Origin of the sequence: Leptospira idonii, assembly GCF_004770995.1 — a bacterium.
Lineage (GTDB): Bacteria > Spirochaetota > Leptospiria > Leptospirales > Leptospiraceae > Leptospira_A > Leptospira_A idonii.
Genome location: NZ_RQHW01000023.1, coordinates 1 through 57,671 on the forward strand (window position 1 = coordinate 1; position 57,671 = coordinate 57,671).

Consider the following 57,671-nt stretch of genomic DNA (forward strand, 5'->3'; position numbering starts at 1 on the left):
AAAATCATTTTCCCAATTAGAAGAGGTCTGACCACTGCTTCTTTACGAAACTGTCAGGTGAATACTATACTAGCACAGATAGATCTAACAAATCCAACCTCACGTAACACAGGGCCCCATCCAATCAGATCCAGTTCAAGTAATCTGGCAAAAAGAAAGCATCTGGAGACCCCCAAGTATTCAGCTAGTAAATCCAATTCGATTAAATCTTTTTCTTGGATCCTTGTTCCGATCCGTTTTAGATCCAAATTTTGTTCTTGGTAGCGGCGGCCGATTTTTGATCTTCCCCAGGAAGCGTCGCTCAAGATCATTTCGAAATATTTGGCTAAAAGGCCTCTGACAACGGAATGAAACGGACGTTTCGCTAAGAGGGAGCGTAGGTGGGGCAAAAGATCTTGAGGTACAAGAAACATCACTGCATGTTTTCTGTAATTAAAAGAGGCGACTCGGGATCTCTTTGTTCGGATTGAATTGGAATATGCAGGGTTTTGGAATCGTTGGAATTGAGATCGGCCCATATCTCCAATAGGTTCCTTTCTTCCCTTTTTGTCCTGGGTCCGAGGCGATTATTTTCTTTCCATCCCTGCTTTCTTTCCGGATTTTCCTCCCAAGGAAATCTTATTGTTTTTTTCGCAACTCGCCGATAAATTTAGTAACTAGGATTTCGGACAGAATTTCATGCTCAATAAGAAGCCGTCTCTCACAGGTCGCCAAAAGGCTGCCATATTTCTTGTTGCCGTTGGTAACGAAGTAGCGTCCGAAATCTTCAAACATTTACGGGAAGATGAGATCGAGCAAATCACCTTTGAAATCGCCCGTCTGGATAAAATCACCCCGGAAGACAAAGAGAAGGTTTTAGTAGAGTTCAACGAACTCATGATGGCGCAGGAGTTCATCACCAATGGTGGTATCGACTTTGCCCGTGGCCTTTTGGAAAAAGCTTTAGGAAACCAGAAAGCGATCGATATCATCAATCGACTCACTTCTTCCTTACAAGTAAGGCCGTTCGATTTTATCAGAAGGACAGACCCGGCGCACCTTCTCAACTTTATCCAGGGGGAGCACCCTCAGACCATCGCCTTAATTTTATCTTACTTAGATCCTCAAAAAGCATCGAACATTCTATCGAACCTTCCTCACCAGATCCAAGCGGAAGTGGCCAAAAGGATCGCAACCATGGACCGGGTTTCTCCGGACGTCCTTCGCGAGGTAGAAAGGGTATTAGAGCGTAAACTCTCTACTCTTGCCAGTGAAGATTATACTTCTGCCGGGGGTATCGATTCCGTGGTGGAAATTCTCAACCTTGTGGACAGGGGAACGGAAAAAACGATCATCGAAGCTCTCGAAGAGGAAGATCCGGAACTTGCCGAAGAGATCAAAAAACGTATGTTCGTATTCGAAGATATCGTTCTACTTGACGACCGTGCGATCCAAAAGGTCATGCGTGAAGTAGATAACACTGATTTGGCGAAAGCCCTTAAATCTGTGGATTCGGAAGTTCAGGATAAAATCTTTAAGAACATGTCCAAACGTGCCGCCAACCTTTTACGGGAAGATATGGACTTTATGGGTCCTGTCCGATTGAAAGACGTGGAAGATGCTCAGCAAAAGATCGTAAACATCATACGTAAACTGGAAGAAGCCGGTGAAATCGTTGTGGCTCGTGCCGGTGAAGACGAACTTGTTGTTTAATTAACTTTTTTAATTAGTTTAAATTGTTAAATTAGCTTAATTAAAGTTAAGCGTCGGCCCAGATTGTGGGTTTCGCCAAAAGAGAGGGATTTCCCGCCCCGGATCGAAGGAGCGCCCTCGTCGACTGAGAGCCGGAAAGGCGGCCGGCTCTGCTACTTTATCCGGTCGATTTTTTATTCCAGTTCGTTTCTTCTGCTAAACTTACCCCACTTAGGTGGAAATTCTTTGATCGCATCTTTGACATCCATTTCTTTGCGTTCCAGTTTTTGGTTTAAGGTGATGAGTTTGTGCAGATTGCCGATGGAAAAGGAAAGTTCTGTCACGTCGTAATCATCTAATCTTAGTTTTGCATTTCTACAGAACAATTTTAGTTCGGAGAGGATCAGAGTGACTCTTGCGTTTGCGTATCTGGCTACGATTTCTTCGAAATCTTCCTCATTATAAAATTCTTTTTCTATATCAAAATCAAATTCCATTTTAACCAACTCGATGAGAGAGACTCCAAGTTCCCTTGCCACAGGTACCACATATTCGAATTTAGTGCGAACCCAATCTTCGGATTCTAAATTCTCAATGGCAGTTCGAGGCAAGGAGAGTTTTTCCGCAAGGTCTACTCGGGAAAAGCTTCTTCGTTCTCTTGCAATTCTAAATGGATTGATTTTTTCCATGCACTCTAATTCCGAACTATGAATTTGGCGTTATATGATAATCAGGAAACAAAAAAAGTAAAATTAACGTTAAAAACGGTCAAACTCGATCCCTCGGAACGTTATGGGCGTTCGAAGAGAAAGATGTTCTTTTTGCGTTCATTGACCGATCCATTTAGAAAAAAACTTAGGTTTAGATCATGCTAAAACTTTCCTTTTTTGGAAGTTAGCTGCGTGAGGGAGGCCTAACTCTTGTGCAGCTAGCTTTTTTTTTATATTTCTAGTATTAGTACGATTTAAAAAATTCTTTTCACTCTTTCGTTTTCTCTTTATCTTATTCTCAATCTTAAGACGGAGAAAATATGAAATTTCGATTTCTTTTTCATGTTATAAATTTTCTTTCTACATTAGTACTTCTCACAAATTGTGCTTCTGCTGCTTTTCAAAACCAACCGCTTCGCTCCGAACTGGATCTTCAAGGGCACAGAGGAGCTCGCGGTTTGAAACCGGAAAACACTTGGCCTGCTTTTGAAGAAGCTATCAAATTTAAGATGATCACTCTTGAATTGGATACGGTTCTGACGAAAGATAAAAAAATTGTGATCCATCATGATTCGGAGACGAATCCTGTGATTTGCCAAAATCAGGACGGATCTCCCATTCAAAAGAAATCTCTCTACGAACTGACATTAGTCGAGTTACAGACATTAGATTGTGGATCTAAAAAAAATCCTTCTTTTCCCGATCAGGTTCCTGTTCCAGGAACGAAACTCATTTCCATCGAAGAATTTTTTCAAAAAGTAACGGAAGTGGAAAAGAAAACCAAACAAAGTTTTTTGTTTAATATTGAGACTAAATTCCCGGACGACAATTCCGCTTCGGATGCCTTAGTGGAAGAACATACGAATCTTTTAGTGGCCGCCGTAGAGAAAGCGAAGGCAGCAGAAAGAACCACAATTCAATCTTTTGATTTGAGAACTTTGCCTTTCGTGCAAAAGAAGAATCCTAAAATCAGAACCAGTGCTTTGTTCGCTCCTACTTATTTTCAGGGATTTTTAATGACGATCGGTTTCGGGAACGGATATAGATCCGAAATATTAGAAAAAACAAAATCCCTGAAAGCGAATATCATTTCACCTTACTTTCTTTATGTGACTCCTAAGTTCGTGAACAAAGCTCACGAGGATAAAATTGAAGTGATTCCTTGGACTGTGAACAATGAAAAGGAAATGAAACGACTTGTGGAGTGCGGAGTGGACGGAATCATTTCCGACTATCCGAATCTACTGCAAACCGTCGCTGGAAAATCGAAGCCTTAAAAACGATTCAATGATTAAAAATTGAAAATCAATTTCCGGTCACTACCGTACACAAATAAGAATAAACGAGAAAAACGTTGAATGCTTGTTTGTCTACGGTTCTGATGTTTTGGATCGATCCGTTTTTGGCGGCCGTTTCGACGCTGGCATCTCCCCTTGTATAAAAAAATCCGATTCTTTCCACACAGGCCCTTCCTCGTTTCGAAATGGTAGTCACTTCCTGGTTTTCGGAAACCCCGATTTGATACGAGCTGTATAAGATCCCGCTCGGGCCTAGGCCTTGCGGGGTTCCTAAATTCAGACAATCTACAAATACGAAACAGAAACAAAGAAACAGACATCGAACCAGTAAGATTCGAGAAAAATAAAAAGGTCGTTGAACCAATTTCATCTTCTTACTTTCCTCCCGCTTCCACACATAACTTTGCATATATGCCTAAGATGGATTGGGTTTCCCAGTTCACTTCGTAAACGGTTTCGATCGATCCGTTCTTTTTGGCTTTTTCGATGGATCCGTCTCCGAAGGCAATAAGACCTAGTATGGAATGAACACAAGCAATTCCGAACTTAGAGCTAGGCTCACCTGTCCCGAAGACTCCCAGTTTCGCTTGTGTGAAAAAAATCCCTTTCGGGCCGACTCCGGGAGAAGCACATCCCCCGGCGAGGAACAAAGATAAGATGGATAATATGAAAATCGAAAAAGTAGTTCGCATTACGGGGATGTAGAGGGAAGAAATTTCTCCTTATGTTTTTTTCGGATCACCAAACATCTTGTTTCCGAATCGATAGACTTCATCAATGTCTTTCGAATGGCCGCAGGAAGTTTCGGATGATTGACATGGAATTTTTTCAGAATCATTTTTGTTTCTTCCGTGCAGAAGTTCGGAACTAATATTTTGGCAAAACCATCTATGTAGTTTTCGTCATCGAAAGATCCGAACTGATCCAATGCCGAAAAGTAGGATTCCAAATGAGGAAGCTGCAGATCCTTTTGATAAACGGGGAATAGATAGTATGCCACAGTTCGAAGGGTCGAACTGGAATAGTCTGTCTTTTTCGGATTTAACAGAAGGTTCATCCACTTCTCTTTGGATTTCGGATCTGGAAAACCGGCTTCAATCGCATAACTTGAGTTGAGTCCTCTTGCGGAAGGATCTACCTTCTTCTCTTTGGCGACCGCCGCATCGATTTCTTCCCTATTCGCATTCAAGGATGCCAGTTTCGTAAGAATCGACCATTTTAGATCTTGGGCTATCTTCAAGCCTGGAATTGAAATCTTTCCATAATAGATGTCCCAAAGTTTTTGCTGAGAGTCCGCATGAAAGGAGGATTCCAAATAGGAATAGAACCAGTATCTTTGTTCGTCAGATCCTTGTTTTGCGGCATTCAATCCGTTCCATAAAAACTCACTGAGTTTGGAAAGATCCGAATTTCTTTGAGGAGCAGGATACCAGAATCGGGAATAGAAAAAGGAATGTTCTCTGTTGGAAGAGAGTTTGGATAAAACCCATTTTTTGATTTTGATGTTTTCTTCTTTAGGAAGAACTTCCGCACTTAGATAATAAAAATCTTCAAAGGTTGCTTTTCCCAACAGGATTTGATTGTAGAAAGAGGTCCAAAGGATGAGCTTTCTAAAGGAATCTTTGTCTTTTGTAAGAATGAATTTTAGATCTTCCAATTGGAATTGATCCCACTTCCATACTACAAAATCGTGATCCTCGTCGTTCACCAAAATAAAGTTAGGACATGTTTTGACTTTATTGACACTCGCAGTCGCTCTTCCTCCGTAAACAGTGGAGAAAGATTCATAAGCCAATCGTTTTTGTTCCTCCGGATTGTCGGAAGCTGCGTATTCGATGGAATAGACACCGATGCTGATTTTATGATCTCTGAGTTTATTGGAAGGACCAGGAGCACTTTGAACGATTTTCCAAATCAAGTCTTGGTCCTTACAGATGTTCATGAATTCGATTTCATTGGTTCCTTTCGTTTCGAGCCAATCCTTCGACCATTTTTTCAAAGGAAATCCGCTGGCAAATTCCAACTCTCTTAGAAAGTCCGCTAAACTGGAGTTAGAGTAGGAATATTTTTGAAGATAGTTGTGAACTCCTCTTTGAAAGGCTTCCTCTCCTATGAAAAATACCAATTGTTTGATGACGGAGGCCCCTTTTCCGTAAGTGATCCCGTCGAATTGTGTGAATGCTTCCTCTGTGTTTGCGACTTTGGCTTCTACAGGATGGTTCGTGGAATAAGAATCCTCATCGTAGGCCCATTGTTTCATCTTCTCGAAGAAAGATTCCCAAGTTTCCTTAAATTCGGAGTTTTTAGCTTGGGCAAGGCTGGCCATATAGGTCGCAAAACTTTCATTCAACCATAAACCGTTCCACCATTTCATAGTCACCAGATCTCCGAACCACATATGCGCCATCTCGTGAAGGATCACATCGGAAAGATTTTCTCTTTCGGCGCGAGTGGAGGTAGTTCTATGTACGAAACGTTCTGAAAAAGTGACTGCTCCCACGTTTTCCATCGCGCCGAAATTAAATTCAGGAACGATGACTTGATCGTATTTTTCGAAAGGATAAGGGATTCCGAAGTAGGATTCGAAGAATGTGAATCCTTCCTTTGTGAAGTTGAACCAATCCTTAGGATCGACGTATTTCGCAAGGGACTTTCTGACATATAATTTCAAAGGGATTTGATCGTGTTTATCTTCCCAGAATTGATACGGCCCTGCGTGAAGAGAGAATACGTAAGTGGAAAACTTTTTCGTTTGAGGGAAAGTGTGGATCGAGTTTTCGTTCGATGCGGCGGGAGAAATATTTTCCTGAAGGTTCGATGAGATGACTTTCCAAGACTTAGGCGCTTCGACTGTCAATTGATAGGTGGCCTTTAGATCCGGCTGGTCGAAACAAGGAAACATCTTGTTGGCGTGAAAGGCTTCGAACTGGGAATAGATATAAATTTCCTTATCGTCCGGATCCGTGAATTTATGAAGACCGTTCCCTGTTCTGGAATAAGGAGTTTCAAAACGAATTTGAACCAGGTTTTTTCCAATAGAGACAAAGTTTCCGGGAATTAGAATAAAACCGTCTTTAGGTTTTGTTTTTTCCGTAAGATCTTCGTTGTTGAGAAGTAAAGAATTCACTTTTCCGGAGAAGTAATCGATGCGGACGTCTTTGTTGTCATTGGATTCGAATCGAATCTCTACCGTTCCTGAGAAATGATCTTCTTTGGTAAGTAGAACGTTCAATTTGTAATGAACATCCGAAATCAAACCGGATCTCGCTTCCGCCTCGGATTGGGTTAGGTGGTATCCTTCCGGCTTTTCCTTACAAAAAGTAAAAACAAAACTGAGAAGGAGGAGAAATAGGATGGATTTGAATTTCATCATGCAGAAGAGTTCCTTACGGTTGAAAATTTCGAAACAAAATCGCCCAATCGATTCCTTTGCGATTTTTCCAGTTTGGCTCGGGATAATATTTACCACCAATAGATTTTAATACCAGTTCCATGTATTCTTCTCCCGGATCGAAATCTTTCGCATTGAGAAAGATGGAACCTCCCCATTTTTTTTTGGCTTGGGTGTGGCTGAAAATTCCTGAAAAGGATGCGATGTCTTCATTGTTCAAAGGGACTTTGTATTTGGAAGAAAGTTCCAGAACGATCGATTTTACTTTTTCCAATTGAACCGTTTGCGCTAAAAGTTCCGCAGTGTCTCTGGCAATGATTTCGATCTGAATGCAATTGTCGTTTGTTCCTGTTGCTGCCGCAGCTCTATCTTCTAAAACGTCCACTAGCTGATACACTTTACCGTCTTTATCTATCATAAGAGTGGCGGTCAGATTTCGATTTTCCAATGTTTTTAAGGATTGGAAATAATCGGGGATTGCAGTGTAATGAAGGACAATGCAAGTGGGATTGATTTTTCCTCTATGAGTGTATTTCACTCTATAGGCTTCCGGTGGAAAACCTAACTCGTCTTTTTCGATAGAGGGAAGAACTGTTTTGGAAGCTTTTGTGATTCCTCTTCCGTTCGTAGGATGAAAAGATTCCTGAAGTTTTTGTTTGCTTTCCTTTTTTAAGACCCAGCCGGATTCGAAACGATCGTGCCATAAGTCTTCTTCGAAAAACTCCCCTTTGATTTTGTTCAGAATGGCCGCCATCGCTTTCTCTCCTCCGCAGGAGGAAAAATCGGCGAAACCGCCAAATCTTCGTTTGGTTTGATTGTGAGAGAAAATCCCTTTTTTGGAAATGACATCCTTATTCGTTTTGGGAATTTCCAATTCGGTCGCAAGTAGATTTACGATAGAAGAAAGTTTCTCCAATTGGTTCGTTTGTGAGGATAAGGATTCTTGGGTTCCTTCGTAGGCGATATGAATGCTTTCCTTGTCGATCCCAGGCGCGGCTTGGAATTCTTTGAATAGAAATTTGGGATCGGCATAGACAGTACCTGATTTATCGACCAGGATATGGATCATAAAACCGTTCTCTGCGGAAAGTTTGAGATATTCTGCGGGGGCTTTTTTGTCCGTGGAATGCAGAACGATGGCACTCACTTCTTTGGGTTGTCTGGAACTGAAGTCTACCGATTCCCAAGTGAGTCCTTTGGTTTGGATGTTTGTAATAGGTACTACATTGGGAAGAGCGAGTTCTCCCAATGGTTTTCTGATTCTAAAATCAAAGCCGCATCCGACAAAACTGAGGAAAAAGAATGAAAATTTTCCCAGATTATGCCATAATGTACGCCTAAACAGAGAACTTAGGATCAAAGAATTGGAACCGTTTACACTTTCCCGAAATCGATTTTTAAAATTTACTCTCAAATGTTTTGCCTTAACCGCAGTTTCCTTAAAGGGAGTCAATTGTGGACCGGGAGTCGTGACTCCTCCTCTGCGGGGAATATCCACAGAAGAGTATCATAATTTCCGCGCTTTGCAAGAAGTCTTCTTGCAGGATTGTCCTATACCCGAGTTTGATTTAGGGCTAGCTTTGGACAATTATGTTTACGGCCATCCGTATCCGATTGAAACAGAAAGCGTTATACAATTGTTAGCTAGTGTTCCTTCCTCCGTACTTGCGGCTCTTGCTTTGGATTTTTCTTTTACTCCTTTGGCGAAACTCTCCCCGGAGGAAAGAATCAATCGTTTGCTTTCCTGGAAAACATCTTCTTTGGGAATCAAAAGAGGCGTTTATTCCATCCTTCGACAAATTTCATTTTTTCTGCTCAGTTCGGACAAACAGTACCAGAAATTTGTCGGCTATCTAACATAAGGCGGTCATCCTACATGAGCATTCCTCAATATAACGATAAAATCATCACACCTAAAAAACATGCGAAAGCTATCGAAGAATATAAAATCAAAGACGGAGAATGGAATCTCACTGCGGATGCCGTCGTAATCGGCTCCGGCGCCGGTGGCGCCGTCGCCGCCAGCGAACTTGCCAGACAAGGTTGGAAAGTGGTCCTAATCGAAGAGGGAAGTTATTTCACTCCCGCACAATTCAACTCCGATGAATTTCTTTCCCAAGCTAGATTGTACAGGGATGCAGGTTTTATCGTTTCGGAAGAACAAACGATTTCCATTTTGCAAGGAAGATCGGTCGGAGGTTCCACCACAATCAATTGGCAAACTTCTCTGTATCCTCCCGACTATGTGACCGACGAATGGGACAAACGATTCGGCTGGAAGGGATTTTCCAGAGAAGAGATGGATCCTTACGTGTCGGAAGTCCACGAACGATTGGGAGTTCACGAAGTGCCGGATAACTTAGTGAATGCGAATAATAACGTCCTCCGAAAGGGAGGGAAAAAGATAGGACTGAATCCTCAAGTTCTCAAAAACAACAACAGAGGATGCATCGGACTCGGACGCTGCGGATTGGGTTGTCCGATTAACGCAAAACAATCGGCCTTTCTTACTTGGATTCCTGATGCCATCGAACACGGTGCCATCGTAGTATCCAATATGAAAGCTGTGAAAATCAAAGACGGTAAAATGAAAACCGTCATCGCAGAATTTACACCGGATGCATACGAAAAGGCCCCTGCGACTGTGATCGAATCTATGGAAATTTCCGCTCCTGTTGTGATTGTCAGTGCGGGAGCCATCGAAGGCCCGGCTCTTTTGCAAAGAAGCGGTTTAGGCAATGATTGGGTAGGGCGTAATTTGAAAGTGCATCCTACATCCACCATCTTCGGAAAATTTCCGGAAGAGATCAAAATGTTCCAAGGTCCTCCTCAATCCATCGTGATCAAAGACGGACACAATCAGAACGGAACCGGATACGGTTATTGGTTGGAAGCAGCACCTTATCGACCCACTCTTGCTTCTTCTCTTGTGCCGTTTTACGGGAAAACACAGTTCGATGTCATGAAAGATTTCACAAAGTACAATGCAGGAATCGTTCTTGTGAGAGATGGAGCGGATGGAGAAGCGAATGCAAGTGTCTCTTGGAGTTTAGGAAGAAGAAAGGTTTATTTCGAACTAACACCTACGGACGGTTTGAATCTATTGAGAGGTTTAAAGACTTTAGCGGAAGTTACTGTTGCGGCAGGAGCTACTGAATTGATCTTTCCTTTCACAAGATTCAAAGAACCGATGAAAGTGGATGCAAACACCAATTTTGATTGGATTTTGAAGGAAAGTTTTCGCCCGGGAGACGTAAGTGTAGGATCCGCTCACCCACATGGTTCCATTCAATCCGCAAAAGATGAGAGTTTAGGTGCGGTTGACTTAAATTTGGAACTGTTTGGACACAAAAATATCTTTGTTATGGATGCTTCCGTATATCCTACGGGACTTTCCGTGAATCCTCAGATCACAACAATGAGTGTTGTATTGAGAGCTTCTCGTAATCTTGCGAAACAAAGGCAAGAAAGAACAAAGATCTAACTTTTTTAAAAATTCCCCTTTCAATCCCACGGGTTTCTACTATTCTGGAACTTGTGGGAAAATTTATTTCCTTAATTATAATTCTACTTTCCTTCGCACTGAGCTTATCCGCAGGAGAAGATGCGGTATTAAAAGAAGCAAAAAAAGCATTCTCTAAGAAAGCGTACCAAGAAGCGATTAAGAAGTTCACAAAGTACTCGGAGTCACACCCTTCCGACGGTGTTTCTTTTATGTACATGGGTTATATCTACGAATATAAAAAAGATTATCCCAAATCCATTCAAAACTTTCGTAAGGCCGCCGAACTCAATTTAGATAAAGACCAAAGAAAAACGGTTCTTTTGAAGCTCGCACTTTTTTTTAACTACCACCAAGACTGGAATTTAGCAGCAGCGTATTCTTCCCGTTATCTGAAATACGATTCTAAAAACGAAGAAATGCAAAAAATTTACAATCGAGCTGTGGGAAACCGAGGAAATCCCGGTGCGAACACCGCTCATATCCAGCCTTTAAAACCCGCTGAACCGAAACATAACGAAGAGAAGACGGTTCACCACAACAAACCGGATCAGGATAAAAAAGACAACGGAAAACAAAACCTGTCCTCACAAGAAGACGGTTCCGATTCCATCAAACCCAGCTCCGATTATGAAAAGAAAGTGGCTGCTAACCCTACCAATGACGACCTTCGTTGGGAATATGCTTTGGCTCTTTTCGAAGAGAAAAAATTCGATCTAGCGGAAGAGAACATAAAAATACTCATCGAAAGAAATCCCACTCGGACTCGTTACCACTATAAGATGGGAATCGTTAAACTTCGTAAAGACGATCCAAAGGCAGCGATCGAATCTTTCGAGAAGGCGAGAAAAAACCCTCTTTCCAAAGATACAAACGTATTCTTTTATTATGTATATCTAAATGAGGGACTTGCTTACCAAAAATTGAACCAGTTGGACCAAGCGGAAGCTTCCTTCAAGGCCGCTCATAAACAGCTCGCAAAAGACACTCCTCTTTTGGCATTGGCTCGTTTGAAACACCAAAAATCTTCTTGGGAAGAATGTGTGCAAAATGCGGAAGGAGCGGTGGCAATTGCGGGACAAGTAGAATCCCACATGTTTCGATTCATTTGTTTGGCGGAGTCCGGAAAAACGGGAACCAAACTCGATTCCAGTTTTGAAAAATATTTTCAATTTTTAGAATCCAATTTTCAATCCCCTACCAAGGCTCCTGATAAATACAAAATCGGCTTCTTAAGATTGGCTCGTCATTTGACTGCGTTAGGAAAAGAAAACACTGCTGAAAAATATTTCGCATCTTTGGAGAACGATACGGATGTGAACGGAACCAGAGAATATCTATTCTACCGAGGAAAAAATTTATTCTATCTGAATAAATTCGATACGGCGATCCCTCTTTTGCAAAAAGTTCCAAATTCTTCTGCCGCCTATTATTTGTTAGCAAGAGCATTCGCGAAAAAGGGAGATTTGAATTCCACAAAGTCGAACTTAAAATCCGCAGGGCAGATGAAAGACGAATATTGGACTATGGCTTCCAAAGAAGAAGACTTTAAGGAATTTTTAAAGGATTCTAAATTCGTAGACTTTATCAATAAAAAAGGAGTCGAGACGAACACTGAAGTTCCTTCTCAGACTCCCTCTTCTTCCGTTAAAACGGCTCCGCCTGTGGCGAACGGAACAGGAACTACTCCTCTTCCTTCGACTCCTTCCCCGCAGAAGAACCCTTAAATAAATCGGATCTTAATTTTCTAAAGGTATCGATGGAAATCTGTCCCGGTGCCTTTGGCTCGCCTAAGGTCATATAGGTGTAGGAGGAGTTGAAATAATCTCCGAACACACGAGATAAAATTCCAGTTTCCCCCATACAAATTCCGATCATCGTATTCGTTTTGGATAAGGTTTTGATATCGTTCATAAAATCGGCAGTCTCTTCGATGTCTTCCGGAGTGATTGCGAATTTATAGATAGGGTTTTTCTTTTTGACCGGTTTGGAGTTTTGAATGAACTCTCTCATCTCTTTTGCGTAAATCGATTTTTTGAAGGAATGATAAGAATAGATGATTCTAAAATTCAACTGTTCGTAGTTTTTGAAGATGGTATCTTCCCTGTTAAGCTCGATGTCCAGATAGTTTGAGTTATCGTTGAAGTCTTTTAGAATCCCTTCCACATCTTCCGGGAAAAGTTTCACATACGATTTTACACTGCTGTCTTCGGCTCTTCTGTATGTGAAAAGCGCAGGCAGACCCAAGGATTTGATTTTCTTTTTCATCTCCTTTTGGATGTAGTTTCTGGAAAACAGATCCAGTCTGATTTCCAAAACATCTATGTCTTTCGTATCTTTCTTTTGCAGATGACGGATATCGTCTTCGCCTAATGTGGCGATGATTTTATATGAATCGGGCATGTTTATAATCCTTTTTGAAGCAAATCGTGAAGGGAAACCATACCCACAAACAGACGTTCCGCCGTAACGACAGGAGCCACTGAGATGGGTCTTTCCCTATTTTCCATTTTTATTAGTACGTCATAAGCCTTTTCTTCGGGAAGGAAGAAGGAAGGATTCGGATTCATCATATCCGTTGCTTTTACGGATTCGTTGATCTTTTTACCTGTAAGGGCCTTTCTGATATCGAAGTCGGTGATGAGGCCGACTAATTTTCCGGAATCATCGGTGACTCCCGTGGCACCGATTCCTTTGGATGTGATTTCCTTTAGGATTTCATCCAATCCTGCCGTTGCTTTTACGACTGCGTTTCTATTTTCTTTACGCATTACATCGGATATATGAAGAGAAAGTCTTTTTCCCAGTCTTCCCGCAGGATGATAAAGTGCAAAGTCGTCCGCTTGGAAATTTTTTAATTCCATAAGTGCCATTGCAATCGCATCACCTAGCATAAGTGCTATGGTTGTGGAGGAAGTCGGAGCCAGATCCAAACGACAGGCTTCTTTTAAGATAGGAGTGATGATGACGATGTCGGAAAGTTCTGCGAGTTTCGATTTTGAGTTCGCAGTGATCCCTACGATTTTCGCTCCGATTCGTTTCAAAGTCGGAAGGATGTAGTTCAGCTCTTCGGATTCCCCGCTTTTTCCGATGGCAAGTACCACATCATCTGCGCTTACGATTCCGGAATCCCCATGGGATGCATCCGTTGGATGAAGGAAATAGGCAGAGGTTCCCGTGGAAGAAAGAGTATGGGATATTTTTTTAGCGATATCTCCCGATTTTCCCACTCCGGTCACAATCACCTTTCCTTTGCTTTTTAGGATGAGTTCCACGCAGGCGGCGATGTTCGGATCTAAGTTTTCTTTAAAATGAATAGCAGAAGAGATTTCATCATCTAGTGCTTGTTTAACGATACTCATTATATCTTTCATTTTTGAATTTCCTCCCAATCTATCTCTTCTATATTTACTTCGTAGGTAGCCACTTGATTTAACATGGGGAACCTCAATATGACAGTTACTTTGTTTTTCCTTTTTTCGATTTCCAAAACTTTACCCACCAATGGGCCGGAAATCACTTTCACAAACTTGCCTTTTTGCAGGGCTTCCTCTTGCCTGATCTCGAAACTTTCACTGTGATTGGTGAGTCCTTCCTGCAGTCCGAATAATATCGTTTCATCCACGATGGCAGGTTTGCCTTTTTCGAAAACAAAATGGTGGGCTCCGGGAAGTTGGAGAACGTTCACCCTTTCCTGCCAAAATAAAATTTTGACAAAAATGTAGGATTGAAAACAAGGAAGTTCCACAGTTTTGATGCGGTCACTCCATTTCTGCTTTTTGGAAACAAGAGGAAGGTAGTGTTCTATTTTATACTTTTTGAATAAACGGGAAAGTTTTTTCTCCGCCCTGGGATTCGTATAAACTACGAACCAGTGTCTTTCTGAATGGATTGGATCATTCCCTTGCATGAATACGAAACCGGATGGGCAGAACTATCTCTTTCCCTCGGGATGATTTGAAATTCCAATTCTGAATTTGTTTGCGAAATTGATCTTCAAAAACATTGTAACGGCAGGGAACCAAGACCACCACCTTCTCAATGTCTCCATTTTCTGCAACAGTAACTCGAAAAGAGCAGTCATCTTCTAATCTCTGTTCTAAAGCCAACAGGGGGTAGGATAAGGTATTACGAAAACTTTGGATTTCTTCCTCAGTATCTTTGGTTCCTTCCCGGTCGGATGTTTCCTGAAACTGGGAGGATGTTTTACCTGTTCCCAAAAGGGGAACCGGAGAATTCGAAAACATCCGGAGGGCACTTCCTTGGGTTAGGTGGATTTTTTCCGACAGGGACTCTGTATCGGATGAATAGTAAAATAGAAATAATAAGGAAAGATGGAAGGAAAGAGAAAGAAGCCAAATGCGGCTGAAGGTTTTCGTCGTTTTTTCCAGAAATAGAGTCAGTCTTTGCAAATGAGTCCTTCCGCCCTTTTATAGAGAAAAACTTTATTGGATAGATTGCAATCCTCATTTTCAATGGTATCTATATGCCTTCTACATGGGGAAAGATTTTTAAAGTCTCCACTTACGGAGAATCACACGGTGTATCTGTCGGAGTTATCGTGGACGGGGTGCCTGCAGGTATTCCTTTTCCGCAGGAAGAAATCCAAAAGGATCTCACTCGCCGCAGGCCCGGTCAAAACGACCTCACTACTCCCAGAGATGAGGACGATTTAGTCATTGTAGAGTCGGGAGTCTTCCAGGGAAAAACAACCGGAAGTCCGATTCTTATGAAAGTTAACAATAAGAATACGATCGGAAGCGATTATGACGAAATGGCCCATGTCTTTCGTCCTTCTCATGCAGATTATACTTATTCCGAAAAATATGGACATAGAGCCCACGTAGGAGGAGGTCGATCCTCCGTTCGGGAAACCATCGGAAGAGTCGCTGCTGCGGGACTTGCGCGTGTTATATTAGAAAGAGAATTGGGAATTCAAACAGTTGCTTGGGTGGATTCCGTGGGAGAGATCGATTCCCGAATCGAAGAAAACGAATATCCGTTAAGCAGAGATTATGTGGATCAGTTTCCCACCAGATGCCCTAAAAAATCTTCGAATGACGAAATGGAAACTTTGATCCGAAAGCTCAGAGACGAAGGCGATTCCGTAGGAGGGATCGTAAAAGCAGTGGTGAAAAATCTTCCCCCCGGACTAGGAGATCCTGTTTACGATAAACTGGATGCGGATCTTGCGAAGGCTCTTTTGTCCATCTCCGCCTGCAAAGGATTCGAGGTGGGCTCCGGTTTTCAAGGTACGAGACAAACCGGAAGTAGACATAATGACGAATTTTATATCGAAGATGGTACAGGAAAAGTAAAAACAAGAACAAATCGTTCGGGAGGAATCCAAGGAGGAATTTCGAACGGGATGGATTTAGTTGTAAGGGCAGCCTTCAAACCTACGTCTACTATTAAAAAAGAACAGAAAACGGTGAACGATTCGAACCAAGAAACTGTCTTAAAAGCTAAAGGTAGACATGACCCCTGTGTTTTGCCTAGAGCTGTGCCGATAGTAGAAGCAGTAATCAATCTGGTGTTAGTAGATGCTTATTTTTACCAAAGAGCCCTGCAGCCGAAGTGGTTTTTGAAATACGCAAATTTGGAATCGATCCCTAATCAATAAGAAGTATTGAATTATGAAAAAGGTTTATAAAGTTTTGCTCGCAGAAGATGACGATAGTTCTGCGAAACTGCTCATCCATACTTTGGAAAGATACAATTTTTCCGTTACGCATGTTACGGACGGAATGGCGGCTCTTACCAAAATCAGAAGCAACACTTTCGATTTGGTCATCAGCGACATAATGATGCCTTATCTGGATGGGCTTGCCTTTTTGGAGAAAGCGAAAGATTTTATAAAAAGCACTCCTGTGATTATGCTTACTTCCGTAGGGGAAAAAGATCAAATCCTAAGAGCGGCATACAGTAAAGTCAGCGGTTACCTTTTGAAACCGATCTCTACTACTTCTCTTATGGAAAAAATCCAATCCGTTCTTCATCTGACTCCCGACATGATCATAGATAAAAAAGGTTTATCACTGACTGTAAAAGTGACGGAACTTTCTATCTCGGAAGCATTGATGGAGGTTTCCGGTTGCCCTCCTAAAAAAGGAGCCGATGAGATCTATGATAAGTTTCATCATTTTTTGGCAGGACGAGGTACTTTCAGCAATTTGAGAATGAATCTCGATACGAACTTCTTCTATGAAGGAAATGCGCTTCAGATCTTAGATGATTTGATCGGAAAAATAGTAAAAAGCACAAATATTCGCACTTCATCTATCTTTATCGATTCCGGTTTCTTCAAAGAAACAGTGATCGATTTGGCAAAATATTCTTATCTGGATCATGCGAACATTATTTCCAAATGAAGGTTTGACAAAATAGATAAGCGAGTTCTAATCAAACGATAGGGGGCTCGCTCTTTGGTAAAGATAAAGATTGATGGTGTCGAGTTCGAAGTCGACGAGAAGAAAAATCTAATAGATGCCGCAAAAGATGTCGGCGTAGAAATCCCTTATTTTTGTTATCATCCTGCACTTAGCATTGTGGGTATGTGCCGCATGTGTTTGATTGAGATCGAAGGAGTTCCTCGTCTCCAAGCCGCATGTAACACTCCCGTAAAAGAAGGAATGGGAATCATCACTAAGTCGGACAGAGTGAAAGAAGCTCGTGCCGGTACGATGGAGTTCCTTCTCGCAAATCACCCGTTAGACTGTCCTGTTTGTGATAAAGCAGGCGAATGTAAACTTCAAGATAACGCTTTCGGTTCCGGACAAGGTCATTCCCGTTTCGAGTTTCATAAAAGAAATGTTCCTCAGGAAGAGATAGGAACCAATCTCATCATCAATCACAACCGTTGCATCGTTTGTTATCGTTGTGTTCGTTTCGAAGAGGAAAAGGTGGGAGAATCCAACCTCGGTTTGTTTGAAAGAGGAAATCATTCCCTCATCGGTCTGGCAAACAACGAACCGATCCAACACAATTACCAGGGAGCCTTGGCGGATATCTGTCCTGTGGGCGCTCTTCTCAACAATAAGACATTATTCAAATCCAGAGTTTGGTGGTATAAATCTCATTCTTCCGTTTGTCACGGTTGCTCCACAGGTTGCAATGTAACAACGAATGTGCGGGACAATAAAATGTATCGTTATATGGTGAAAGAAAATTATGAAAAAGGAATGTTCTTTCTCTGTGATAAAGGCCGATTCGATTTGGATTGGATGAACGAGAACAGACTTATGACCTATATGGAAAACGGTTCTCCTTCCGCTTCTACGGAAGTGATCCCTAAAATCGTTTCTTCTCTTCGCGGTGCGAAGGGAATCGCAGTTTTGGGAGGAGCTCATGAATCCAATGAAAATATTTCCAAAATCAAAGACTCGATTTCTTCCTTAGGACAAGAGTTAGGTGGCAAAACCTTCTTATTCGAATCCAGGGTGACTGACGCGCAGTACAAAGAAACCGAACAAGTGGATTTCCTTCTTACCAAAGACCAACACCCGAATACGAAAGGTGCCGTCGATGCGGGAGCTACCACATCCGAAGGAATCAGCGGTCTGCTTTCTCAAATTCAATCCGGAAAAATCGATTTGGTATTCGTTTTGAAAGAGGAAATCCCGGAAGGTCTTTTGGGAAAAGTAACAGTAGTTCAACTGGATACGAACATCACTCTATCCGCAAAAAATGCGAACTTCGCCGTTCCGATTCAGATCTTTGCGGAACAAGAAGGAAGTTTCACCAACAAAAACGGACTCAAACAAAACTTCGAAAAATCGATGTCTGCTCCGAAAGGACTTCTTTCATCCGCAGAGTTTTTCGAAAGACTTGTAACATCTATTCGTACGAAAGAGGAGGCAGTCCTTGGCAACCGTTAATGTAGTCAATGTAGCGAAGCGGCACCAATTCTCTTGGTATGAGAAATTTTATTTTTGGTCGATCGGAAAAGGTCTTTGGATCACTCTCAAACATTTTGTGAAGGTGGCCTTCTTCAATCGCCAAGTCACCATCGAGTATCCTGAGAAAAAACGCCAATATTCCACTCGTTTCCGAGGAATGCATTCCATGAAGAGGGACGAACAAGGAAGAGAAAGATGCACTGCTTGTTTCTGCTGTATGTGGATCTGTCCTGCGAATGCGATTCATATCCAAGCGGCGGAAGTTCCTGCGGACAGACAACATCTGCATCCGGAAGATAAATACGCTCAAAAATTCGAAATCGATCTACTTCGTTGCATCTTCTGCGGGTTATGCGAAGAAGCTTGTCCTAAGGGCGCTATTTATTTGGATGGAACCGGAGAGATGGCCGCAGACAACAGGGAAGATCTATTTCTCACAAAAGAAAGAATGATGGAAAAACAAGGCGGTCCGATTTTAGGTCAAAGGGTATAACCCGATAGATCTATTTTCTTTGGAAAAGAATCGGTGTTTTTGTTTCGTTATTTTCTTTTTCCTTCCTTAATTGCCTTCCTAGTTTTCTTTTTCGCTTTTCCTTTGGCCGATGCGAATTGGGCCAAAGGAACCATCATAGAAGAAGAGGAAGATGAAAAACGTCTTTCGGAAAACCATGCGATCGAAAAACTTCGATTCGGTTTAGCCAACCATATTCATTATTACAAAGTCAAAAAAACAAAGAATACCGTCGTAGAACAAAGGTCAGGTCGAAGAAGACTTTACGACCATAATCTAATCCTGCGTTCCATCTTTCGAAATAAATTGATTCATAAAACGTACGGTTCTTTGGGAAATCTCTTCGAAGGAGCCGTATTCATCGATTTCGGAAGTGCGATTCTTTACGAAGAAGGTGCTGTGACCGTCCGCGATCTGTATGAAGATCAACTTTTGATCGGCCACTTAAGCAAGTTAGTTGCCACAGACATCAACGATACTTCCTTTGATCATACCCGTTATATAGAAATTCACATGAATGAAAGAGAACCTTTCCCTTTTTCTTTCAATGAAATTCCAGTTTTAATCGACGATCCTGAGTTCATCCGCATACTAACAAGAGTTTATGCTAAAAATGAATTTACCCCGCTAATCTTTCGTTCCACGAATTCAGGCCCGGATTTATTCTATACCGTCGAAGAGATGAAGGAACATTTTTCCTCCATTTTGGAAGCCAATCCCAATCGAAACATTCTCTACTTTTTCAATCGCTTCATTTTCTTCCGATCCGTATGCAGCGACCGATTCCAACTCATTGGAACGATTGATGAACGAATTGGAGTGAACCATAGCTTCAGTGCCTGGAGGTATGTGGACTGGGACAAAAGGGGATTTGAAGATGCGTTTCATCCCAATCTTAGGTATGTCCGCATGGTGGAAGAGTCCAGATTGGCACTGGGAGATAGGATGGATGCCTATTTTATGAACCAATCCTGCAATTTTGGCAGGGGTTTGCGGTTTTATGGCAACAAATTCAAGAAATCTATTACAAAATCGTGATTTTTTCTTTCCAGGGGAGCGGAACCTTGTACGTTTTTCCTAAGTCAATACCCAGAGAGAGGTAAACCCATGGGGAACTCATATATCGTCGATGCCGTTAGAACGCCTCGAGGAAAAGGGAAAAAAAGAGGGACGCTTGCGAGTGTTCACCCTCAAGAACTTTCCGCCGCTACATTAAAAGCAATCCAAGAAAGAAACGGAGTAGATCCGAAAGCTGTTGAAGAAGTCGTATTAGGTTGCGTTTCGCAGGTAGCGGACCAAGCTGCTTGTATCGCTCGTTATGCTGTAATGGCTGCTCATTGGCCGAAAGAAGTTCCAGGTTACACTGTGAATCGTTTCTGCGGTTCCGGCCTCCAAGCTTTGAACAACGTTGCAAACCACGTTGCTTCCGGAGCGATGGATTTGGCTGTAGGCGGCGGAGTTGAATCCATGAGCCGTGTAAAAATGGGCGACGATATGGTCGGTCTTGATTTCAGCATCGGAAATGAAAAAATTGCAAGCCATTACAATTTGGTTCCTCAAGGAATTTCAGCGGATTTAATCGCTACTAAGTATGATATTTCCAGAGAAGAGGCGGATCGTTTCGCTGAATCTTCTCAAATCAAAGCAAATAATGCAGTTAAAAACGGATATTTCAAAAAATCAATCGTACCAATTAAGTTAGATGACGGAACAATTGTTACCGAAGAGGAAAACCCTCGTATCGAATCCGATTATGCTTTCCTTTCCGGTCTTGGTCCGGTATTTAAAACAATCGGTGAAAAAGAGTTAGATGCGATTGCACTTAGATCTTACCCTGAAATCAAAAAAATCAATCACATCCATACTTTAGGAAACTCTTCCGGTATCGTTGACGGTGCAGCTGCTTTGCTTGTTGCGAACGATGACGGTCTTAAAAAATACGGTTTGAAGCCTAGAGCTAAAATTCTAGCGACTGTAGCTACCGGTGAAGATCCTACGATCATGTTGACTGGTCCTGTTTCCGCTTCTCAAAAAGCTTTGAAGGCTGCCGGTCTTTCCGTAAACGACATCGACCTTTGGGAAATCAACGAAGCATTCGCATCCGTAGTTCTTTATGTGAAAAAAACACTGGGAATCGACGAAGCGAAAATCAATGTGAACGGTGGAGCTATGGCTTTGGGTCACCCGCTCGGAGCGACAGGAGCGATTCTCACTGGTACTGTGTTAGACGAACTTGAAAGAAGAGATCTTAAATACGGTTTGATCACTCTTTGTATCGGTGGCGGTATGGGAATCGCTACGATCATCGAAAGATTGAAAAACTAGTTTATTCTCCGCTTTGTTTTTTCAAACAAAGCGTTTTCAAAATTCCGTGTTTAGATTTTCTATCGAACGCGGATTCAATTTCCGGGTTTCTTCACAAAACCCGGATTTTGAAAATGTCCTCCAATATTTCTTTTCCCGCTTTGATTCAATGAGGTTTATATGACTGCAATTTCCGGCTTCCATGGTTTCCATTGCAAAGACTGCGACTTAAAAATCGCCGAATCCATGTTTGCTTGTCCGAGTTGCGGCAGTGACCGAATAGAAACCATTTTTTTAAAGGAACAGGGTAAGGTTTATACCTTTACCGTAGTTCATGTCGGTTTCGGGCACATGGCAGGAAAAACTCCTTACGTTTTGGCGATTGTGGAAACGGAAGAGAATGTCAAACTCACTACGGTTCTGGAAGATGCGGACGTAAACCAAATCGCTATCGGAAACAAAGTTAAGTTTAAACGAAACGATGATAAAATCGGTCCCGTGTTTCAGCCCGCTTAGAAATTTCTTTACTGCTCTCGTACTTTCCCGCAATCAACGATCGTTCTACTTTATTGTGACATAATCTCACAATGTGATGATTGTTCTTTTTCTTATATAGGTTTTTAATTTATAGAAATCGAAAAGAATATAACGATAATCTAAAAGAACATATTTGTTGCATTTTTTCCACAACAAGTCAATATATTATTCCCTGATGAAGATCTATACTATGAAAAGAAAAAGCCTGCTTATTTTTTTATTTTCTTTTTTTAGCATTTATGAATGTAATCCGGAACTGGGCAAGGTAGTCACCGAAACTCTTTCGGATGCTGTTTTTTTATCCTGTTTGACAGGGCAAACTTCTAAATGTGAAACAAGCACTCTATCCGTTGTTTCCATTACGCCTGACAACGGATCGGCGAATATTTCCTCATCTCCCACAATTAAAATTATTTTTAATCAAACGGTAGTTTTGGATTCCGTTTCCATTCAATCTTCTTCAGGAGTTTGTTCCGGGTCCGTTCAAATCAGTAAGGACGATTTTTCAACTTGTGCAGGACTTACTTCAAACCAAGATTCATCTTCTTCCGAATATTCATTTTCTACTTCTCCTAGTTTAGTGCTAAATGCGACTTATAAAGTGAAAGTGACAACGGCAGTAAAAACTCTCTATGGTAAAACGCTGTCTCAGGATTACGTTCAGAAAGATGGTTTCAGCACTTCCAGTATTGTGGATACCACTCCACCTACAATAGGTTCTGCCATTAATTTTTCAGGAATCAATGTCACGTCTTTGAATGTGAATTGGGGAGCAGGGACAGATGACATCACCGCACTTGCCAATCTTCAATATAAAGTCGTAAAAGATGATACTAGTTCCGCAAATATCTCTACAATCGTTCTTGCCGAAACAAAAACAGGTGCAGATTTGTTAATGGACTGGACTGCAAATGTGACTACTTTTGCAGTAACAGGGCTATCTCCTTCTACTAACTACCATTTTGTGGTTTTAGTGAGAGATGCTGCTCATAATAAAGCCATATATGTTGTAAGTTCTCAAACTACGACAAATGACGTAACCTCTCCAACTGTAGGAACGGGTATCACTTTTTCTTCCGTCGCAGATACTTCTATGACTGTCAATTGGGGACAAGCAACTGATGACGCAACAGGCAGTGCATCTCTTCAATATAAATTAGTGAAAGATAATACTTCCACTGCCAATATAAATACCATTGCCGCGGCAAATGCAAAAGCTGGCGCGGATTTATTGATGGACTGGGCTGCGAATACATTGACCTACAATGTGACGGCTCTATCGCCGTCCTCTTCTTATCATTTTGCAGTATTAGTAAAGGACAGCGCTGGCAACATATCTCTTTACACTCCAGCCACCCAAGCTACCAGCGCAGATGTAATTGCTCCTAGTTTTGCGGGAGTTACTACTGCGACTCCAAATGGAGGAACCTTTGTCACTTTAAACTGGACTGCTGGAAGTGATAATGTGACTATTCCTGCGAATTTGGTGTATGATATATGCGTTTCTACTTCTTCGGGAACTTGCCAAACTACTTTTACGGTCAATTCTACAAGTACTGCAGGTGCGACCTCGCATACTGTCTCTTCTTTGACACCTAATACAAGTTATTATTTTTTAGTGAGGGCTAGAGACCAAGCTGGGAATCGGGATGGAAATACTACTGAACGTTCCGCTACTACCCCAGTCGAAAATATTTATACAAATATCTCTTTTACGAATATTTTAGCCGATGGTTGGAGTATTTGTATGCAGGAGGATTATTCTGCCCCTTTAAATCTATCGTCTATTTTTGCTTCATGTACACAAACCAATCTAATGCTTGCTTGTCGACTTACTGGCGATTCAACTGTAATTCTTGCCGCTTATGGAGCTACATCGGATGTTACATTCGATACTGGAGTAAATTCAAATGTAGTTCACTCTGCGGGAGGAGTGAATTGGTATTTCAATGCATCTCAAGCCTGGGGCTTTACTTTGGGAAGTGAGCCGGTAAATAAAAATAGTTGTGATATTGAAACTTCCGTTCCTGAAAAAAGACTTTGTTGGCATGCTGCAAGTTCCGGTTGGAGATGCGGTGCTGCCACTGGTCTTTCAGGAAACAACTACGAACGTTTGATCCTCCAAAAGAATTAAAATTTCATTCCAGTCTCGAAAAACGATCCGGAGTCATAGTTCCTGTCCAGAAGTTAGCTTGTAATTGGAGATAGGCTACATTGTCGTTGATATCGACAGCTTCTCCCGTAATAGAATTTTTTTTGAGCTTATCATGAAAGGCCTGATAAAAAATCTGTGCTTTAAATACATGTTTGTCCCCGAATAAGTTCAAACCTACCCAGTAAGATCTATACGATTCTCCTGGTTCCAAACTTTTATCCCAGTTAAAATCTCCCTGTAAAAAATCGTATCGGGCGATAGGCATGACAAACGTACCGCCTCCCATCGGAAGCACATAACCTAGAGTAAACGAATATCCTTTTAGATCTTGAGGAGCGGCTGATCCGCTAAATACGGAATAAGCCCCACTGCTATAAAAACCATGAGAAGTGAATGTATAGTCGTATGTATGGCCGATCACTCCTAATTTGGGACGGCCAGGAGTCGTTTTATTGATTCCTTCGTTATAAGAAGCACCTAGTTCTCCTCCGTCTTTAGTGGTTTGATATGCGAGGAGATTTGGCTGTGTGTATCCTGCAGGATAATAATCGGGGTTAAGTGGAGAAGGAACTTTTACGTTTGCCATGCTTGCAAATGCGGTTCCTATAGAAAGTTTGGTATCTTTTTGAAAGATTTCTTCTCCTTCGATCCATCCTAAATCCTTTCCGTCTTTTTCCAATCCGCCAAAAGGGTTCCATTGGATCCTTCCGTAATATGCGGGAGTAAGTAACTTCGGAGCATTGGGCCTTTCTTCTGCAAGATCGATCCTTCTACCATAGCCGTAATCTCCCGGACCTCCGTGGCCGTTTCCTACCATAAAACTTCCGGTTAATAACTTTTCCCATTTATCACTGAAAGGTTTTAAAAGATGTGAAGTCAACATGACTCCAGTATCGAATTGAGGAAGAACTAAAGTCGACATGGATCTTTCTATGTTCGTAAGGTTTGCAGAGGTCATAATGTACTCTCTTTGAAACGGAACGTGCCCTGCACCGAAGGTTAACCTCGATTTCATGAAAGGAATATTCAACCAAATCGCTGCTTCTTGGATCAATCCTCTTGCATTTGCAAGAGAGACATCTTGCACATTGCCTGTAGCAGGATCTTTTTTAGTTTTTAGATAAATACTACTGATTGCATTTTCTAACCTAAGATTTGCTAAACCACCCCACCATTTATTCCCTTCGTAAATAAAGCCGAGTCGAAGTCTTCGAAAGTGCCAATCCACCGTTTTAAAATCGCTCTTTCCGTTGGAATAAACAGAACCCTCTTCTCCACTGATACCTCTAAATTGAATTCTCCCTGCGATTGTAAGTTTTTCATTGCCTATTTCATCAGGACGGTTGGCAAATCCGGTAGCAGGTTCCGGTACCTTTACGGAATAGTTTTGATTTTCTAAAACCATCTTCTTTCTATTCGGGCCGGGAAGCGTATAAACTTGGCCAGTGTTTTCATCGATATAAAGTTCTTTCACTCTTATGGGAGATTGAACTTCAGTCGGTGCCGTTTTTCCATTTTCCTCGGAGTAAATATTAGAAAATGAAAATGTTAAAATATAAAAGAGGAGTGAATAAGTTAATTTCTTATGGTTATTTTTCATTTTGATTACAACTCAAAAAAGAAAGGACGAAAAACCGTCTCTTTTCGCTTTGATGTATCAAAATTAGCCTTTTATTGTTACAAAATGATTACGAAACTGTTACGGGTTTACAGAAACGTTACAAAGGAAATTGGAATGTCACATTCGGGTGAATCGGGCAAAAGGGTGAAAGAAAAAGAATAAAATTTCGAAAAACTAAGAATTCGGTAGGAAAGCCTCCGGGAATGTGATATAGGCAGAAAGGCGGGAAAGCCCACAAGGCCCGCCTCCACCACCCAATTCGGGGTGGGGGCACCCCTTCCCCACCTAACTTCGATTCAATCAATTTCCAAACAAAATCGCTTCGTTCGGGAAAAGGTGCAAAAATCCGTCGTCCATGTCCTGCTTCAGATATGCCGGTCTGGGGGCCGTGCTGAACAGTATGTCTTCCAAGGACCATTTTCTAGGATAAGAAACCTGCACTTCTTCGTTGCTGAAGTTGAGGAATATGTAGGTTTCTTCTTTCCCTTCTTTTCTTTTATAGAACATGACTTTTTTGTCTTTGCTCAGATGGATTTTCAAATTTCCTCTTCGCAGAGATTTTCTTTCCTTACGTAAGGAAATTAATTTTTTATAAGTGTGCCATAAAGAGAATTTATCATCTTTTTGCGCTTCTATGTTTGCCTTTCCCGCATCTTCGTAAAGAGGAAGCCATGCTTTCCCTGTGGTGAATCCGGTTTTTTCGGAAGCATCCCAAGCCATAGGAATTCTTTCCGGATCTCTTCCCGGATGGAACGGCCAATATTTTTTACCGACAGGGTCTTGGATTTGGTTGCGTGGAACTTTTTGTCTCAGCATACCGATCTCTTCTCCGTAATAAAGGAAAGGAGTTCCTCGCAAAGTCAGCATCATAACGGCCGCTAATTTAGCTCTAGGGATCGTTTCTTTTCCTTTCATATAACGTGTGATATGTCTTGGAAAATCGTGATTGGAAAGAGTATAGTTCGGCCAATTGTCTTCTCCCAAAGCGGATTCGAAATCTTTTATGATTTGGAAAAAACTTTCCGCTTTCCAGGGACTGAACAAAAACATGAAATTAAAGGCTAGATGAAGTTCGTCGTTTCTTCCGCAATAAGTCGCAGGAAGAACTACATTACCGGGAAGATCCTGCATGATCTCTCCAACTGACATTCGTTTATCGGGATATGAATCCAAAAGTTTTCTAAGTCTTCTTAGGATTCCGTGCATCTCCGGACGATCCCTGTCGTAGATATGAACTTGTTTATCGTAAGGGCGTGGCCCTTTCATAAAATAAGAAGGATTGTTTCTGAAGAATTCATCTTTGACATAAAGATTCACAACATCCAAACGAAAGCCGTCCACACCTAGATCCAGCCAAAAGCGGATCATTTTGAAGATGGCATCTTCTACTTCAGGATTTCTCCAATTGAGATCTGGTTGTTCTTTTAGGAAGGAATGAAAATAGTATTCTCCGGTTCTTTTATCGTATTCCCATCCCGGTCCGCCGAAAGCGCCTAACCAATTGTTCGGTGGTTTTCCTTGTTCAGGCTCTTTCCAGATGTACCAATCTCTTTTGGTGCTGTTTTTGGAAGATTTGGATTCGATAAACCAAGGATGAAGATGGGAAGTATGATTTACCACAAGATCCATAATGATCTTGATATCTCTTTTATGAGCTTCCTTTAACAATCGTTTGAATGTAGATAAATCTCCGAAAACGGGATCGATTTGTTCATAGTCGGAAATATCATAACCGAAATCGAACATAGGAGAAGGATACACTGGAGACAGCCAGATCGCATCGATCCCTAGGGAATCTTTCGATCCTCCCAAATAGTCCAGTCTTTGGATGATTCCTTCAAGATCACCCACTCCGTCCCCGTCGGAATCTTGAAAACTACGAGGGTAAATTTGGTATATAACCGCTTCTTTCCACCAAGTCATAATTAAAAACTAATTTCGAAAACGCCTTGATTTTGTTTCATTTGGGCGGCTTCTAAAATTTTTTCCTTTATTGAGAATAGAATTTCCGAATTTTCAATTTTGTTGCCGGATTTCGTTTGAATATGGAACGAATCGTACGCAAAATCGGCGCTAGTCGATATCCTTACGAAAATCACATCCAAATCAAAATCTAAAATCGTTTTTAAAATGCGGTAAACAAGTCCGATAGAATCGGGTACTCTGATTTCCAGAACGGAATAGGACTCGGAGATATCGTTGGAAAATTTCACCAATTCTTCCACCATACCTTCCGGGATCTTAGGAGAGGATGACCATATATTTGTGGTCATCGCTACATCTTCTATATTCACTTTTCCTAAAATACATTCTTCGATCATAGATTCAATTTTTTGAATTTGTTCCGCAGCGATTTCTCCGCTTCCGAATTGATCCGTGATTTGCGCCTGGAGAATCAAGTCTCCCGAATGAGTGCGGAACAATCTCATGCCGACTAGATTCAATCCTAGAGAGGAAATGGTTCCGCTGACAAATAATAACAATTGTTTGTTTTGTTTTCCGAAAATGGAAATGGTAACGAAAGCAGGTTCCGCTTCCGAAACGAATCGGAAAGCCGTTTTTGTTTCGTGCCATTCCGCAATATTTACGAAATGTTGGAAGATCCTTCTAGGGGTGTTGTAATTCAGATAAGAGGAAGGTTTGATTTCCGTCGCAAAATGAACTATGGAAGATGCGATGTTCGCTTCCAATCCTTCCTTTTCTATCAGATAATTTTCCAGAGTTTGTTCCACTCTTTCCGTAGAATCGATTCTGTTTTCCGATTTTTCCAGAGCGTGTAAGGTTGATTGGAACAAATAGAACAGAATTTCCTTTTTCCAATTGGTTAGAACGCCTTTGCCAACGGATTTCGTATCAATGATTGTTAGAATATAAAGCAAACGTAATGTATTTTTATCGGAGAACAGTTTAACGAAACTTGCGATCAGGTTCGGATCGTAAATATCTCTTTTGGAGGATAGTTCGGACATAATGATGTGTTCCGCCACCAAAAAGCGAAGCAGTTCCGTATCTTCCTCACTGAAATGAAATCTTTCCGCAACGATCAAAGCTAATTCCGCACCGTACTGACAGTGGTCTCCTTCTTTGACCTTTCCCGCATCGTGAATGAGAATCGCTAATATTAAAATATCCACCTTTTCGCAGGAATTAAACACGGATTGAATCTGTGGATCATCCCAATTTCCTTCGATGAGAATGTCCAGTTCTCTTAATATAAGTAATGTGTGTTCGTCGACTGTGTATTCGTGATGATAACTGAATAAAGGAAAGTTGGAGCAAGCTCCGAATTCGGGGATGAGTTTTCCAAGAATGTTACATTCATGCATCAGGGTGAGCAGTCTGCCGATTTGTTTTTTGTTTTTAATCAAACTCAAGAAGGATTCGATCACATTCCCGTTGTTTTTAAAATCATCGTCTATGAAATTGGAAGCGAAACGAAGATCGTTTAAGACGATTCTAGAAGGTTCCGTTCCTGTCGTTTGACAGTCCAAAAAGAAACGAATCGTATCTTCATAAAGAGTATCCGGATTTGAAAAATCCCATTGAGTCGCCGATTTACTGTTCGAAGATTTTTTATCCAAATACATCCCCAAATAGAAATAAACATCTTTCTGATATTTATAAAACTTGCTCATGAATTTTTCGATCGCTCCCAGTTCCCTTCTGGAACCGAAACCTAAGAACTCTGCCACTTCCGGTTGGGAATTCAGGTCCAATCGATCGTTCTTTCTACCGGATAATATATGTAATGCGGATCTTGTCAGGAGCATAAAATCATAAGCTGTGACAAGAGGGAGACTGTCACCGTTCAGAAAATAATCAAAAACGCCACCATTGCTTTTTCCATGCAACGGATCCGTTTTTTCGATCCAATACATCAACTGAACATCTCTTAAACCCAAAGGATCGTTTTTGATATTCGGTTCGGAAAGTAAAAGAGGATTGTATGAATTGATGATTCTTTCTTTCAGATAGTTCAGTTTCCATTCGTTGAATTCTGAAATTCTTTCTTTGGGGATTTGTTTCAGAAAATCGGTTTCATATTGTTTGAAAAGAGATTCCGATCCTACAAGAAATCTGGCATCTAAAATGGAATGATAGGTTTGGATGTTATCCAGGTATAAAAACGATTCTTCTATAGTTCGGCAGGTATGACCGACTTCTCTTTCATTATTGTAAAGATAATTATTGATCTTTGATATAACTTGAGTTAAATCATCTTGGCTTAAATTTCCGTCATGAAGATACAGAAGATCGATATCGGAATACGGGGAGATCTCCATCCTTCCGTATCCGCCTATGGGAATCAAGGCGATGTGGTCCTGTATAGGGATTTCCTTATCTATGGATTGAAACAGAGAGATCAAAGAGGCATCCACCAAATGACTCAATTGGCGGGTGAATAGTCTTCCCGACTGAATCGTTTTGGCTTTCGGAAAAGTTCTTAGAAGTTTTGCCTTGAGTTCTAGTTTCATACTGCGAATTTTTGGTAAGAAAGAGTGCTAAACGTCAAACTAAACATGAAACCTTGGATTAAAATCACATTTCGTTTCCTTTCCAGTCATCTTTTTTCCTATTTAGTGGTCTCCATTCCTTATTACAATTTGGTGATGAAGGACTATTATGTGGGAGAGAATTCCGTCTTTTCCAAGTTTTTAATTACGGAAGCGAATGTCAGCGAGTGGGCGACTGCGATGAAGCTGCTTTTTCCATTCCAAATCCTGCATGCCCTTTGTTTTGTGGTTCTGCTGCTTCTGGTTTTTGATTGGTTTCAGAAACAAAGTTTTGCGAAGCAATTTTTCTTTCTGTTTTGGATCAAATCCATTTTGGGAGGGATCGCAACCATCGCCCCTTCTCCGGGAACCTTGGAAGGGATTCTTTTTTTCCATCCGATGATTACCGCAAAAATCCATTCTTTGGTCGCTTTGGAAATCCTTGTGCAAGGCGCTTTGACCGCTTTTATTTTTACTCTTTGGAATCGAAAGGTCGACGGCGGCAATCGATGAAGTTTTTCTTTTTTTGTCTGTCTTTGATTTTTTCGTTCATTCCCGTTTTTGCTCAGTCTTGGGAAGATACCATCTGGCAGGAGAAACAATACAAAACGGAACGCATTTCCAGCTATGATAAGTCAGGCGGTAACGACGATTTCATAGTGATTCCCAAACACTCAAAAGTCACGATTGCGGAGATCAAAGGGAAAGGAATCATCAAACATATTTGGTTCACTTTGGCATCCAAAGACCCTATGATTCGCAAAAATACTGTTATACGAATGTATTGGGACAAACATCCTCATTCTTCCGTGGAAGTCCCTTTAGGCGAATTTTTCGGACAAGGTTGGGGAGAAGAATATTTAATGAATTCCGCACTCATTGTTGCGGCTCCCAAAAAAGGAAAGGCAATGAATTCTTACATTCCTATGCCTTTTTCTTCACAGGCAAAGATTGAAATCGAAAACGAATCCGATTCAGACATCTCCAGTTTTTATTTTTACATCGATTACGAATCATGGCCGAAAGATCCTCCTTCTTCTTTGCGGTTTCATGCTCTTTGGAACAGAAGCATCACGGAACCTCAAACCAAATCGGGAAAAGAAAACGAATGGGCATTGCTCGGAGAAACGGAAAAAGCTCCTCACAATACGGACAATCATTTCGTCGTATTAAAGACAGAGGGAAAAGGTCATTTCATCGGACTTAATCTTTATGTGGATTCTCCCACTCCCATGTGGTATGGAGAAGGGGACGATGCAATTTGGATCGATGGAGAAAAATGGCCTCCTCGTTTGCACGGAACCGGAACGGAAGATTTATTCAATACCGCATGGTGTCCGAAAGAAGTTTTTATGCATCCATACTTCGGTTATCCCAGAGTTACAGATTCGATAGGATGGTTAGGAAGAACCCATCTTTATCGATTTTGGCTGGAATCACCTCTCAGTTTTGAAAAAAATTTCCAATTCAACTTAGAGCATGGGCATGCAAATTCCTTGACCCTGGATTTGGTTTCCGTGGCATACTGGTATCAGACATTGAGTCGCGATCCGTTTCCGATTCTTCCAAAAAAGGAGTTTAGGCAGAACCAACCGGAGATAAATTTTCGTCATATCCACCAATGGCGCGACTCTTTTCGAAGTGAAAAAGGTAAGAGGAAAGTTTGGGGCAATGAGTGAAGTTCAATTAGCAAAAATCTCTCAGGAAATCGTGGAAAGATCGATTGATGCGATCGTCGTATTAGACTCGCATAACAAAATCAGTTTGGTCAATCCTGCATTGGAAGAATTAAGCGGATACAAATCCGACGAACTGAGGGAAAAATCTTTCGAGTTTCTTTTTCCTTACGAAAAAAATCCGGGTGAAAATATTCCTTTGAATATAGAGAGTTATGTGGGGAAGGAAGATTCCTTATATATCTCAGGCCATCTGAAAGAAATCGAACTCAATACCAAACCGGGCGGTTCCATTCCTGTGGAAATGCACGCCTTCGAAATCTCTCCTTCGGAAAACGGCACAAAACTTTATGCCACGATCATCCGTGACATTCGGGAAAGAAAAAGACTGGAGGATCAAAAAACTCTTTTGATCAACAGCCTCAAACGTTTGGCTTATATGGATGAGCTGACTTTACTACCGAATAGACGCTCTTTTTTCGATACTCTTCAAAAATCAATAGCAACTGTTAAGCGAAGAAGTAGGGAATACACTCTTGCAGTAATGGATATCGATTTTTTCAAATCGATCAACGATACTTACGGGCACGACATAGGGGACATGGTTCTCAAAAACATTTCCAATATTTTTACGGACTGTCTGAGAGAAGAAGATACCATCGGAAGGATCGGAGGGGAAGAGTTCGGATGCATTTTACCGGACACAAGTACGGAGGGTGCGGAAAAGGTTCTGGAAAGAATTCGTGAATCCGTCAAAGCACATCGCTTTTTTATCTTCGATAATTTTTATCTCAATGTAACAGTGAGCATCGGTTATACGAAAGTCCATCCTATGCAGAAAGCGGAAGAGGTAATCAAGTTCGCAGACATTGCGCTCTATCAGGCAAAAAATTCGGGAAGAGACCAAATTCAGGTGTACCCGATCTAAAAATCCGGCCTATCTTTTCGCTGTCAGAATTTCTTTTTCCTTTCAAGGGATTTGGCTTCGAGCAGGTCAGGCGGGAGTGGGCGGTGCGTTTTACGATCCCAACGGCTCTCCTTTGGATTTAGAAGAGAACCCCGCCATGATCACAAGGATCAAAGGTTCCGCAGGACAGTTCACAATCGCTTTGAATCGAGCGAACATCCACTATCAGAGCTTTCCGAGAGGAAATGCACTATCGATCCGACCAGGCGTTTGCTATAGGTGAAAAGTAGGGATGCAGATGGTAAGAGATCTAGCAGCTGTGGAAGGAACCTTGATGATGAATTCCTGCCCCCATAAAGTAAGTGCTTGGAATCGGAACTCATGAAAATTCGATTCTTTGGCAAAAACGATCCGCGCCTCCCCATCTGACAAAGAAATTTACGAATCTCCTTTCAGCAAAAGAACGAAAATTGCGGATATTATGTCCCTAAAATAGCAGTTTTTTATAGAGACTGCTAAAATTGAGTCCATTTTTTCTGAACTTACTTGACCTATATCTCCATTTTGCTAAACTTTTAGTATAGTTTAGCACTCTAAGGAATAGAGTGCTAAAGAAACTGAAGAAGTATATGGATCTTTCTCCCCGACATAGAGTTATCTTAAAAGCCCTGGTCGAAGAGTTCGTCTCTGACAATCGCCCGGTAGGTTCGAAAACACTATCGGAGAAATATGAAATCGGTCTCTCTCCTGCGACCATCCGCTCTTCTTTGGCGGAATTGGAAGATATGGGATTTGTGGTAGCTAGGCATACATCCGGCGGCCGCGTTCCTACGGAAACAGGGTATCGTTTCTATGTGGATAGTTTGGTGACTCTTTTCGAGCTCACCATCAAAGAGAAACAAAGAATCCAAGAAGAATACTTAAAGATGCAGTTTCGTTTGGACCAAGTCCTTGTGGCGACTTCCAAAGTTTTAGCATCTCTTTCTCAAAGTGCCAGTGTGGTTTTGGGACCGGAAGGCTCTTTGGACACTTTGAAACATATCGAACTCATCCACGTAAACGGCGGAGAAGTTTTGATGATTTTGGTGATGCGGTCAGGTACCGTTTTGAACCGAAATATATTTTTCGATTATCATATCTCTCAAGAGACTTTATATCAAATTTCCCGTTATATGAACGATAACGTGAAAGGGTTCGATGTTCATGAAATCCAGAACAATCTGATCCCTCAAATGATGATGAAGAAAGACGGACCGGAAGGTTTTTCCGTTTTCGCTCCTTATATCGCCAGAGGAATGGCGAGCGACAGTTTGGCGGGAGACAATTTATATATAGATGGTTTGAAACATCTATATGAAAACTTCAGAGATGAAGAAGACAGATTGGAGAACATTCTGCACCTTTTCGATGAAAAGGATTTTTTACGCAATTTTTTCACTCAATACGTTCCAATGGACGGAGTATACACCATCATAGGAAAAGACGGAGATACTAAGTTAGGTGGTGTAACCATCATAGCGACAAACTACCGTATGGGTGAAAAAAGAATCGGTTCGATGGGAATCATCGGACCTCAGAGAATGAATTACAACAAAGCACTTCCTTTGTTGGAATTCACCTCGAAATTAGTTTCTGAAATGATCACAAAACTAAGTCGTTAATATAGGAGGAGAAATGGCAGAAACCAATGAAACAATAGAACAGGAAGATTCCCAAACAAAAGACAACGGGGCCATTTCCGAAGAAGCAGCTTCATCTGTTCCGGAAGGTTTGGAAGCCGAGTTGGATAAGGCAAAAAAAGAGATCGATACTTTGAAAGATTCCTGGCTGAGAGAAAGAGCCGAGTTCCAAAATTACAAAAGAAGAACTGCGAACGATCTGCTCAATGCCCGCAAAGATTCGATTAAAAAATTCGCAGAAGGTTTGTTAACTCCTCTTGATAACTTGGAAAGGGTTACGAATGTGAATAATCCTACTGCGGAAGTAAAAGCCTTCGTAGACGGAATCTTGATGATTCAAAAAGATTTTATTTCCGTTTTGGAAAGGGAAGGAATCAAACGTTTGGATCCGAAAGGGCAGCCTTTTGATCCAATGATTATGGAAGCGATTGTTTCCGAAGAGAGTGCGGAATATACGGAAGAGACTGTGATCGAAACGTTCCAAATGGGTTATTTCCATGAGGAAGGGGAAACGAAACAATCGATCCGCCCTGCACGAGTGAAAGTGGGAAAACCGCAAAGTTAATTATACAATAAGGTCAAGGAGAAGACTATGTCTAAGGAAAAAATTATCGGAATCGATTTGGGAACAACAAACTCTTGTGTTGCTGTTATGGAAGGTGGAGATCCCGTAGTGATTCAAAACTCGGAAGGAGCCAGAACCACTCCTTCGATCGTAGCCTATACTGCAAAAGGAGAAACAATTGTCGGTCAATTTGCAAAGAACCAGGCAATCACTAACGCAGTAAATACGATCCGCTCCGCAAAAAGATTCATAGGCCGCAGATTCAACGAAGCGGGCGACGAATCCAAAATGGTTTCTTATAAAGTGATTCGTGCAGGAAACGACGGAGTTAAATTCGAAACCGTCGCAGGAGAGTTCACTCCTCAAGAAATTTCCGCTCGTATCCTTCAAAAAATGAAAAAAACTGCGGAAGACTTTCTCGGTCATGAAGTGAAAAAAGCGGTAGTTACCGTTCCTGCTTACTTCAACGACGAACAAAGACAAGCGACGAAAGACGCAGGTAGAATCGCAGGATTAGAAGTAGAACGTATCATCAACGAACCTACTGCTGCCGCTCTTGCTTACGGTTTCGACAAAAAGAAAACCAATGCAAAAATCGCAGTATATGACTTAGGTGGGGGAACTTTCGATGTTTCCATCCTCGAGTTGGGCGACGGAGTATTCGAAGTAAAATCCACAAACGGAGACACTCACCTTGGTGGGGACGACTTCGACAATACTGTAATGCAGTGGATGATCGATGAGTTTAAAAAACAAACCGGCATCGACATTTCCGGCGATAAAAACACAGTACAACGTTTGAAAGAAGCCGCTGAAAAAGCTAAGATCGAATTGTCCGGAACATCTTCCACACAAATCAATCTTCCTTTCATCACTGCGGATGCATCCGGCCCGAAACACTTGGATATGACTTTGACTCGTGCGAAGTTCGACGATATCACTAAGTCTCTTGTGGAAAAAACACGTATTCCTTGCGTAAACGCTCTTCGTGACGCGGGTCTCAGCGCCAGCGAAATCGATGAAGTGATTCTAGTGGGAGGATCCACTCGTATCCCTGCGGTGCAGGCACTCGTAAAAGAAATTTTCGGAAAAGAACCGAACAAATCCGTGAATCCGGATGAAGTTGTGGCAGTAGGTGCTGCGATCCAAGGCGGGGTCCTTGCAGGAGATGTAACAGATGTTCTACTTCTCGACGTAACTCCTCTTTCTTTGGGAATCGAAACTCTCGGCGGTGTGATGACGAAACTCATCGAAAGAAACACAACTATTCCTACAAGAAAATCACAAGTGTTCTCAACTGCGGCGGACAGCCAAACAACTGTTTCCGTTCACGTTCTCCAAGGGGAAAGAGAAATGGCGAGTTACAACAGAACTTTAGGCCGTTTCGATTTAGTGGGTATTCCTTCCGCACCTAGAGGAGTTCCTCAAATCGAAGTAACTTTCGACATCGATGCGAACGGTATCGTTCACGTATCCGCAAAAGATTTGGGAACAGGTAAGGAACAAAAAATTCGTATCGAATCCTCTTCCGGACTTTCCGAAGAAGAAATCAAAAAGATGGTTAAGGATGCGGAAGCAAACGCTGAGACGGATAAAAAAGCCAGAGAAGCAGCGGATACTAAAAACGAATTGGAATCCATCGTTTACCAATTGGAAAAAACGGTAAACGAATCCGGTGATAAATTGGATGAATCCGAAAAACAACGTGCTCAAGACGAAGTGAAACGCGGTCGTGAGGCGATGGAATCCGGCGATTTGGAAAGAATGAAAGCCGCTCGCGATTCTATCCAACAAGTAGCGATGCAGATCGGTCAAAAAATTTATTCGCAAGGCGCTCCAGGAGCGGAACAACCTAACCAGGAAGCAGGTGCGGGAGCATCCGGCTCTGCGAACGGAAATTCTGCGGGAAGCGGTGAGAAGGTAGTAGATGCAGACTACACCGTTGTGGATGAAGACAAAAAATAAAACGGATAAAAGATAAAAAGAAGTAAGATTATGAGCGACCGCGGTTACTACGAAGTATTAGGCGTTTCGAAAGGTGCTTCCGATGATGAAATCAAGAGCGCCTATCGTAAGTTAGCCATTAAATATCACCCTGATAAAAATAAGGGGGATAAGGAAGCTGAGGAAAAATTCAAAGAAGCTACGGAAGCGTACGAAGTGTTACGTGATCCGCAGAAACGTGCTGCTTACGATCAGTACGGCAAAGCAGGCGTAGGCGCAGGAGGTCCTGGATTCGGACAAGGCGCTTACACCGATTTCTCCGACATCTTCGGTGATTTCGGAGATATCTTCAGTGAATTTTTCGGAGGCGGAGGTGGTGGAAGCCGCGGTGGTTCTAGAAGATCCGGCCCGCAAAGAGGGTCGGACTTACGTTACAATTTGGAAGTGAGCTTGGAAGATGCCGCTCTTGGAAAAGAATATAAAATTGAAATTCCAAGATTGGAAACTTGCGTAGACTGTTCCGGTTCGGGAGCATCCAAAGGGTCTTCTCCTACCGTCTGCCCTGATTGCAGCGGAGCGGGACAAGTCAGAAGAACCCAAGGTTTTTTCAGCGTCACTACCACTTGCCCTCGCTGTAAAGGAAAAGGAAAAATCATTTCCAACCCTTGCAAGACATGTAAAGGCGAAGGTTTAACAGAGAAAAGACGAACAATTCATATTAAAATTCCGCCGGGAGTGGAATCAGGAAGCAGATTGAAAGTTTCCGGGGAAGGAGAATCCGGCCCGAACGGAGGTCCGAACGGAGACCTTTACGTAGTCACTCACATCAAAAAACATCCTGTGTTTGAAAGACAAGGAAACGATTTGATCGTACAAAGATCGATCAGTTTGTCCATGGCTTGTTTAGGCGGAGAGATTGAAGTTCCTTCTATCGACGGAAAAACCATTCAATTGAAGATTCCAGAAGGAACCGAAAGCGGACAAGTCTTCCGTTTGAAAGGACACGGTGTACCATATCTAGGTTCTTACGGAAAAGGCGATCAACATGTGATCATCCGGGTAGAAATTCCTAAAAAATTGACTAAAAAGCAGAAGGAACTTTTGGAAGAATTTGCAAGAGAATCCGGCGAAAAGGTCGGCACTGCGGGAAAATCTAAGTTGTTTTTCCGTTAAGAGAACCGAGGATTGAGATATATCTATGGATAAAAAAGTCCGCCTCGGAGTCATCGGTACGGGCCATATGGGCCAATACCACGTCAATGTTGCTAAAATGCTATCGGATGCCGAACTTGTAGGTATCTACGATGCAAGCACGGAAAGAGCAACTCAAATTGCAGAAAAACATAAAACCAAAGCTTTTGCTTCGGAAGCCGATTTGTTTAAAGAAGTGGATGCGGTCATCATTGCCGCTCCAACTTTTTTACATCACAAAATCGCAAAACAAGCATTATCTGAGAAGAAACATGTTTTAGTTGAGAAACCCATCTCTCAAACGGTGGATGAAGCGCGTGAGCTTGTAGATCTTGCGAAAAAAAACAATTTGGTTCTGCAAGTCGGCCACGTAGAAAGATTCAACGGCGCCGTTTTGGAATTGGGAAAAATCGCGGAACAACCTCTTTTGATCGAATCCAGAAGAATTGCACCGTTTAATCCGCGCATATCGGATGTGGGAGTCGTTTTGGATATGATGATCCACGACATAGACATCGTGATGAACTTGGTGAAGTCGGATGTGGTGGAAGTGAAGGCGACAGGAGCCTCCATCATTTCCGCTCATGAAGATGTTGCCAGCGTCGTATTGAAGTTTGCAAACGGATGTGTTGCCAGCTTGAATGCTTCCAGAGCGTCCCAAGCTAAAATCAGAACATTGAATATCTCTCAAAAAGATTCTTACGTATTTTTGGATTTTACGAACCAGGAAATCGAGATTCACAGACAGGCGAGTTCGACGACTCAATTGGGATCCGGTGAAATTAAATACAGACAAGAATCGATCGTTGAAAAAATCTTCGTTCACAAAGATAATCCTTTGAAGCAAGAACACGAACATTTCGTCAAATGCATCAAAGGCGAATCGGAACCGATGGTAAAAGGCGAATCCGACATTCGTACTTTAGAAGTTGCATACAGAGTATTGCAGCAAATTGGAGAAAATAAATAATGATAGAAGTTCCGGGATCGACTCGCGGCAAATTACTCATTTCCAACTCAAGTGTGATCCAGGACTTTTTTCATAAATCGATCGTTCTTATGGTCGATCATGATGCGGACGGTGCTTTCGGTTTGGTGTTGAATAAACCCACCAACCAAACCATGGAATCTCTGATCAAAAATCTTCCTGAAACGGTTCATTCCAACAAACAAATCTATAACGGTGGTCCTGTGGACAATATGTTCGTAACCATCGTTCATAATCAGAAATCTTCCGCAGACCCCGGCGTTGAAATCATTCCTGGAATTTATATGGCCAGAAGTTTCGATACTATGGTGGAGATCCTTCAATCCAAAGACGCCAAGTTCCGCGTATTTCAAGGTTATGCGGGTTGGTCTTCCGGCCAGTTGGAAAGCGAATTCGAAAAACTTTCCTGGGTGGTGAACGAAGTGTCCGAAGACATCGTTTTTAAGGAAGATGAATCCGAATCCTTATGGAAGGATGCATTACGTAGTAAAGGTGGGATCTATAAATACTTTGTGGAACACACAAAAGATCCTCTGCTAAATTAAGTTTTCCTAATTTGTCGTCCGGTTTTTCCGAAAATTTTACAGATTTGACTGGACGACTTTTTTTCCCTGCAATAATCTCAGATACAATTCGGATCTCATATTCATGAAGCTGGAATCCAAAAAAGTAGTTCTCACTGGTGCTTCTTCCGGCATCGGAAAATCGATTTTGGAAAGGCTTCTGAAAGAAGGAGCCCTGGTAGTTGTGGGGGATCTGAAACCCGAATTAATCCCCGATCATTCCAACCTTCATAAATTTAAAATCGATGTCAGCAAACCGGAAGAAGTAGATCGACTCATTGAAGAATCCATCGAGATTCTAGATAAGATCGATGTTTTCATCGCCAATGCTGGGTTTGCTTATTTTGAAAAAATACAGAAGGAAGATTGGCAAAGAATCCAAAACATCTTTGCTACCAATGTTTTTTCCCCTATTTACACTGCGGAAAAATTAACCTCTCTGCTTCCCAAGGGAGTTCACATCATAATGACGGCTTCCGCGATGGCGCATCTTCCTTTGCCAGGTTATGCGCTCTATTCCGCAACTAAGGCAGCAGTGCATGCGTTTGCGGATGCGTTCCGTTTCGAGATGGGAAAAAACTTCCGATTAACGGTTGTTTATCCTATCGCGACAAAAACCCGTTTTTTTTCCGAGGCCGGAAGTTCAGTGCCGGTTCCTTGGCCGGCGCAGGAGCCGGAACAAGTTGCCAAAAAAATAATCCGTGCTATACTTCATCCTAGGAAATCGGTGCATCCATCGCTTCGTTTCCGCACTCTCTTGATTTTAGATCGTTATTTTCCGATTTTTTTCACGATTTACCGGTTTTGGCAGAATTATCTCTTCCAAAAATGGCAAAAATCGAAAGAAAATTAAATCAAAGGTTTTCCTTTGATTCGGTCGTCTAAGCATTTTGCTTAGATACTGGTCATGCTTACGCTCCCATTTTTATCTCTGTACAGTTTCTACGCAAAATTCGGAAAGGAATAGATTCCGATTATGTCTAATCCCTTTCTACTCGTTCCACAAGCGAAATGTTTATATTGGTACGAAAATTGCTTCTAAATTAAGCAAAGGAAGTAGGCGCTATGTTTATTGCAGACTATGACACGAAGAACGTTTACGATGAGATGTTTTCCAAAGAAGGCAGTGCTCGCAAAAGTTATCATTTCTTAAAAAGTAAAATGGAAAGTTTAGGCGGAATCGAACTCATCAAAAGAAGTTCTTCCGCCGAAAAAGCCCTGCTTTCTTTGGGAATCACCTTTACCTTGTATGGTGACGGAGAGCAGCAAGAACGTATCATGCCGTTCGATGTGATTCCTAGAATCGTTCCTAGCGACGAATGGGTTCGTTTGGAAAAGGGACTCGCTCAAAGAATCCAAGCCCTCAATTTATTTCTGCAGGATATCTACGGGGAGGGAAAAATTCTAAAAGATAAAATCATTCCCGAGGAAATCGTTTTATCCAGCACAGGTTATTTAAAACAGTGCATCGGCTTGAAGCCGCCTAAAGGAATTTGGATTCATATCACAGGAACCGACTTGGTGCGAGACGGAGAAGGTGCTTTCCACGTATTGGAAGACAACCTTCGTTGCCCTTCCGGAGTTTCTTATGTTTTGGAAAACAGGGAAGTGATGAAAAGAACCTTTCCTGAGTTATTCGATAAATTAAACATCCGTCAAGTTTACGATTATCCTTACCATCTTCGTTCCACATTGGAAAATCTAACGGATTCAAGCGATCCTGTCATTGCGGTATGGACGCCTGGAGTCTATAACTCCGCTTATTACGAACATTCTTTCCTTGCGCAAAAAATGGGTGTGTATCTTGTAGAAGGATCCGACTTGATCGTCGAAAACGATACGGTCTATATGAAAACCACTAAAGGTTTGAAGAAGATCGATGTCATCTATCGAAGAATAGACGATACTTTTATGGATCCAAGCGCCTTCCGTGAAGATTCTCTTCTGGGAGTAAAAGGAATTTTTGAAGCTTATAAAAAAGGAAACGTAGCTTTGGCAAACGCTCCAGGAACTGGAATTGCGGACGATAAAGTGATTTATTCCTTCGTTCCTCAAATCATCAAATATTACTTAGGTGAAGAGTCCATCATTCCTAATGTTCCCACATATCTTTGTTCCAACGAAAAAGATCTGAAATATGTGATCGAAAACATTCATAATCTTGTCGTAAAACCTGCGAACGGTGCAGGAGGATACGGAATGATCATAGGGCCCAAAGCTTCCAAACAAGAGCAGGAAGATTTCAAAGCATTGATATTGAAAGACGCTAGAAATTATATCGCTCAACCGGTTTTGAATTTATCCACAGTACCTACCTTGATTGCGGATAAAATCGAAGCAAGGCACGTTGATCTAAGACCGTTCATTTTGTACGGAAAGGACGTTTATGTGATGCCGGGCGGATTAACTCGTGTCGCTTTAAGAAAGGGTTCTTTAGTAGTCAATTCTTCCCAGGGAGGTGGTTCAAAAGATACCTGGGTTCTAGGATAAGGAAGGAGCTATTATGTTAAGCAGAGTAGCCGAATCCGTATTCTGGTTGAATAGGTATATCGAAAGAGCGGAAAACTATTCCCGTTTTATCGATGTGAATCATCAACTTTCTCTCGATTTGAATGACGATTTCCCGAACCAGTGGATGCCTTTGGTGCATACCACGGGTGATGCGGAGCAGTTCGAAAAAAAATACGAACTGGCTACTCCGGCTAACGTCATTCAGTTTATGACTTTTGACGATGAGAATCCCAATTCCATCTTCAATTGCCTTTCCCGTGCCAGAGAAAATGCGCGAACCATCAGGGAAAACATTTCCACTTCCATGTGGGAAGTGTTAAACGAGTTTTATCTTTTCGTAAAAGACTATCGTAAATCCTATCTTGAAAAACCGGAGAGTAGAGGAGAAGGTCTTTCCGTCGATCTTTCCGAATTTTTAAGTTATGTGAGAAAGAACTGTCAAAGTTTTTACGGATGTTCCGATGCTACCATTTCTCACGATGAAGTTTGGAGTTTTTCTTTACTTGGTCGGTTTTTGGAAAGGGCGGATAAAACGACTCGTATCTTGGATATGAAATACTTCATATTGCTTCCTTCCATACAGGATGTTGGTTCCACATTGGATCTTTTGCAATGGTTGTCTTTATTGAAGTCAGCATCTGCGCATGAGATGTACAATCGCAATTATAAAAGAGTGCATCCTACTGAGATCGCAGAGTTTTTGATTTTGGATCAGAACTTTCCCCGTTCCATCGTTTTCTGTCTGCAAGAGATGGAAGAAAGTTTAGAAAAGGTTTCAGGAACGAAGGAAGGTCTTCCTAGAAATTTGGCGCAGGATGCAACGACGACTTATCTGAACCGTTTACGTTCTGAGAACGTACATTCCATTTTCGACAAAGGCCTTCATGAGTATTTGGATGATATCCAAATCGAGCTGAATCGAATCGGTGCAAAGATTGTAGAAAGATTTTTTAGAAGCTAAAACTATGAGCATAAGAGTCGCATTAACACACATTACAACATATAACTACGATAAGAAGATACAACTGTCACCTCATGTGATTCGTCTGCGTCCGGCTCCTCATACAAGAAACCATATCGTTTCTTATTCCTTGAAGATACAGCCGGAAGAACAGTTTTTAAACTGGCAGCAAGATCCTTTCGGTAACTATCTCGCCAGATTGGTTTTCAACGAAAAAACCAGTTTGTTCCAAGTAGCTGTCGACTTAGTAGTCGATATGAAGGTGATCAATCCTTTCGATTTTTTTATCGAAGAAAAAGCGGAAAAGATACCTTTCGTATATGATAAAAATCTAAAGAAAGAACTAACACCTTACTTAAAACCTAAAAAACCGACTAAGTCCGTTTCCGATTATTTGAAAACGATCAATGTCACTCCCAGAAGAACGATCGATTTTTTGGTCGATCTAAACCAGAAGGTTTATAACGACATCGGTTATATCATCCGTATGGAACCCGGTGTGCAGACTCCCGAAGTCACCTTGAAAAAAAGAATCGGTTCTTGCAGAGACAGCGCTTATTTACTCGTTCAAATATTGCGTAACTTAGGTTTGGCGGCAAGATTCGTATCCGGTTATCTCATTCAGTTGAAGGCGGATGTGAAATCCCTCGACGGTCCTTCCGGAACGGATAAGGATTTCACCGATTTACACGCTTGGGCGGAAGTTTTTTTACCTGGTGCAGGATGGGTGGGACTTGATCCTACTTCCGGACTTTTTACCGGAGAAGGCCACATTCCTTTGGCGGCGACACCGGAACCAGAATCGGCAGGACCTATATCCGGTTTTGTGGAAAGAGCCAAAACCGAATTTTCTTTTCATATGGGAGTGGAGAGAATTCAGGAAACTCCTAGAGTCACTTTGCCTTATAAAGATGAAGATTGGCAAAGGATTTTGAATTTAGGGGAATCGATCGACAAACGAATTCGAAAAAACGATATCCGGCTTACCATCGGAGGAGAACCTACTTTCGTTTCTACGGAAAATAAAGATGCTCCCGAATGGAATTTTGATGCGTTAGGTTACGAAAAATATTCCAGATCCGAACAGTTGATGAAACGACTCAAGAATCATTATGCTAAAGGAGGAGTTCTTCAATACGGACAAGGAAAATGGTATCCAGGAGAACCGATTCCTCGTTGGGCGATGATCGCTTATTGGAGATTAGACGGAGAGAAAATCTGGGAATCTCCTCATCTTTTGGCGGATGATCGTTATACGGGTTCGGCCACTACGGAAGATGCTCGTAAATTCACAAGTGTTCTTGCGGCAAATATGCGTTTATCGCAAGAATTCATCCTTCCCGCTTATGAGGACAATCTGTACTATTTATGGCAGGAAGGAAACCTTCCCGATTCCGATGAAGAACTGCTGAAAGGTTTGGATCAATACAATAAGATGGAAAGAAAAAGAATTCTTTCCGTTTTGGAAAAGGGAATCAATCAGGAAGTGGGTTATACCATTCCAATCGAATACGATTCTTATCAAAAAATTTGGTACAGCCAGAAATGGGAATTCAGACGAAAAAAACTCTATTTGATTCCCGGCGATTCTCCTATGGGATACAGACTTCCTTTGAATTCATTGGGATATTCCAGTTTGTATCCTTATCAGGAAGATCCTGCTCTTTTGCGTCCTCCTCTTGCAAAAAGAAAAGAGCTGGAGCAGATCCGAGGTTTGCAGCCGCAGGTATCGTATAATGTAGGATATACGAATTATACGAAGAAAGCGATTTGTATCGAACCTAGAAACGGAAATTTAAGAGTATTTTTGCCTCCTATGCCGAATTTGGAAAGTTGGCTCGATTTGGTTTATCTGATCGAAAAAACTGCGGAACAAACGGATCTGCCGATCGTTTTGGAAGGATATGAAGCTCCTCAAGATTCCAGGATCAATCGTTTCAAAATCACACCGGATCCGGGAGTGATCGAAGTGAATCTGCATCCTTCCTTTTCTTTCGGCGAGATCGTGGAAAAGACGAAAACCCTTTATGAGGAAGCGGAACAAGTTCGTTTGACTGCCGAGAAATTTATGTTAGATGGAAGACACTCCGGTACCGGTGGTGGGAACCATATCACCGTAGGAGGAGCTTCCGTAAACGATAGCCCTTTCCTAAGAAAACCCGGTTTGCTTCGCAGTATGATCGCCTATTGGCAAAACCATCCAGGTCTTTCTTATTTATTTTCGGGTTTGTTCATCGGTCCCACTTCTCAGTCTCCTAGAATCGACGAAGCGCGTAACGACAGTTTGCATGAACTGAAGATCGCATTCCAACAAGTTGATTCCAGCAGATTCACTCCTCCTTGGCTGCTCGATCGTTTGTTCAGAAATATTTTGACAGATCTCACCGGGAACACTCATAGAACAGAGATTTCCATCGACAAACTTTTCGATCCAGGCTCTTATACGGGCCGATTGGGTCTTGTGGAAATGCGCGCCTTTGAAATGCCTCCTCATTACCAGATGAGTGTGGTGCAACAGGCTTTCGTGATGGCGGTTCTTTGTAAATTCTGGGAATCACCTTATTATGGTCAGCCGATCAATTGGAACACGGAACTTCACGACAGGTTCATGCTTCCTTACTTCGTGTATAAAGATTTTAAAGAAGTGATTCGAGATCTTCAAAATTCAGGATTTTCCTTTTTGGAAAAAGACTTTGATCCTTTCTTCGAATTCCGTTTCCCTCAATACGGAATCTCCTATTTGGATGGAATGCAAATCGAGCTCAGAATGGCTTTGGAACCTTGGAACGTTCTAGGAGAAGAAAACACTGCACAAGGGACTTCGAGAGGAGTCGATTCTGCAGTGGAGAGACTCCAAGTAAAAGTCACAGGGTTTCATCCGGATCGTTATGTTTTGAGCTGCAACGGGTACGAAGTTCCTCTACAATCTACCGCTTCTATCGGAGAATATGTGGCAGGAGTTCGTTTCAAGGCATGGGCTCCCGTGTTTACATTGCATCCACATTTACCTGCCCAACAGTCACTTGTGTTTGACATATATGACAAGTGGAACGATAGATCATTAGGAGGATGTACATATCATGTGTCTCATCCGGGTGGTTTGTCTTATTCCAGTTTTCCAGTGAACGGTTATGAAGCGGAATCCCGCCGCATTTCCCGATTCTGGACACATGGGCATAAAATAGGAAAATCACTTCCTCCGGTTCGATTAGAAAACAGAGGTTTCCCTTCGACACTGGATTTAAGAATGGTTTAGAATGTATTTAAAATGATGACTCAGGATCCGTACGTACTCACAAATAACTACCGTCCTCTTCCAGGCGTCTACGATGAGTTAATGGATGAGGAAGGGAACGTCCGTAAAAAATATAAGTTCCTTGTAAAATCATTTCAAGAGCTCGGTCCCGCCGAACTGATCAATCGCAGAAGGGATGCGGACAGAATTCTTCGTGAAAACGGAGTCACATATAACACATATCAGCCGGATTCTCCCGAAGCCAAAGAACGACCTTGGGATTTGGATTTATTTCCTTTGATTATGGAAAGTGAAGAGTGGAGGCTTTTGGAAAGAGGTCTCAACCAAAGAGCCGACCTTTTGGACAGTCTTCTTCGAGACTTGTATTCCAAAAGAAGAGTGTTGTATGAAAAAAAGATTCCTCCCGAGATTTTATTGAATTCATCTTCTTTCCTAAGGGCTTGTGACGGAATGTACGAGTCCAACCACTTTCTTGCGAGAAACCCCGCTCTTCTCTTTTTCGTATGCGATTTGATTCGTGCTGCGGACGGAAATTTTTACGTTCTCAACGACAGAGTGCAAGCACCTTCCGGTTCCGGTTATTCTTTGGAAAACAGAATCGTTCTTTCCCGCATTTTTCCCAGCATGTACAGGGATGCGATGGTACACAGAGTGGCTGTGTATTTCAGATCTCTTCGTAAAGCCCTGAATCAGCTATCGGGTGTTACAGGAAGAGAACCTGTTGTCGTTCTTCTCACGCCTGGTCCGAGCAATGAAACCTATTTCGAACATGCATACTTAGCCGGTTATTTGGGTTATACTTTGGTGCAAGGTGAGGATCTTACCGTTCGTAAAAACAAAGTTTTTATGAAGACTGTGGAAGGTCTCCAACAAGTGGATTTGATTTTAAGAAGGGTCGACGATGTTTTTATGGATCCTTTGGAGCTGAAAGGAGACTCTTTGTTAGGTGTTCCCGGTCTTTTGGAAGCAATTCGTTCCGGAAACGTGAAAGTAGCCAATCCGATCGGTTCTTCCTTTTTGGAAAACAGAGCCCTTCTTCCTTTTTATTCGGAGTTGTGTCGTTTTTACTTGGGAGAGGATTTGATCCTTCCTATGGCTCCCAGTTATTGGCTGGGAAATAGGGAACATCTTTCTTTGGTGATGGAGACTCCTGAAAAATTCGTTTTTAAGCCGGTTTCGAGAGACGATGAAGAAGAACCTACCACCTTTCTTGAGTTAAGTGGAGAAAGAAAAGACCTTTTTCTTAAAAAATTGAAGTTTAGTCCGAATCGATTCATAGCACAGGAAATGATTCCTTCCGCAACCGTACCGGTTCTTTCCGAAAACGGATTTCGTCCGGGAAGAGCGATTATGAGAACTTTCGTTACTTCTTCCGGAAGCGGATATCAAACGATGGCGGGAGGTTTGGTCAGAGTTTCCCCTTCGTTAGATGACTTTTTCGTTACCAGTCAAAGGGGAGCCTGGAGCAAAGATTTATGGGTTCTTGCTTCCGAGGCGCAAAAAGAGGAAACTCTTCTCGTTCCCAAGTCGGATCAAATTTCCATTTCCAGAAAAAGTTCCGGGGTGCCAAGCCGCGTTGCGGACAATCTGTTCTGGTTGGGGCGTTATTTGGAAAGAGGAGAAAACCAAGCTCGTATTTTCAGAGAAGCAACCTTTAAGGTCCTTCAAGTGGAGGAGAGTTATGAAAAAGAAGCGATTCATAACATCCTTCGCCTTGTAACTCATGTTACGAATTCTTATCCAGGATTTTTAGGGGATGATGCGAACGAATTGTTCTCAAATCCTTTCCGAGAACTGCAAAGACTGGCAACGGATAAGTTTTTGGTAGGAAGTTTGGCGTTCAATATCAAAGGTTTGGTGCATGCTTCCAAATCCGTCAGGGATCGACTGGCAGAAGATATGAAAAAGAACATGCTGAACTTGGAAGACAATTTGAATCGTCCAATCGAATCTTACGATGCGTTGATCGACTTCCTTCATAAAATCATTCTTAATCTTTCCTCGTTGACCGGTCTCTCCTTTGAAAACATGAGTCGGGAAGCAGGATGGTATTTTATGGAGTTAGGAAGAAGATTGGAGCGTTCCATCAATTTGATTCACACTCTTCAGGGAATCATCCGTTGGGAAGAATTCCAAGATAAATCTTCTTTCGAAAACCTTTTGAGAATCAACGACATTCGTATCACTTATAACAGACGTTATAGAGGAAGAATCGATCAGGAATCCGTTTTGGACATTCTTCTTTTCGATACTACGAACCCTAGGTCTTTGGCATATCAATTCGAACAGATGATGAATTGTGTTAAATTTTTACCCGGTAAAGAAGAAAAACAAACTTATTCCGAAGACCGCGCCGTTTTACAGCTTTATACTCATTTCAAAATGAAAGATATACCGATCCTTTTCAATACTCAGGAACCGCTTGCGAATGTTTCCGCTTGGTTGGATGAACTCCATAACGATTTAAGATCCGTGTCCGATGCGATTTCCATCCGTTACTTCAATTATGCGGAAGAACAAACAAGAATCGGAGATGGAAATGGCTGATTACAGAGTCATTCATAAAACGAAGTATGTGTATGAAGATTTGGTAGCATACTGCCATAATATGGCGCATATGTATCCTCTTACTTCCAGACATCAGGATTGTTTCCGTACACATGTTACGGTTCTTCCTAAACCGATCGTTTCTTCTTTTCGAAGGGATTATTTCGGAAACCAAGTGTTTTTATTTTCGGTAGAAGATCCTCACAAAGCTTTGGAAGTGACTGTGGAATCCACCATCCGTACACATAGTTCGGTAGGATACGATCACTCCAGATCCACTCCTTGGGAAGAGATCCGCAATATGGTGCAAATTTCCAGCTTAGAGCAGGATATCGCCGCCATAGAATACTTGCAGCCTTCTCCTTTCATTAAAGTCGCCGATCAGTATGCGGAATTCGGAAAACAATTTTTTGAACCGGGAAAACCGGTATTTCTCGGCGTATTACAGATGTCGGAATCGATCTTTAAAACCTTCAAGTACGATCAGAAAGCGACTACAATCAACACTCCTTTAGAACAAGTGTTAGTTGAAAAAAAAGGAGTCTGTCAAGATTTCAGTCATTTATGCATCTCCGCACTTCGTTCTTTGGGAATCCCTGCGCGATACGTAAGCGGTTATTTGGAAACACAACCTCCTCCTGGAATGCCTAAGTTGCAAGGATCGGATGCCACACATGCATGGATCTCCGTATATTGTCCCGATATGGGCTGGCAGGATTTCGATCCTACGAACGGAAAAATGATCACGGAAGAATATATCATCACCGCAATCGGAAGAGACTACTCCGACATATCTCCTCTTAAAGGAATTTTATTCGGAGGAGGAAAACATAAGTTGGTGGTGGAAGTCGATGTGTTGCGGGAAACGATCACCGACTTATAAAAAAGTTTTTTACTTCAGGGAACTTTTCCAATCTTCTTCTTTGAATCCTACTAAAACCAATTGATCGGAGATCACAAACGGTCTTTTGATTAGGTTTCCGTTTTTGGAAAGAGCTTTCAAAGCTTCCTCTTCTGAAATCGTTCCTAATTTTTCTTTCCAATTCCCTTCTCTGTAATCTTTTCCTGAGACATTGAATAGTTTTTTTATATCGCCTATCGTTTGTTTTGCTTTTTTCAATTCCGCCAGACTGGGGGGAGTCTCTCGAATCGGAAGAGAGTCGAAAGGGATTTTGTTTTTTTTCAGAAAACCCAATGCCTTTTTGCAGGTGCCGCAGCCGGAATACTCGTAAACTTTTAAGCCTGAATTCTTCATAAAACCTATTTTCTTACTTACTAAAATCTTCGCACCTGATTCTTAGAACTATGTTATTGGAAGAGAACGTTCTTCTTTCGGATTGGACCAGCTTTCGTCTGGGAGGAAGGGCGAAATATTTCGTTCGTGTCTCCGAGAAAGATGAATTATGGGAAGCGATCGCCTTTGCACAAAAAGAAAATCTTCCTTATTTTATTTTGGGAGGGGGCTCGAATACCATCGTTCCCGATTCCGGTTTTTCCGGTTTGGTGATCAAGATGGAATTTTCAGGAATCCGAATCTTATCCGAAGATCCTTCCGAAGGAACCGTCCTTGTAGAAGCAGGTGCGGGAGTTCCTTGGGAAAATTTCGTAAAGTTTACGATCGAACATTCTTATTCCGGTGTGGAATGTTTGTCCGGAATTCCAGGCACAGTAGGCGCCACTCCCATCCAAAATGTAGGCGCTTACGGACAAGATGTATCCGAAACGATTCTTTCTTTGGAAGCCGCTCATCCGAGCGGATCTCTCAGAACCTTCTCTCATCAGGAATGCGGATTCTCCTACCGCAACAGCCGTTTCAAATCGGGCGAATGGAAAGATTGGATCATTCTATCAGTAACCTTTCGTCTTTCCACCAAACAAGAAATTATCGCTAAATATCCTGAACTTCGTAAGGCTTGGGAAACAGCTAAACAGGAAAAAAAATCAGAAAATCTTTCTGGCCAAACAGAAAGAGATTCCGATTTACGAGAGTTAAGTGAAACAGTGATCTCTCTCAGAAAAAAAAAGTCTATGGTCATTGATCCGAAAGATCCGGAATCTATCTCCGCAGGTTCCTTTTTTACGAATCCTATTTTAACACAAAATGAATTGGATCATTTTACGAACCGATTGAAAGAGTTGAATCTTCAACCTCCCCAGTTTTTCCCGGATTCGGAAGGAAAAACGAAAATACCTGCCGCTTGGCTGATTGAAAATTCAGGATTTAATAAAGGTTATACTGTAAACGGAGTGGGAATTTCCAAATCACATTCTTTGGCTTTGGTCAATCGGGGGGGCACGACAGAAGCTCTTCTTTCTTTGATGGGATCCATCCTGCAAAAAGTGGAAGAAAAATTCGGAATCAAATTGGAAAGAGAGCCTATCCTGCTTGGCAGCTAACTTTAAAAAGCTGCATTTTGTTACCGATACTTTTTTTGTTTCTATGAATTCGGAAAACTTGATTTCCAAACGGGATGATTTCGAATCAATTCCAGAGATTCTTTGATTCTGCTTTTACCGATGGGGGAGTGATTCCATACGTTGAGTCCGGAAGGATGAGGAAGAGCGATCCAATCGAAATTCACACCGAACCATTTTTTACTTTGTAGACTTCCGGTTATCTCTTCCAATTTGAATTTTTCAGTTTCCAAAAGCTGAGCGATGGCAAGTTTCCCAATGGGTATGATGAGACCCGGTTTATGGAAGCGCACCTCGAACTCCAGCCAAGGGCGGCAATTTTCCACCTCTGATTTGTTTGGTTTTCGATCTCCCGATTTTGCCTTTCCAGGGAAACATCGACAAACCGCCGCCATGTTCACTTTTTTTCTGTATTCTTCTTCCGAGACATCGATCGTCGAAAACCATTGGAACAAGGTTTTTCCCGCTGTGTAGGCAAATGGACGACCTAACCTTTCTTCATGGACTCCGGGTGCTTGGCCGATGCTGATGATTTTCGACTTGGGGATACAGCCGTGTACGGGTTTTCCCTGCATATCGGGACATTTATTACAAGACAAAAGAGAGTTAATGTGCTCGTTTAAACTGGACATTCTCTAAAAAAGATTTGGTGACTACCGATACTCATTTCAGACTGTGAGCGAAGAAGACCCTATGGCTAGTAAAAAACCACGTTTCCTTATTCTTTCTTTGATCGGAATTGCATTTTTGGTAATCACTGCAATTACTGCGGCCTTTGTCATAGACGAAATCAAAGGCGGGGCTGTGGGAGACGGCCAAAACAAATACGAACTCATCATTGATCCGGGAGAACCGTCTTCGACCGTTGTGAAAGAGTTATCTCAGGCAGGGATGATCAAGTCCTCCGTATATTTCAATTACCTGATCAAGTTTACCCGCTCCGGAAACAAAATCAAACAAGGTATATACGAAATCAACGACGGAATGAGTTCCCGAAAAATCCTGGATGTGATCATCTCCGGGAAAGTGAAATTGGTAACGTTCACGGTTCCGGAAGGATATAACAATCGTCAGATTGGAGATCTTCTTACGAATAAAAAGCTGGCAAAGTCCAGGGAAGATTTTCTAGCCGCTACTACGAATCCTGCTCTTCTTCAAAAATATAAAATTCCTGCAAAGAGCACTGAAGGTTATTTATTTCCTGAAACATATTCAGTGCCTGTGAATTTTCCTTTGGATCGAATCGCGGATATGATGATGAAACGTTTCTATAAAAAACTGGAATCGATTTCGGAAGCTAAAGGAATTTCTCCTGCGGATCTTCATGCGAAAGTGGTTCTTGCTTCCATCGTAGAAAGAGAAGCGGTTCGTAAAGAAGAAAGACCGATTATGGCAGGAGTGTTTCTTACTAGAATCGAAAAGAACATCAATTTAGAATCCTGCGCCACCATACAATACTTATTCGATAAACCTAAAAAAAGATTATTCGAAACCGATTTAAAAATCATATCACCGTATAATACTTATATCAACGGTGGATGGCCTCCCGGACCGATTTCCAATCCTGGACTTCCTGCTTTGCTTGCAGCGTTCCGCCCGGAAAAGTCGGACAAATTATTTTTCCTTTTGAAACCGGACGGTTCTCATTATTTCTCTGCTACATTCAAAGAACATTTGGACGCTAAGAAAAAATACATCGATGTCTTGTATCAATAATGAATGAAGACATCATCAATCTCAATGTGGTGATCGGAACCATTTCCAAGGACTTATTGGATGTTCAAAAGTCCTTGGAAAATTATAGGGAAAAGCAAGCCCGCAAAGAAGCGGTCGATGAGGAAGCCTTTCAGTTCGTGGAAAAAGCGGAAAAGGTTTTGGACAAAGCCGAAAAAGGCGAACTGCAGCTCACAGAAGACCAAATCCGAAGGATCAAAAGTAACCTCATCAAAATCTTAAACAAGATTCAATCGAAGTAAGTTCTTTTCTTCGATCGTTTCTTTGGCGATAAATTGAACTGCCTTTTCAATCACATCTTCTGATCTTAAAATCATCTGATGGCCTAAACCCTTTGTAGGAAAAAAACTTCCTTTCTTCCAGGCTCTGGCAACCCGTTTGCCCATGATAAAAGGAACTTCATTGTCCGATTCGTCATGAATGACCAAAAGTTCCGAATCTAAAACTTTACCGGATCTTTCCAAATCCAAAGAATCCAAACTGCGATGGATCTTTCTTTCCATTCTCATACGCATTTCTTCTTTTACGGAATCATCCAATCCTAACGATTTCGAAAATACTTCTCTCAGTAGTTCCAATCGGGAAGGAGGAGAAATATAAACCGCTTTCTCAACGGAAACACCTAATTCTTGTGCAACGGTAGCGACTGCTCCTCCGAAAGAATGACTGATGATCAGAGAAGGGGAACCTACGATTTTGACCAGATCCACAATTGTTTCTGCCGAAAGAACGATGTTACAAAATTTTCCTTCGGAACTTCCATGGCCCGGCAAATCCAAACTAACGACGGATAAACCAAGGTCCAATAGAGGCTGCACGAATCGGGAAAGATTTCCGCTGTGTCCGTTCCAACCGTGGATCAAAAGAACTTGTTTCCCTGGATTCTTCCAATGCCAGTAGGTGATGTTTTTACCGTTTCTTTGGAACTGAGACATTTCACCTAGAGAAAGAATGTCCTTTTCTTTTCGGGAAGGAAAGGTTCGGTGGGGGAGGAGAAAAATATTCGTAGCCACCTTGCCCAAGTGTTCCGGTCTTTTTTTTCCGAATTCCAATTTCTCTGAGATTGTAAATTGTTTCGAACGAACGTTCGTGCTTAAATTTTCCATAAAAATTCCCCTGTCTCCTTATGCTTACAGTTCTGATCTCTTATTTCGTTATGATTTTGTTAGGTTGTATATCTTTGCATCAATTGGTCGAATGCCGTTTTCGCTCTGGTTTTTGCTTTTTCATCTTGGAGCAATCGGTTGTAGAATTGAAAGCCGAAGATGATCCCCCAAAGTTCTTGGAGGAACTGATCCGAATTCGTCTTTGTTGATATTTCGTTTAGGCTTTTGGCTTCTTGTAGGAATTTATGAAGTGTTCTCATCCAATCCGTCTGCAATTGCACCAAAAAATCTCTAACGATTCCAGGGCGATCATCATATTCACTGTTAGTTGCCAAAAAAAGACAACCTCCTGGAAGTTCATCGGAAGCGGCCCAATCCAGCCAGTTCTGAAAAACCGCATTCAATCGTTTGGTTCCAGGCTTTGCTTTTAAAGCAGGATACAATACTCTGCGTCTGAAAATTTCACTTCCTGCCCGCAAAACTTCGATTTGTAAGGTTTCTTTGGAATGGAATCTGCCGAAGAGTCCGCTTTTGGACATTCCTAGATCTTCTGCCAAAACGCCGATAGTAATCCCTTCCAGACCGACCGTGCTGGCAAGAGCAACGGCTCTGTTTAGGATTTTGGCTTTCGTTTGGTCGGAAGAAACGCTCATAAATATAAGTACGAACGATCGTTCGCAATTTGTCAAATCCTTTTCTCGGAAAAAAAGGTATCCTGCGGAATATTTCTACTCTGTATTATGTCTCTTTCTTTCCTGAAAGAGAAGACCGGAAGACACCACCTTTTACGAAACCTTCACCTGTCTGTCATAGCCCTGTAACAGAGAAAGGACATATTTAAGACTGTCAGCGGGAAATATTTACGATTTCCCAAGTGGGAATTATACCTGCTGACGAAGAATTCGATTCGATCGAAAGAGGAAAAAGATGAAACAATTATTAAAGAAAGGGTTACTGGTGGCTATGCTCGCATTGCTTGCTGTGAACGCTGCTAATTGTAAAAAAGATAAAAAAGATGATAACGTTGGCCTATTGCTTGCTTTGTGGTATCTTAACCAATACGAAGCAACAGTTACACTAACAGGTGCTTTATTGGATACAAGCGGAATTGCAACTAGAGACGGAAAAGTAACTCTTACTTCTGCTGATCCGGACATTTTGACCGCAGGGCAAGGAGCTATTTCCGACTTCACTGCATGTCAAACAAACGCACCGATCACTACCGGTAACCAACAAGTTACAAACGGTCTTGATGGAGAATTCGTTCTTAACTTTAAGATCAATGCGACTTCCGGATCTGTAAATATAGCTGCTGTTAGTTCTACTGGAGCAAGCAATACTGTAGGAACTTGCGATAATATCGCTGCATTAAGCCCTGATACTTTCACGGACGTAATGGGAAATGGAACTCTTTCCATCAATGTAAACAATGCGAATTTGAGCGATAAAGGTCAGATCGTAGCGAATGTTTCCGGTTTTCAAGTTCTGATTAAATCTGTTACTATCGTAGTAAAAGGTACATACAACCTAGCTTCTCCTACAGTAGGAGAAAACGTTTGCGACGGAAGAAATGCAACATCTCCTGAAGTAATTTCCGGCGATATCACTTCCGCAAAAGTTGTTTCTAGTTCAGCGCTTCTAAGCGGAACGGTAACGATTAAGAACGGTGGAAGTTTGACCGTATTGCCTGGCGCTGTGGTTTTCGGAAACAGAGGATCTTCTCTTTTCATTCAAGACAACGGATCTCTTATCGCAGAAGGAACCGCAGCATCTCCTGTTTGTTTTACTTCCGCACAGAACCTTGGTTCCAGATATCCTAGTGACTGGGGTGGTATCGTTGTTATCGGTAACGGTGTAGGAACTAGAAGTGCGGTTACGGAAGGAACAACTCCTCAATCTTATCCTAGAACAACTAACTCTACAGTGAAATTGAAATATGCGATCATCGAATTCGCAGGAAACGAGGTTGCTCCTGGTGATGAGTTGAACGGTCTGTCTTCTTACACTGTAACGAATTCTTCCAACTACAGCTACGTTCAAATCCATAGAGGATTGGATGATGGTTTTGAGTGGTGGGGTGGAAACGTTCCAGGTGACCACTTAGTAGTAACAGGTGGTTTGGATGATGATTTCGATATGGATGAAGGATTCGGCGGTACTTTAACTAACATTCTTGGAGTGAAGTATCCTGCAGCTTGCGGTGGATCTCCTTCTACAGACCCACATGGTATGGAAATGGACGGATCTCACAATGCTGGTGTAGCACCAGGTGTTGGCACATACACAAACCCAACAGTTACCAACTATACTTTGATCGGTGCTGAAGTCGCTAACGGTTTCGGAGCTCGATTCAGAGAAGGTATGAGAGGAACATTCTCTAACGGATTGGTATATGGTTTCGCTTCCGGTAACTTACGTTGCGATAACAATGCCGGTGGTGGTACTGACACTAACCCTACAGTAGGCACTACACTATCTCAAAGTGGAAAAGCGAGTACGATCGGGTCTCAGTGTGTGGCTATAACACAAACCGCTTCCCTAACTGCTACTCCTGTAGTTTCTATGGGTAACATCAATTCAACCGATTGCGGATTCTCAGCAACTAAGCCTGATTTCACGACTAATTCCGGATTAGCGCAAACAGGTGCTGGTAACAGTGCTAACGGTAAATGGTGGGATTCCTGGACAGTTTACAGAGCTAGATAATTCTTAAGGTTTAAAACAAATCTAATTTAATAAAAACCCTGGCTTTTTGCCGGGGTTTTTTTATTGGTATATTATGAAAACGAATCCATTAATCATATTACTTTTGTTATTTGTAATTGGCTGCGATTCCAAACAGGATTGGCGTGCCGATTTAGAAAAAGTAAACGAACAAGAAGAACTTCGTATGGCAGATTCTAAGGCAAAAATACGAAGTTATATGAAAGATTCATATACAATCGAAACAGGCTTCTCTTCGAAAGAAGAAGCCTTACTTGCATTTTTAACTGAAGTTCAAAAAACAACAGGTTTTGAATTAAAGACAATCTTCACTTCTCTCGAAAAAGAAACGGTTCTTTTTCCGAATACCTTGGGCTTCGGAACGGCACTCGATGTAACTCCTTTGGAAGAGTATAAAAAATTGATCCAAGAAAGGGAGAATATGGGTATCGAACGTTTGAGAGAAAAGATGCAAGGAAGTAGTTTCTCTCTTACCGAAATAAAATGGGAGAAACCAAGAATTTATAACAAGATCAACGGTTATAAACCTCATTCGATTGAACTTACTATCAAAGGCAAACAGGTAAAAGTCGATCAGGTTAAAATGATTTTTGAAGTGAATGGAAAATACAAAGTGGGGGTGATTGCACCTTAAAGAATTATTACATTTCGGTTACAATAAATTAAACGAACTGTAATGTTTCTCCGCTCCTTTACATTTACTCGAAACGTATTCTCTAAATCTTTGTAACAAAATAAATACTAAGATAAGCAATATGAGAAACGTTTGCATTAAAATCTTTCTGATACTCTTCTTTCCGGTGAGTTTGTTCG

Annotated in this window: 52 protein-coding genes (1 of these 52 running past the window's edge); 34 read left to right on the forward strand and 18 right to left on the reverse strand. The window is 41.8% G+C overall.

Features of this window, described 5'->3' with window-relative positions; all coding sequences use genetic code 11:
• Positions 1 to 53 precede the first annotated feature (53 nt).
• The gene (locus tag EHS15_RS06490) at positions 54 to 518 is read right to left on the reverse strand and encodes a DUF1564 family protein (protein ID WP_135759748.1); all 465 of its coding nucleotides are present in this window, start codon (positions 516 to 518) and stop codon (positions 54 to 56) included.
• A 160-nt stretch (positions 519 to 678) separates the two neighbouring features.
• Here EHS15_RS06490 and fliG point away from each other — a divergent pair, with 160 nt between their 5' ends.
• Positions 679 to 1,692: a flagellar motor switch protein FliG gene (fliG, locus tag EHS15_RS06495; RefSeq protein WP_135759749.1), complete on the forward strand. Its 1,014-nt coding sequence runs from the start codon at positions 679 to 681 to the stop codon at positions 1,690 to 1,692.
• 173 nt (positions 1,693 to 1,865) lie between these two features.
• On the opposite strand, the gene EHS15_RS06500 is transcribed toward fliG, so the two are convergent.
• Entirely contained in the window at positions 1,866 to 2,360 is a 495-nt protein-coding gene (locus EHS15_RS06500; RefSeq protein ID WP_135759750.1) for a helix-turn-helix domain-containing protein, read from the reverse strand.
• A gap of 341 nt (positions 2,361 to 2,701) precedes the next feature.
• Here EHS15_RS06500 and EHS15_RS06505 point away from each other — a divergent pair, with 341 nt between their 5' ends.
• On the forward strand, positions 2,702 to 3,658 hold the full coding sequence (locus EHS15_RS06505; RefSeq protein WP_135759751.1) for a glycerophosphodiester phosphodiesterase: 957 nt from the start codon (positions 2,702 to 2,704) through the stop codon (positions 3,656 to 3,658).
• 28 nt (positions 3,659 to 3,686) lie between these two features.
• On the opposite strand, the gene EHS15_RS06510 is transcribed toward EHS15_RS06505, so the two are convergent.
• Genes EHS15_RS06510 through EHS15_RS06525 form a run of 4 tightly spaced genes read right to left on the reverse strand, consistent with a single transcriptional unit; the run spans position 3,687 to position 8,484 of the window.
• The gene (locus EHS15_RS06510; protein WP_167884172.1) at positions 3,687 to 4,049 is read right to left on the reverse strand and encodes a TRL-like family protein; all 363 of its coding nucleotides are present in this window, start codon (positions 4,047 to 4,049) and stop codon (positions 3,687 to 3,689) included.
• 4 nt (positions 4,050 to 4,053) lie between these two features.
• Positions 4,054 to 4,371, reverse strand: a complete 318-nt coding sequence (locus tag EHS15_RS06515) for a TRL-like family protein (protein ID WP_135759753.1) — start codon at positions 4,369 to 4,371, stop codon at positions 4,054 to 4,056.
• Positions 4,371 to 7,052 carry an aminopeptidase N gene (gene pepN, locus EHS15_RS06520; protein WP_246051920.1) on the reverse strand — a complete coding sequence of 894 codons (2,682 nt, stop codon included), beginning with the start codon at positions 7,050 to 7,052 and terminating at the stop codon, positions 4,371 to 4,373. The genes EHS15_RS06515 and pepN overlap by 1 nt, the downstream gene beginning before the upstream one ends.
• A gap of 13 nt (positions 7,053 to 7,065) precedes the next feature.
• Positions 7,066 to 8,484, reverse strand: a complete 1,419-nt coding sequence (locus EHS15_RS06525) for a peptidoglycan recognition protein family protein (RefSeq protein WP_135759798.1) — start codon at positions 8,482 to 8,484, stop codon at positions 7,066 to 7,068.
• On the opposite strand from EHS15_RS06525, the gene EHS15_RS06530 reads away from it, so the two are divergent.
• The 3 genes from EHS15_RS06530 to EHS15_RS06540 are packed head-to-tail and all read left to right on the forward strand — an operon-like array spanning position 8,435 to position 12,299.
• Positions 8,435 to 8,932: a hypothetical protein gene (locus EHS15_RS06530; RefSeq protein ID WP_425460630.1), complete on the forward strand. Its 498-nt coding sequence runs from the start codon at positions 8,435 to 8,437 to the stop codon at positions 8,930 to 8,932. The two genes, EHS15_RS06525 and EHS15_RS06530, sit on opposite strands and share 50 nt — an antisense overlap.
• A gap of 14 nt (positions 8,933 to 8,946) precedes the next feature.
• Positions 8,947 to 10,554 (forward strand): GMC family oxidoreductase N-terminal domain-containing protein, encoded by a 1,608-nt coding sequence (locus EHS15_RS06535; RefSeq protein ID WP_135759755.1) that lies wholly within the window; start codon positions 8,947 to 8,949, stop codon positions 10,552 to 10,554.
• 53 nt (positions 10,555 to 10,607) lie between these two features.
• Positions 10,608 to 12,299, forward strand: coding sequence for a tetratricopeptide repeat protein (locus tag EHS15_RS06540; protein ID WP_342775504.1), 1,692 nt, complete (start codon positions 10,608 to 10,610; stop codon positions 12,297 to 12,299).
• On the opposite strand, the gene EHS15_RS06545 is transcribed toward EHS15_RS06540, so the two are convergent.
• From EHS15_RS06545 to EHS15_RS06560, 4 genes are read right to left on the reverse strand one after another with little or no spacing between them, the layout of a single operon-like run.
• Positions 12,256 to 12,975 (reverse strand): type I 3-dehydroquinate dehydratase, encoded by a 720-nt coding sequence (locus tag EHS15_RS06545; protein ID WP_135759757.1) that lies wholly within the window; start codon positions 12,973 to 12,975, stop codon positions 12,256 to 12,258. The two genes, EHS15_RS06540 and EHS15_RS06545, sit on opposite strands and share 44 nt — an antisense overlap.
• Positions 12,976 to 12,977: 2 nt before the next feature.
• Positions 12,978 to 13,946, reverse strand: coding sequence for a KpsF/GutQ family sugar-phosphate isomerase (locus EHS15_RS06550; RefSeq protein WP_135759758.1), 969 nt, complete (start codon positions 13,944 to 13,946; stop codon positions 12,978 to 12,980).
• Entirely contained in the window at positions 13,943 to 14,482 is a 540-nt protein-coding gene (locus EHS15_RS06555) for a UpxY family transcription antiterminator (RefSeq protein WP_135759759.1), read from the reverse strand. Before EHS15_RS06555 ends, EHS15_RS06550 begins: the two co-directional genes overlap by 4 nt.
• Entirely contained in the window at positions 14,469 to 14,984 is a 516-nt protein-coding gene (locus EHS15_RS06560; RefSeq protein ID WP_135759760.1) for an LIC_10042 family TonB-like protein, read from the reverse strand. The genes EHS15_RS06555 and EHS15_RS06560 overlap by 14 nt, the downstream gene beginning before the upstream one ends.
• 74 nt (positions 14,985 to 15,058) lie before the next feature.
• Here EHS15_RS06560 and aroC point away from each other — a divergent pair, with 74 nt between their 5' ends.
• From aroC to EHS15_RS06600, 8 genes are all read left to right on the forward strand, one after another.
• Positions 15,059 to 16,195, forward strand: coding sequence for a chorismate synthase (aroC, locus tag EHS15_RS06565; RefSeq protein WP_135759761.1), 1,137 nt, complete (start codon positions 15,059 to 15,061; stop codon positions 16,193 to 16,195).
• Positions 16,196 to 16,208: 13 nt separating this feature from the next.
• Entirely contained in the window at positions 16,209 to 16,943 is a 735-nt protein-coding gene (locus EHS15_RS06570; RefSeq protein ID WP_135759762.1) for a response regulator transcription factor, read from the forward strand.
• Between the two features lie 54 nt (positions 16,944 to 16,997).
• Positions 16,998 to 18,449, forward strand: a complete 1,452-nt coding sequence (locus EHS15_RS06575) for an NADH-quinone oxidoreductase subunit G (protein WP_135759763.1) — start codon at positions 16,998 to 17,000, stop codon at positions 18,447 to 18,449.
• Positions 18,436 to 18,963, forward strand: coding sequence for a NuoI/complex I 23 kDa subunit family protein (locus tag EHS15_RS06580; protein WP_135759764.1), 528 nt, complete (start codon positions 18,436 to 18,438; stop codon positions 18,961 to 18,963). The genes EHS15_RS06575 and EHS15_RS06580 overlap by 14 nt, the downstream gene beginning before the upstream one ends.
• A 69-nt stretch (positions 18,964 to 19,032) precedes the next feature.
• Positions 19,033 to 20,019 carry a hypothetical protein gene (locus EHS15_RS06585; RefSeq protein WP_246051922.1) on the forward strand — a complete coding sequence of 329 codons (987 nt, stop codon included), beginning with the start codon at positions 19,033 to 19,035 and terminating at the stop codon, positions 20,017 to 20,019.
• Between the two features lie 69 nt (positions 20,020 to 20,088).
• Positions 20,089 to 21,306 carry an acetyl-CoA C-acetyltransferase gene (locus EHS15_RS06590; protein WP_135759765.1) on the forward strand — a complete coding sequence of 406 codons (1,218 nt, stop codon included), beginning with the start codon at positions 20,089 to 20,091 and terminating at the stop codon, positions 21,304 to 21,306.
• A gap of 159 nt (positions 21,307 to 21,465) precedes the next feature.
• Positions 21,466 to 21,801 (forward strand): Zn-ribbon domain-containing OB-fold protein, encoded by a 336-nt coding sequence (locus EHS15_RS06595; RefSeq protein WP_135759766.1) that lies wholly within the window; start codon positions 21,466 to 21,468, stop codon positions 21,799 to 21,801.
• 211 nt (positions 21,802 to 22,012) lie between these two features.
• Positions 22,013 to 23,956 (forward strand): fibronectin type III domain-containing protein, encoded by a 1,944-nt coding sequence (locus tag EHS15_RS06600; protein WP_167884174.1) that lies wholly within the window; start codon positions 22,013 to 22,015, stop codon positions 23,954 to 23,956.
• 4 nt (positions 23,957 to 23,960) lie between these two features.
• Here the strand turns inward: EHS15_RS06600 and EHS15_RS06605 are convergent, their stop codons facing one another.
• From EHS15_RS06605 to EHS15_RS06615, 3 genes are all read right to left on the reverse strand, one after another.
• The gene (locus tag EHS15_RS06605) at positions 23,961 to 25,451 is read right to left on the reverse strand and encodes a hypothetical protein (RefSeq protein ID WP_135759768.1); all 1,491 of its coding nucleotides are present in this window, start codon (positions 25,449 to 25,451) and stop codon (positions 23,961 to 23,963) included.
• 447 nt (positions 25,452 to 25,898) lie between these two features.
• Positions 25,899 to 27,521 (reverse strand): alpha-glucosidase, encoded by a 1,623-nt coding sequence (locus EHS15_RS06610; protein WP_135759769.1) that lies wholly within the window; start codon positions 27,519 to 27,521, stop codon positions 25,899 to 25,901.
• 2 nt (positions 27,522 to 27,523) lie between these two features.
• Entirely contained in the window at positions 27,524 to 30,073 is a 2,550-nt protein-coding gene (locus EHS15_RS06615; RefSeq protein WP_135759770.1) for a [protein-PII] uridylyltransferase family protein, read from the reverse strand.
• A gap of 45 nt (positions 30,074 to 30,118) precedes the next feature.
• Here EHS15_RS06615 and EHS15_RS06620 point away from each other — a divergent pair, with 45 nt between their 5' ends.
• From EHS15_RS06620 to EHS15_RS06630, 3 genes are read left to right on the forward strand one after another with little or no spacing between them, the layout of a single operon-like run.
• Positions 30,119 to 30,604, forward strand: a complete 486-nt coding sequence (locus EHS15_RS06620; protein ID WP_135759771.1) for a hypothetical protein — start codon at positions 30,119 to 30,121, stop codon at positions 30,602 to 30,604.
• Positions 30,601 to 31,770 (forward strand): glycoside hydrolase family 172 protein, encoded by a 1,170-nt coding sequence (locus EHS15_RS06625; RefSeq protein WP_135759772.1) that lies wholly within the window; start codon positions 30,601 to 30,603, stop codon positions 31,768 to 31,770. The genes EHS15_RS06620 and EHS15_RS06625 overlap by 4 nt, the downstream gene beginning before the upstream one ends.
• Positions 31,763 to 32,695, forward strand: coding sequence for a sensor domain-containing diguanylate cyclase (locus EHS15_RS06630; RefSeq protein WP_135759773.1), 933 nt, complete (start codon positions 31,763 to 31,765; stop codon positions 32,693 to 32,695). Before EHS15_RS06625 ends, EHS15_RS06630 begins: the two co-directional genes overlap by 8 nt.
• A gap of 252 nt (positions 32,696 to 32,947) precedes the next feature.
• On the opposite strand, the gene EHS15_RS19085 is transcribed toward EHS15_RS06630, so the two are convergent.
• Complete coding sequence (locus EHS15_RS19085; RefSeq protein ID WP_167884175.1) at positions 32,948 to 33,106, reverse strand: hypothetical protein; 159 nt, start codon at positions 33,104 to 33,106, stop codon at positions 32,948 to 32,950.
• 197 nt (positions 33,107 to 33,303) lie between these two features.
• Between EHS15_RS19085 and hrcA the strand changes: the two genes are divergently transcribed.
• From hrcA to EHS15_RS06690, 12 genes are all read left to right on the forward strand, one after another.
• Positions 33,304 to 34,335 (forward strand): heat-inducible transcriptional repressor HrcA, encoded by a 1,032-nt coding sequence (hrcA, locus tag EHS15_RS06635; RefSeq protein ID WP_135759774.1) that lies wholly within the window; start codon positions 33,304 to 33,306, stop codon positions 34,333 to 34,335.
• A 13-nt stretch (positions 34,336 to 34,348) separates the two neighbouring features.
• The gene (gene grpE / locus EHS15_RS06640; RefSeq protein ID WP_135759775.1) at positions 34,349 to 34,918 is read left to right on the forward strand and encodes a nucleotide exchange factor GrpE; all 570 of its coding nucleotides are present in this window, start codon (positions 34,349 to 34,351) and stop codon (positions 34,916 to 34,918) included.
• Between the two features lie 27 nt (positions 34,919 to 34,945).
• Positions 34,946 to 36,883, forward strand: a complete 1,938-nt coding sequence (dnaK, locus tag EHS15_RS06645; RefSeq protein WP_135759776.1) for a molecular chaperone DnaK — start codon at positions 34,946 to 34,948, stop codon at positions 36,881 to 36,883.
• 30 nt (positions 36,884 to 36,913) lie between these two features.
• Positions 36,914 to 38,035, forward strand: a complete 1,122-nt coding sequence (dnaJ, locus tag EHS15_RS06650; RefSeq protein ID WP_135759777.1) for a molecular chaperone DnaJ — start codon at positions 36,914 to 36,916, stop codon at positions 38,033 to 38,035.
• A 25-nt stretch (positions 38,036 to 38,060) separates the two neighbouring features.
• Positions 38,061 to 39,023: a Gfo/Idh/MocA family protein gene (locus tag EHS15_RS06655; RefSeq protein WP_135759778.1), complete on the forward strand. Its 963-nt coding sequence runs from the start codon at positions 38,061 to 38,063 to the stop codon at positions 39,021 to 39,023.
• Complete coding sequence (locus EHS15_RS06660) at positions 39,023 to 39,586, forward strand: YqgE/AlgH family protein (RefSeq protein WP_135759779.1); 564 nt, start codon at positions 39,023 to 39,025, stop codon at positions 39,584 to 39,586. Before EHS15_RS06655 ends, EHS15_RS06660 begins: the two co-directional genes overlap by 1 nt.
• A gap of 103 nt (positions 39,587 to 39,689) precedes the next feature.
• Entirely contained in the window at positions 39,690 to 40,457 is a 768-nt protein-coding gene (locus tag EHS15_RS06665) for an SDR family NAD(P)-dependent oxidoreductase (RefSeq protein WP_135759780.1), read from the forward strand.
• A 212-nt stretch (positions 40,458 to 40,669) separates the two neighbouring features.
• Positions 40,670 to 42,094: a circularly permuted type 2 ATP-grasp protein gene (locus tag EHS15_RS06670; RefSeq protein WP_135759781.1), complete on the forward strand. Its 1,425-nt coding sequence runs from the start codon at positions 40,670 to 40,672 to the stop codon at positions 42,092 to 42,094.
• Between the two features lie 13 nt (positions 42,095 to 42,107).
• Complete coding sequence (locus tag EHS15_RS06675) at positions 42,108 to 43,076, forward strand: alpha-E domain-containing protein (RefSeq protein ID WP_135759782.1); 969 nt, start codon at positions 42,108 to 42,110, stop codon at positions 43,074 to 43,076.
• 4 nt (positions 43,077 to 43,080) lie between these two features.
• The gene (locus tag EHS15_RS06680; RefSeq protein ID WP_135759783.1) at positions 43,081 to 46,332 is read left to right on the forward strand and encodes a transglutaminase family protein; all 3,252 of its coding nucleotides are present in this window, start codon (positions 43,081 to 43,083) and stop codon (positions 46,330 to 46,332) included.
• Between the two features lie 12 nt (positions 46,333 to 46,344).
• On the forward strand, positions 46,345 to 48,879 hold the full coding sequence (locus EHS15_RS06685; RefSeq protein ID WP_135759784.1) for a circularly permuted type 2 ATP-grasp protein: 2,535 nt from the start codon (positions 46,345 to 46,347) through the stop codon (positions 48,877 to 48,879).
• Positions 48,872 to 49,762, forward strand: coding sequence for a transglutaminase family protein (locus tag EHS15_RS06690; protein WP_135759785.1), 891 nt, complete (start codon positions 48,872 to 48,874; stop codon positions 49,760 to 49,762). The genes EHS15_RS06685 and EHS15_RS06690 overlap by 8 nt, the downstream gene beginning before the upstream one ends.
• Positions 49,763 to 49,771: 9 nt before the next feature.
• On the opposite strand, the gene EHS15_RS06695 is transcribed toward EHS15_RS06690, so the two are convergent.
• Positions 49,772 to 50,134: a Spx/MgsR family RNA polymerase-binding regulatory protein gene (locus EHS15_RS06695; protein WP_135759786.1), complete on the reverse strand. Its 363-nt coding sequence runs from the start codon at positions 50,132 to 50,134 to the stop codon at positions 49,772 to 49,774.
• 50 nt (positions 50,135 to 50,184) lie between these two features.
• On the opposite strand from EHS15_RS06695, the gene EHS15_RS06700 reads away from it, so the two are divergent.
• Complete coding sequence (locus EHS15_RS06700) at positions 50,185 to 51,276, forward strand: UDP-N-acetylmuramate dehydrogenase (protein ID WP_135759787.1); 1,092 nt, start codon at positions 50,185 to 50,187, stop codon at positions 51,274 to 51,276.
• Between the two features lie 41 nt (positions 51,277 to 51,317).
• Here the strand turns inward: EHS15_RS06700 and EHS15_RS06705 are convergent, their stop codons facing one another.
• Positions 51,318 to 51,926 carry a uracil-DNA glycosylase family protein gene (locus EHS15_RS06705; protein WP_135759788.1) on the reverse strand — a complete coding sequence of 203 codons (609 nt, stop codon included), beginning with the start codon at positions 51,924 to 51,926 and terminating at the stop codon, positions 51,318 to 51,320.
• 61 nt (positions 51,927 to 51,987) lie between these two features.
• On the opposite strand from EHS15_RS06705, the gene mltG reads away from it, so the two are divergent.
• Entirely contained in the window at positions 51,988 to 53,010 is a 1,023-nt protein-coding gene (gene mltG, locus EHS15_RS06710) for an endolytic transglycosylase MltG (protein ID WP_135759789.1), read from the forward strand.
• Complete coding sequence (locus tag EHS15_RS06715; protein ID WP_135759790.1) at positions 53,010 to 53,270, forward strand: hypothetical protein; 261 nt, start codon at positions 53,010 to 53,012, stop codon at positions 53,268 to 53,270. The genes mltG and EHS15_RS06715 overlap by 1 nt, the downstream gene beginning before the upstream one ends.
• Here the strand turns inward: EHS15_RS06715 and EHS15_RS06720 are convergent.
• Complete coding sequence (locus EHS15_RS06720) at positions 53,247 to 54,134, reverse strand: alpha/beta hydrolase (protein WP_135759791.1); 888 nt, start codon at positions 54,132 to 54,134, stop codon at positions 53,247 to 53,249. The genes EHS15_RS06715 and EHS15_RS06720 overlap by 24 nt on opposite strands.
• A 59-nt stretch (positions 54,135 to 54,193) precedes the next feature.
• Positions 54,194 to 54,787, reverse strand: a complete 594-nt coding sequence (locus EHS15_RS06725) for a TetR/AcrR family transcriptional regulator (protein ID WP_135759800.1) — start codon at positions 54,785 to 54,787, stop codon at positions 54,194 to 54,196.
• Between the two features lie 274 nt (positions 54,788 to 55,061).
• Between EHS15_RS06725 and EHS15_RS06730 the strand changes: the two genes are divergently transcribed.
• The 3 genes from EHS15_RS06730 to EHS15_RS06740 form a co-directional block, all read left to right on the forward strand.
• The gene (locus EHS15_RS06730; protein WP_135759792.1) at positions 55,062 to 56,840 is read left to right on the forward strand and encodes a hypothetical protein; all 1,779 of its coding nucleotides are present in this window, start codon (positions 55,062 to 55,064) and stop codon (positions 56,838 to 56,840) included.
• A 73-nt stretch (positions 56,841 to 56,913) separates the two neighbouring features.
• Positions 56,914 to 57,492: a hypothetical protein gene (locus tag EHS15_RS06735; RefSeq protein WP_135759793.1), complete on the forward strand. Its 579-nt coding sequence runs from the start codon at positions 56,914 to 56,916 to the stop codon at positions 57,490 to 57,492.
• Between the two features lie 121 nt (positions 57,493 to 57,613).
• On the forward strand, positions 57,614 to 57,671 hold the 5' portion of the coding sequence (locus EHS15_RS06740; protein ID WP_135759794.1) for a TonB-dependent receptor. Its footprint extends 2,930 nt past the window's final position; 58 of the gene's 2,988 nt are visible here — the first part of the coding sequence; its start codon is at positions 57,614 to 57,616; the stop codon falls past the right edge of the window.

Coding starts and splice junctions, on each gene's coding strand:
- EHS15_RS06490 (WP_135759748.1), bottom strand. CDS start 518: ATGGGCCGATCTCAATTCCAACGATTCCAAAACCCTGCATATTCCAAT.
- fliG (WP_135759749.1), top strand. CDS start 679: ATGCTCAATAAGAAGCCGTCTCTCACAGGTCGCCAAAAGGCTGCCATA.
- EHS15_RS06500 (WP_135759750.1), bottom strand. CDS start 2,360: ATGGAAAAAATCAATCCATTTAGAATTGCAAGAGAACGAAGAAGCTTT.
- EHS15_RS06505 (WP_135759751.1), top strand. CDS start 2,702: ATGAAATTTCGATTTCTTTTTCATGTTATAAATTTTCTTTCTACATTA.
- EHS15_RS06510 (WP_167884172.1), bottom strand. CDS start 4,049: ATGAAATTGGTTCAACGACCTTTTTATTTTTCTCGAATCTTACTGGTT.
- EHS15_RS06515 (WP_135759753.1), bottom strand. CDS start 4,371: ATGCGAACTACTTTTTCGATTTTCATATTATCCATCTTATCTTTGTTC.
- pepN (WP_246051920.1), bottom strand. CDS start 7,052: ATGATGAAATTCAAATCCATCCTATTTCTCCTCCTTCTCAGTTTTGTT.
- EHS15_RS06535 (WP_135759755.1), top strand. CDS start 8,947: ATGAGCATTCCTCAATATAACGATAAAATCATCACACCTAAAAAACAT.
- EHS15_RS06545 (WP_135759757.1), bottom strand. CDS start 12,975: ATGCCCGATTCATATAAAATCATCGCCACATTAGGCGAAGACGATATC.
- EHS15_RS06550 (WP_135759758.1), bottom strand. CDS start 13,946: ATGAAAGATATAATGAGTATCGTTAAACAAGCACTAGATGATGAAATC.
- EHS15_RS06555 (WP_135759759.1), bottom strand. CDS start 14,482: ATGCAAGGGAATGATCCAATCCATTCAGAAAGACACTGGTTCGTAGTT.
- aroC (WP_135759761.1), top strand. CDS start 15,059: ATGCCTTCTACATGGGGAAAGATTTTTAAAGTCTCCACTTACGGAGAA.
- EHS15_RS06570 (WP_135759762.1), top strand. CDS start 16,209: ATGAAAAAGGTTTATAAAGTTTTGCTCGCAGAAGATGACGATAGTTCT.
- EHS15_RS06590 (WP_135759765.1), top strand. CDS start 20,089: ATGGGGAACTCATATATCGTCGATGCCGTTAGAACGCCTCGAGGAAAA.
- EHS15_RS06595 (WP_135759766.1), top strand. CDS start 21,466: ATGACTGCAATTTCCGGCTTCCATGGTTTCCATTGCAAAGACTGCGAC.
- EHS15_RS06600 (WP_167884174.1), top strand. CDS start 22,013: ATGAAAAGAAAAAGCCTGCTTATTTTTTTATTTTCTTTTTTTAGCATT.
- EHS15_RS06610 (WP_135759769.1), bottom strand. CDS start 27,521: ATGACTTGGTGGAAAGAAGCGGTTATATACCAAATTTACCCTCGTAGT.
- EHS15_RS06615 (WP_135759770.1), bottom strand. CDS start 30,073: ATGAAACTAGAACTCAAGGCAAAACTTCTAAGAACTTTTCCGAAAGCC.
- EHS15_RS06620 (WP_135759771.1), top strand. CDS start 30,119: ATGAAACCTTGGATTAAAATCACATTTCGTTTCCTTTCCAGTCATCTT.
- EHS15_RS06625 (WP_135759772.1), top strand. CDS start 30,601: ATGAAGTTTTTCTTTTTTTGTCTGTCTTTGATTTTTTCGTTCATTCCC.
- EHS15_RS06630 (WP_135759773.1), top strand. CDS start 31,763: ATGAGTGAAGTTCAATTAGCAAAAATCTCTCAGGAAATCGTGGAAAGA.
- hrcA (WP_135759774.1), top strand. CDS start 33,304: ATGGATCTTTCTCCCCGACATAGAGTTATCTTAAAAGCCCTGGTCGAA.
- grpE (WP_135759775.1), top strand. CDS start 34,349: ATGGCAGAAACCAATGAAACAATAGAACAGGAAGATTCCCAAACAAAA.
- dnaK (WP_135759776.1), top strand. CDS start 34,946: ATGTCTAAGGAAAAAATTATCGGAATCGATTTGGGAACAACAAACTCT.
- dnaJ (WP_135759777.1), top strand. CDS start 36,914: ATGAGCGACCGCGGTTACTACGAAGTATTAGGCGTTTCGAAAGGTGCT.
- EHS15_RS06655 (WP_135759778.1), top strand. CDS start 38,061: ATGGATAAAAAAGTCCGCCTCGGAGTCATCGGTACGGGCCATATGGGC.
- EHS15_RS06660 (WP_135759779.1), top strand. CDS start 39,023: ATGATAGAAGTTCCGGGATCGACTCGCGGCAAATTACTCATTTCCAAC.
- EHS15_RS06665 (WP_135759780.1), top strand. CDS start 39,690: ATGAAGCTGGAATCCAAAAAAGTAGTTCTCACTGGTGCTTCTTCCGGC.
- EHS15_RS06670 (WP_135759781.1), top strand. CDS start 40,670: ATGTTTATTGCAGACTATGACACGAAGAACGTTTACGATGAGATGTTT.
- EHS15_RS06675 (WP_135759782.1), top strand. CDS start 42,108: ATGTTAAGCAGAGTAGCCGAATCCGTATTCTGGTTGAATAGGTATATC.
- EHS15_RS06680 (WP_135759783.1), top strand. CDS start 43,081: ATGAGCATAAGAGTCGCATTAACACACATTACAACATATAACTACGAT.
- EHS15_RS06685 (WP_135759784.1), top strand. CDS start 46,345: ATGATGACTCAGGATCCGTACGTACTCACAAATAACTACCGTCCTCTT.
- EHS15_RS06690 (WP_135759785.1), top strand. CDS start 48,872: ATGGCTGATTACAGAGTCATTCATAAAACGAAGTATGTGTATGAAGAT.
- EHS15_RS06695 (WP_135759786.1), bottom strand. CDS start 50,134: ATGAAGAATTCAGGCTTAAAAGTTTACGAGTATTCCGGCTGCGGCACC.
- EHS15_RS06700 (WP_135759787.1), top strand. CDS start 50,185: ATGTTATTGGAAGAGAACGTTCTTCTTTCGGATTGGACCAGCTTTCGT.
- EHS15_RS06705 (WP_135759788.1), bottom strand. CDS start 51,926: ATGTCCAGTTTAAACGAGCACATTAACTCTCTTTTGTCTTGTAATAAA.
- mltG (WP_135759789.1), top strand. CDS start 51,988: ATGGCTAGTAAAAAACCACGTTTCCTTATTCTTTCTTTGATCGGAATT.
- EHS15_RS06715 (WP_135759790.1), top strand. CDS start 53,010: ATGAATGAAGACATCATCAATCTCAATGTGGTGATCGGAACCATTTCC.
- EHS15_RS06720 (WP_135759791.1), bottom strand. CDS start 54,134: ATGGAAAATTTAAGCACGAACGTTCGTTCGAAACAATTTACAATCTCA.
- EHS15_RS06725 (WP_135759800.1), bottom strand. CDS start 54,787: ATGAGCGTTTCTTCCGACCAAACGAAAGCCAAAATCCTAAACAGAGCC.
- EHS15_RS06730 (WP_135759792.1), top strand. CDS start 55,062: ATGAAACAATTATTAAAGAAAGGGTTACTGGTGGCTATGCTCGCATTG.
- EHS15_RS06735 (WP_135759793.1), top strand. CDS start 56,914: ATGAAAACGAATCCATTAATCATATTACTTTTGTTATTTGTAATTGGC.